Raw genomic sequence first — 54,658 nt, forward strand, 5'->3', positions numbered from 1 at the left:
TAATGGTAGCGGGCGGAGTTTGGCTGGGGGACAAGCCATTTGGTGGGTTCGTGACGCTGACTCTGTAGTTTCCTGCGGGCAGATTGGGAATGCTGTATCTGCCGTTGTTATCCGTGGTAGCAGTGCCGGGAATGTCGTCAGCAGTACCAAATTGACCGTCGGGTCCTGCACCAGTTAAGGAGATAGTACGACCGCTGATTCCGGGTTCTCCTGCGTCTTGGACGCCGTTGCCGTTGGTATCGTTGTAGACTGTATCGCCAATTGTGCCGAGTTGCTGCTGCGTAAAGCCAAAATCAGCCGTGTCTAAATTCTGACCTGCTGCTAGGGTAATGGTAGCGGGCGGAGTTTGGCTGGGGGACAAGCCATCTGGTGGGTTGGTGACGCTGACTCTGTAGCTTCCAGGGGGCAAATTGGGAATGCTGTATCTGCCGTTGTTATCCGTGGTAGCAGTGCGGGTAATGTCGTCAGCTGTGCCAAAGTTGTTGTCTGGTCCTGCACCAGTTAAGGAGATAGTACGACCGCTGATTCCGGGTTCTCCTGCGTCTTGGACGCCGTTGCCGTTGGTATCGTTGTAGACTGTATCGCCAATTGTGCCGAGTTGCTGCTGCGTAAAGCCAAAATCAGCCGTGTCTAAATTTTGACCTGCTGCTAGGGTAATGGTAGCGGGCGGAGTTTGGCTGGGGGACAAGCCGTCTGGTGGGTTCGTGACGCTGACTCTGTAGCTTCCACTGGGCAGATTGGGAATGCTGTATCTGCCGTTGTTATCGGTGGTGGCGGTGCGGGTAATGTCGTCAGCTGTGCCAAATTGACCGTCCGGTCCTGCACCTGTTAAGGTAATGGTACGACCGCTGATTCCGGGTTCTCCTGCATCTTGGACGCCGTTGCCGTTGGTGTCGTTGTAGACTGTATCGCCAATTGTGCCTGTTCCTGTCGGCACACAAATTTGTATCTGAGCAAGACCAATAGTCTCATCCTGCAAAGGATTACCGAATTCTGTTCCTGGCTGGTAGGTAACCTGAATTCGAGTCACTGCACCAGATGGCGTAGCTGTAACGTTACCAAAGCTTTGGTTAGGGAAAGCATTCTCGTTGATGCCTTCTGCAACGTTGCCAGTCACTCTAACATACGTCGGCTGCGTGCCAGGAGCCAGCGTCACGCCAACGGGTGTATTACCATTGGCAGCTGTGACTGTAACTCTATCTTGGTAAATATACGCAATATTATTTATAGTATCGCGTGCCCCAGCTCGGTCAACATCTAACAAGGTGAGGGGGGATGCCAGGGTGACTGGTTGTGAAAAGTTAATGGTGAGTGTCGCACTACTACCGACTGGCGCTGGTCCATCAAAAGGCAAGTTTGGATCTTGACTATCAAGGCCGATATTGAACCTTAGATTTGGTCCAGGAATGCCGCCGTAAACTTCTGAGGAAATGAATGTTTCACTTGAGTCGATAACTTGACCAGGGGCGCTTTCACTAAAGCTGAGGGTAGTGCTAATTCCGTTAATGGTCAGGTTTTGACTTTCAATTCCTGCCCGGTTGTTGGTTGGAGTCCATTGTAGGGTTTGTGCCGTTGTACCAGCTGGACAGCTGCCTGGTGTTGTCTGCGCCAACGCCTTCCCACCCGAAAAATTCCCTACTATTGGAACCTGTGGCAAGGCGAAAAGCACAGTAGCAAGCGTACCCTTGAAAGTAAGAAGACGCACGTTTTTTTTATTAGTTGTATTTAATACATGAGCCACAGCAAATTCCCTATGTCCTGCCGACAGGCTATCTACTTCAAAGACTTGGCGCGAAAGCCAACGGGAAGATGGAGCGATCGCTTTTAGGTGCTGAAATAAAGCTTTCATGAGCTTCTAGACTTTGGACGTGTGGACTGTGAACTACGGAGTTTGAACTTATAGAGTTTTGGACTATCTTCTGCCTCGTTGCCTCTCAATTTGCAAATCATCTTCTTGTTCTTCAATAATCAGGTCAATACCTCTAACATCTCTAAAGATGATTTCGACACGGCGATCGCGCGCGTAATCAACAACATCCGTACCCCCTGGAACCTTCCTCTGGCTTTCGCCAAACGAGCGGATTGTCATCCGCTCTGGTGCGATACCCTTACGCAATAGATAATTTCTCACAGACAATGACCGTCTTCTACCCAATGCTTGGTTGTATGCGTCGCTGGCGCGGGGGTCTGTATGACCTTGTAATTCGATGACGATGTAAGGATATTGCTGCAAGACTTCTGCCACTCTATCAAGAACAGCCGCACTTTCCTGACTAATAAAGGATTTGTCTAGAGCAAAGTGAACGTTGCGCGGTACTCGTAGCCGGATAGGTTCGGGTGGTGCTGGTGGTTCAGGTGGTGCTGGTGGTTCAGGTGGCGCGGGGCGTGAAGTACACTGCGGAGGTAAAATCTGCTGTGGTTTGCCTGCTGGGGCGGAGTTGGGTGAAGTGCCTGTTGTGCCAATAAATGCGCCAACAGCGGGTTCAGAGGTGCCGTATCTGGGGTCGGTGGCGATCGCACTCACGATATCCCCAACTTGTAGATTTTCTACCGTCACGCTAAAATTACCCTTTTCATCCACCTTGGTTGTCGTTAGTGGAGTCGTTAGCGCGCCGTAACCTGGCTGATAAAGTGCCTGTTTTCCTGTTTGATAGTCGCTGAGGCGATAAATAGTAACCTCAGAATTGGGGTCAGCTTTTCCTTGTAATGTCACACTGTTACCAGCAGGAACAAACGTTCTTGTGGCGAATTCTGGAGCGTTAATGGCAGCATTGCCTGTATCCTGACGGCGGTTAGGGGAATTTCGCTTAGGATTGGGACCATCTCCCCGCTGAAAGTCATATACATCCTCCGGATCTCGTTCGGTGTTGAGGTCAATACTCAAGCCCTCGAGTGCAGCAAACCCGTTGTTTTGGATAATATTGCTCTTGGTATTGGGAAAAGCTGACACGACAACCCCAGGTCCCGTTTGATTGTCAATTTGATTACCTAAGACTTGATGGTTACTTCCCATCAGGTAAACTGCTGCTCGGCGCAAACGCCTGCCGTTGTAGGTAATCCGGTTATTTTGGATTCGCACATCTCCTTCTGGTTTAAATAAATACACACCAGCACCATCGTTGGCACAAATCAAGTTGCCTGTAATTTGGGACTTGTTAACGACACCTTCTATACGTAGGGCATCCGGCATTCCAGCAAGCCCATTACCAACAATGATGTTTTCGCTAACTAGCGTATTTTCACCACGTACTGAGGTAATAATAGCGCTCCCTTCGTGGTAATAAATACGGTTACGGCGAATTGTTGCCCCTTGGGAATTAAAAACGTAAATCCCGAAAGCCGATGTGTTATCGGGCAGTCTTTCATCAACCGTTAGCCCCAACCAGTTGTTTTCAATGACAACGTTTTTCGGGGGAACATCCCTGTTATAAAAAGGAAAGTCATCGTTGGGGGGTTGCTGTCTCTTGGTGTTGGGAGGTGGGAAACGGTGGGAAATGACAATATCCCCAGGCGGTGTCGTCAGCGTTACTGGCTTAGGAACGCCATCGTAAATCAGCAGGTTTCCGAGTTGCTGCTTGATCGGGCTAGCATTGAAGCCGTAAAGATTTAAGCCGCGAATGGTCACGCCATCTGCGACGACAGTCAAACCGCGAAAGATTTCTGTGTTTGGTGCAGGGGCGATCGCCACCAGCGGAATGGGAATGGCAATTTCAGCAGTTGCTGAAGTTGAAGCATCGTATCCAGGCTGAGTCGAACCATCTATGACTAATCCTGGAGATGCCAAATCTGGCAGTTGTTTCTGTAACTGGATAGCCGTCGCACCCGCAGGGAGATTAAACTCGATACGACTCCCTCCAGTCGTTGGTTGAACTTGTGCTTTTTCTGCACTGCTAAGTCGCTCAACTGGTAGCGTACCATTGACAACCTCAATTGCTTCGCGCAAAGTCAGTTGCTCATCAGCTTTGACATCACCATCTTGATTGCTGTTTACCACAACTCGGAAGGAGGAAGGGGATGAGGAGCCAGCGCCCTGCGGGGGTTCCCCCCGTTGAGGCGACTGGCGTGGAGATGAGGGGGGTAGTTGTTGTGAAACATTCCCGATTCCCGATTCCCGATTCCCCAATTTTGCTATCTGACTGAATGCAACATCTGAAGGTAGAAGGTAAAAGGTAACAGGAAGTAAATAAAAAATTTTCTCCTTAATTTTTCCTTTGTTCTTCCTTTTGTTAAAAGCACCCTGGAAATTGGGTAGCCAATGAACTTTCATGGACATGACTCACTCCTCTCCACCTCGGAAACCGGGAAAAGCCTGCTGTTTTCTGAGGCTGTTGATTAGCTGTAGGATTCTAGACTTTTGTGATTTGGTTTGCCCAAACGCTAGCGCTTGTGTCTGTTTCAGACTCTCGATGAGTTTGCTTTGAGGTGTCTGTGATTCAGTTACAGATGACGCTTGTGTTTGTTTCAGATGCGCAATGAGTTTGCTTTGGGGTGTTTTTGATTGGGTTCCAGGTTTTGCCTGAGATATTGGTGACACTTCAGACTCTTGCTGCTGTCTGGGTACAGGCTTTTGCAATCCAAAACCGCCCAAAAGCTCATTCAGCTTCAAGCTGATATTGAGGTAAAAACCACCCTCAGAACGGTAGCCAGTAAAATCGCGGTCATCCACACTGCCAAAGCTATAGCCCAAACCAATCCGTAAATCCGGTGTTAAATAATACCCACCTTCTACAGCAACTCCGAATTCATCGTAGTCAGTGCCGCTATTGGAGTTTTGACCAATCCAACGTCCTTCGACGGCTAAGTCAGTGCGATAACCCAGTCTGTAACTTGTCCGCAGTTGCGCTAAGTTGACACTACCGTCGTATCTCTCGCCATCTAAGAAGGTGACTCCATTACGGAGGGCATATTTGCCGTAGAATTCCCATCGCCAGTTAGGAGCGTAAATGGCTTCTGCGGAAAAGACATGACCTGTTGCCGTAGAGCCTGTGAGCTGAGTTTCCGGAATTGAGTCATAATTTTGACGCCATTCGTATTTCAGCAAGGCGTTGAACTTATCATTACTAGGGTCACGGTAAGCTAAACCAACTCTCAGGTTGGCTGTGTCTCCGAGTTCTTGGAATCTGACTCCTGAAACGTTAATACCGGCAGAAGTCGGCAGAAAGACATTTGCTTCACCCGCTTGTTGAAACCTGACTAACGCAGTTAAAGCGGGGGTGAGTTTACCCGCAGCAGCTGCTGAGATGACGAGGTTATTTCCTTCATCTCCGTCTCGATATTCAAATCGGGTGCTTGCTTGGAAATTGGGATTATCGGTGTATTCCAGTCCGAGGCTGTAAACAGAACCAGAAAACAGTCCTAGGGTAGAAGCTGATTGACCAATAGTATAGTATTGCTCGTACTGAGGACCCGCAGCAGTGCCGTTGAAGATATTTTTGAAGATGTATTCGTAACCGACGTTGGCGCGTAAGCCAGGAGCGATCGCCCACCTGTGATTTAGTCCCACAGCGCCTTGACCTTGTAAGCCGTTGTATCCTGATAGCACAGAATAACGACCTGTCAGAGCGGTATCTTCAGAAAACTTATGGTCAACAATCGTATCCAGGGTGGTGATCGAGTTGCCTCGGAGTAAGCTGGTGTCATCGTAAAACTGATGAGCCAATCGTAATGTCACACCTGGAAAGGCTTTCCAGTCCAGCCCTAAAGTCGTGCGGTTGGGATACAGTGGGTCAGAGTCGCCCAAATTGAGTTCATTTAGAGCCTGGAAAGTTAAAGTTTGAGTTAATGGCAGCTTCAGACGGGATACCAACTGATCGGCATCGCCATCAAAGCGATCGCTCACACGGTCCTCACGGGAACGGTTAACATAGCTCAAACTCAAATCAGCAGCGCCCAGCTTTTGTAGAATTCCCGCGCTGAAGGTTCTGAGTTCGTTGTTGACACTTTCACCAGGACGTGCTTGTGGCTGGGGATTGAATAAGTCAAAAAAGTCTACAATTCGACTCGGAGAGGTTCCATAGTTTTCTTCGTAGTCGTAAGCTGCTATCAAGCTTGTGGTGTCAGTTATCTTGGCAAGAGCCGACGCTCCGTAGCGCGTTTGTCCGGCGACAAAACTAAAGGTGGCATTGTTGGCGAAGCCTGGCTCAACTGCGCGGTAGTAGGCTGACGCTTGGAAACCACCAAAGTTACCAACAGCCTCTAGGCGGTAAGCATTACCATTGATTTCCCGACCAGTCACTAGGTCATTGTTAGAACGAGCAAATTCCCCGACAATCCTACCTGTATTGCCGAAAGATAGAAGGAAATCCGCTCCATACAGATGGAAATCTTGAGCGCCTTGGTCTTCGAGTAGGTAACTCGCACCGAGGAACGATTTGGTTTCCAGTGCTTGAGAGAAGTTGTATTGTAATCTTCCAGCATAAAGGCTGGAGTCTTCACCGCCTTCGTTTTGGTAGGTGACAACAACTCGCCTCACCAAAGAGCGATTAAACGGGTCGAGTTCCGTTGCAAAAATAGAACGGCGAAACAGAAGTGTACCGCGATCGTAGTCAATTTCGTAATCAGGACCGCGAAACAGTTGTTTACGCTCAATCACCGTCCCAGGACGATTGATTTCTTCTGCTTCCACATAAACGGTTTCACTCCCTGGAATCAGGAGACGTTTTGATAGGAAATAGTTACCACTGGTACCATTAGGTACAAAAGTATCCCGTTGGAAGCCCTCAATATTGTTGGCATACATCCCAGTGATCTGGAAGTTGCCTAAGTTGTAGTTTGCTTTAAAGCCGTGTAACTGCCGAGAAGTGGCAGTATATAGCTGGGATCCTCTGGCAAATTCTGCTGTGTTGTAATCCCCCCACATGAAGTAGTCTGGTTCTGCCCCCACTATGGAGGGTGTACGCTCAAAGCGAGCGTAAAAACTATCTATAGAGGGAGTGGTAGCAGTAGAAGTGGAACTATCGCCGTAGACGGGATAAGGTTGTTCGCAAAACTGAACACCACCAAACAAGCGGTTTCTACCTTCGCAGTCTTCGTTAATCGGGCGATAGCTATTAAACGCTCCTGTAAATAACCAATCCCCTACTTGACCAGTGGCGAAGACGGAAGCCTTGAAATCAACCGTTGTGCCATCATTTATTTTCTCTGGGTCAAGAAAATCCCGAAAACTCCCCCAATAATCAGTGCCACCTGCACCAATTCGCAAATTCACGACTCCTGTTACCAGTGATGGACGGAGATAAGTCGTAAATTCTACTTGGGTGTAAGCCTCAATTGGGGTCTTTTTGAAGTTGTTGAATACAGAAGTCTCTGTTTGTTGCTCAAATGGTGCATCTCCCAGAATCCCCAGTTGTCTGGGCGCTGGGGATTGTTTTCTAATACTGTCTACCGCTGCGCGAATGCGGACTTGTTGAGGTTTGATGTCTGATTGCAGTGTGGCAGTAAACTCACCACCCCGCGCCATCACCTGAAAACCACCTTGGTCTTTATCTTGGTCTGCTCCAACAAATTTCCCTGCACTCGTGGTCAAAGTTACCATCACATCTTCGCGGATGATTTGACCGTTTTCATCGGTTATTTGCCCAGAAAGCTGAATCGTAGAGCGCCCATCCGCTTGGACGCGCGGGTCGGCTACAGGTGCAATGTCAATTTTGACTTTGTTCTGGGTAATCGGTTGTGAAGGTAATAATGGCGCACTATTCCCCGTTGGAGGGGTTTGTGAAGTGGAGGGAGTCGGGGGAGTCGGGGAAGTAAGGGGAGATGAGGGAGATGAAGGAGATAAGGGAGATGAAGGAGATAAGGGAGATGAGGGAGATGAAGGAGATAAGGGAGATAAGGGAGATGAGGGAGATGGGGAAGCCGGGAAAGCTTCAATTGATTGGGACAAAAAGAATGATGAGGGAGATGAGGAATTGGGGAGTGCAGGAGACAACAAAGTAAATTCCTTCTTGTCCTTCTTGTGCTCTTTGTCCTCCTTGTGCTCCTTGTCCTCTTGTCCCTCTGCTTCCCCTAGTTGGAATGATGTCACTGTCTGCCCTTGATCTTCCGTTGGCGCACTGGCTAAAGCAGCGTTGGAGAACCTTGCCTCTGTGCCAACAAAAGAGGGTAAAGTGACTGCTATCAATGCTGGTAAAATGCCTGCACTCCCCTTAGTGACTAGGGAAAGGTACAAAATTTGGCTGTTGTCGGCACTGCCAATTTTTTTGGTAAATGTTTTTCCTAGCTTTCTTGTTTTCATCGCTTACCCTCTGAAAACGCCGGTGTAACCCCAAAATTCACCCTAACCATACTGCTGGGTGCTAATTTCACCAGGCGTGACTGGCTATTCTTTTCTATGAAGTACAAGTTAGGTGCCAGTGCGTAACCTGGTAAGCTACTCAAGTCCAGCGTTGCTGACCGATAACCAGAGATGACGTTTGGCAAGGAGAACAGACCCTTTGCATCGGTAACGATGCGATTGCCATCATCCATGTAAATAACGGCGTTTGGTATTCCCGGTTCGTTCGGTTGCTGTTCTCCGTCAAAGTTTTTATCGACAAACACCCGACCAATCAAGGTGCCACAATCAGACAAAATACCTGGTCGAATCCGCAACAGATAACTAGCTTGATTACTTGTCAAGTTCCCAGAACTGGCTTGTGCCAAGTTTCTTCCAGTTCCTCGAACCGCATCTGGTGTGACCTCGGCGGCGTAGACAACATTCAAAGTCTGGTTTGGTTGGAGTCCTTCTTGTGAGGTGATTGTCACCGTCCGATTTGAAGCAGTGTTCACCCTCAAAGGCACAGGTCTATCTCCTATAGAACCTTTAAGCGACTTGGAGACAAATCGTAAACCTAGAGGAAGTCTGTCTGTAATCGTCAAATTCGTTGTCGCCGAACGACCTGTATTTCTAATCGCCAGGCGATAAACGACTGTGTCGCCTGGTTCGGCTGCAGCTCTATCACCTGTTTTGATAATCTCCAACGCAGCTTGACCCGCTCTAAAAGTGACGGGATTAGAATTTACTCTTTGTGGGAGATTGTCTGCACCACCATTTGCAGTGTTTGAGATTACCCCTGTTTGAGCAACAGAAGGGATAATTTTATAGGTAAAAGCACCTAAAAAGGTAAAGGCTAAAAAGAGGCTCCTATGCCTCAGCCATGAGAATATAGATGTCATTGAAGGCATCAAGCAACAGCAGAAGTTTGTCTAACGTTTGGGTTTTCAACCAAACACGTTTAGGTTTTTAACCAAACAACATTAGAGTTGTCGCCAAATAAGAATTTGTATTCCAAAGCCCCTGATTTATTGAGGTCTAAAGCGAAGAAAAGGTTCTTAAGCGACAAGTCTGTTATTTTTCCTGTAACTTTCAAATTTCCTTGCTCCCAAAGCATCGTATCAGTAAAAGCCACCAAGGTTATCTGTACTTCCGTACAATTGCTGTTTCTTCACGATTCTTTTCACAAAATCTTTAAATATATATTTTCTGAAAGGAGCATATTTCAAAAAAATGTCAATGATCACCAAACTAACTTTTGCTATCACAGCAATTGCAGTTTTCGTTTTAAAAGATATATACATACCTCGAAATCAGGATTTCATTACAGAATATTGGGGCTTGTTTCAAAACAACACCACAGATGACCCTATGAAATCTGGTTTATGCAGGTATTACAGTGTCACGCCAACAAGTACATCAAAATGACTAAGCAAAACCGCACGTAGATGACTATTTTCTTCCGTATTTGCTCACATTTTGCTGAAAGCAGCTTGTTAATCTCTTGAGAGATTTACGCCTTATCTTTTGCTTTTGTAAGACAAGAGGCTGGCTATTGACCTGCTGTTGATACCATTGCATTTTTTTCATGATTATGCTTTGCAAAATATTGAATTTTTTACTACCAGAGCATAATTATGCAACATTATTGTGCAACATTTCCCTGTGCGAATACACAAGCTTCTGGCTTTATGGGGTTTAGCAGATGAACACTATTGATGATCCCCGTGAGATCTATTCACGCAGATATGATAGAACTATTTGTCCAGGAATTGCGTGAAAAACACGAAAACAACCCGCACAAAGAGTGCTATTTTCTGCTGTCCTAGCCAGATGTCAACAATCTGCCCAAATATATCTTCAAAAAACTAAATCCTAGAAGAATGGGCAACTCAAAGCAGCATGAATTAGGTGACTGGTAAAGCCCAGCATAAACCTAATTCATGCACAAGAGAATCATTAGATTTCTCAGTGAATAAATACGTTTTAGAAGAATAATACAGTAAACGGGAAACGATGCACCAGTTTGTTTAACCGAATCTTCATTTTTAGGCAACACATTAATAATATTATCTAGCGATTGGCTCTGCCACTGCGCTTTGCGCAATCGCCAAGGCGCGGACACTCCCGTCCCATCCCGCAAGGCGCGGCTTTCTCTAAAAGCTTCGCCCGAAGCAATCAAGGATATAAGAATTTATTTTCGGTCTTTTCCGTATCCGGGTCTTTACAGAAAAACATAAAACTTATAAAGAAATCACTTGTTAATCTTTGTTGTTTTCATAGACATTTCTGATTTATATGTCTGTTATCTCGTTGCAATTTGAAGCAGAAACTGGTTACACAGCAACTGGTGCTAAGCTTTGTCCAAGTATCTTGACTTTTTTGTATAAATATGACATCTAATAACGCTTGACACGCAAGAGAAAACATTTTACTTTTTCTGGAATCAAGAGCCACACTTGCTTTAAAAATACAAAATATTATCGTGGCAGATATCACCTTGATAATTCCAGAATAACAGCGCTTCAATTCACATTGCGCTTGTAAAAAAAGCACAATTTTATAGGCTTGTCAATAGCCTAGAATCAATAGCTGTTTGTTCAGAGCGTGTTAACTGTTAAATGTTGACACTTTTAATACGTATCGTCGTATTCTGGTGCTTCAACTCGTCTGACTTCACTACGAGGAGGCAGAAACTCAGCGCGACGTACGGGAGCCAAGGGCGGAGTAGGACCGTTATAGGGATGAATAACTTGTACAGTACGAGTGGGACGGTCTTTTGGTGAAAACAAAGCCAAGACACCAGCGACCACAATGCCACCGCCTATCGTCAGAGTTATGCCTCCCACCGCCCAAACAACGGGAGAAGACCACCAGCGATTTTCAGACTGCTGCTGCAACTGAGCTGCATTTTGGTTCTGCTGCTGATTTAATTGAACTTGGTAGTTGTAAACTTGCTGAAGTTGGGACTGGAGTTGTTGGACTTGAGTTTTGAGATTATTGTTTTCGTTCTTAAGTCCCTCATTTTCCAATCTGAAGCGTTCCATTTGCACGCGCTCTTCAGTATTTGGGCTGACTGGCGCTGGATTAGGATATGGTTGCCCAGGATAAGTCGCAGTTGGCGGCATCACTGCTGGAGGCGCTACCACAGTCGTTGGTAATTGTGAGGTAACTGTATAGTTAGGTTGTAGGGAACTCCCTCCTGCCCCCTTAAGTAACACCAGAGCCGCCAGTCCAGCTACGGCAACTCCACCTATAAATGCCATGCTCTCACTCATCGCCTTTTCCCCTAAAATGCGACGAAACTACAGCTCTTGCTGCCTGACACTCTCTCACACTCATAAAAATCATAAAATTTATGACCTACTTGTTTTCACATAATACCTAAACGTTTAGTGGCGGTATAAGGCAGTTTTTTACCGCTAGATATGTGCTTTATATATTCAAGACGATATTGGTTAAATTGTCTACCAAGTAAGGTAAGAAAACTTCGGTGTTACAGTTTCTTAATCTACCTCCTTTGATGGAGCAAGCTAAGTAATTAGGCTTATATTTAAGTTGTAGTCATGGCTGCTTGAGACTTTGACAAAATTCAACAGATGGGATTTGGTCCGTGTTGGGGTGTGTATGATTGCTAAACGTTTGACAAAAGCACTGCCTACTATAACTGCATCTGCTCTCCAACCTCCTACCTGACGGGCTTGTTCTGGTTGGGAAATACCAAAGCCTACACCAATCGGCTTAACAGTAAGACCACGAATGTGGTTTTTGAAAATCTGGTACTTGCGCTTGTTTGAAAGCGATCGCACTCCCGTGCCCGGCGTAGCAGCGATCGCAAACTGCGAGTCGTCGCTTGCACCATTTCCAGCACCTTCTCCAACGTTGTTAAGGGTTGGAGAAGGTGCTGCTGTTGACTAACCCTACTCCTTATTCCCTACTCGACGAGCTTGTTCTATTTCGGCTTGAATTTTCGCGAGTTCTTCGGGAGTGAGCTCTTCCAAGCGCTTCTGGAAGTAGGCTTGCTCATATTGTTCGCGTTGTTTGTGGTAGGTCATTTTTTTTCCCACTGCACGGAAACCATAGCTTAGCAACCAGCCAATCAACCCAACAAATAATAAAACTTGGCTCCAAGTACCAGCTTCCAAGTTATCTACGCCTACTAGTCGCAGTAAGACATATGCCGAGCCGCCGGCAACAAAAATTCCCAAGCCAATTCCGATAGCGTCAATGCGTCGCATGAGAGTTATGACCTACCAATTTCGTTAGACTTCAATTTGTCGCCGTCTGGGCCGCAAGTTCACAAACGGCGATAGGAGCAACAAACCCGGAAAAAAGAAGAATACCAAAAAGTACATAAAGGCACGTTCCACAGAGCTAGCCACATACCAGCGTAGGTTTAAGTAAAACAGGACGGCGGCTGGTACCACCAGAAGATAAGCTCCAGCCAAACTCAGATACAGTAGCGCTACAACCATAATTTCTTGGTTCTTAAGTAGAAAAGACCTGTTGGTGCTGTTTCCCATCATAGGCTGAATGCCTAGGCTCTTGAAAGCGTTATTGCCCCCATGAAGATTAAATAATAAACATAGAAAAAATTGCTTCACCTGCCTTATATTTTTGGCTGTATTTTCTAAATATGATGCTATAATAAACAACCAGTGCTACAAAACACAAGAAATGAGTGCTTGAGTAAGCATCTGTAAAGGTGCGACAAAAAAAATGTAAGACGCAAGTCAGGCAGGACACTTGGTTAGGGGCATTCCCCGAATTCAGCAAAGTGTCCGTGAAAGCTAAAAGCGCAGTTTCATCTCAAGAATCTCAAATTTTCCAGCAAAAAGTGCAAAATTGGACAAAAAACACATTTAATGCTGGAATAGATGAGGAGGTTATTTGTTACCTCCACAAAACAAGTGACTCCTAAATAAGTTAGGGGGTGTGGCGGAATGGTAGACGCTACGGACTTAGATAACTGAGCCTTGATGGAGAAATCCGCCAAGTGACCGCTCTCAAACTCAGGGAAACCTAAATCTGGTAACAGACATGGCAATCCTGAGCCAAGCCGAAAAAAGAAAGATAGAAGACAGAAGATAAAAGATAGAAAGTTTTATTCTTTCTTGACTCTTCTCAATCTTGACTCTTTTTAAGGAAGGTGCAGAGGCCCGACGGGAGCTACCCTAACGTAAAGTCGAGGGTAAAGGGAGGGTCCAATTCTCAAAGCCTGATTGGGTAAATTAACCTGTAAGGCAGTAGTGAAAGCTGCGGGAGAATGAAAATCCGTTGACCGTAAAAGGTCGTGAGGGTTCAAGTCCCTCCACCCCCACTAAAAAAATTCACGCATTCACGCATTCAGAATTCAAAAGGAATTTAAGAAGAAAATGGTGCTGGTTTCTTAAAGGTTAGGACTGAAGACGCCGTTCGTCGAGCCAAGCTAAGCCAGCACCAGTAGTTTCAGCGAGAATGCTCACCAGACGATACAGACCAGTTGCACTGATCACCACTGCAGTAGGAAAGTGCTGCTGTAAGAGTGCGATCGCAGTGGCTTCAAACACACCCAAGCCACCAGGTGCGCCTGGAACCACTAACCCCAGCAACCACGCGAAACTAAAAGCACCAAGCAATAAAGGAATTTGACTCAAGTTCAAAGGACTCAAGGCAAACAAAGTTAACATAAACCCTGTACTGCGCAGTCCCAAAAAGCCTAATTCTCCTAGTAAAGGTCGCAGAGGATATTGTTCAAGACTTAAGGGAACTGCTTGCGGAGTATCGTTCGTAGACTTTTTTGCCTTTATGCGCCCCAGTAGGCGAGTTGCTCTATTCAAAAACTTGGGATGGAGAACACATAGCACTCCGAGCAAACCCAGTAGTTGTACTATGAGCAGGATGATGGTGGTTTTCTCAGCCATAAATTGGCTGCCGACTAGGACAATAATTAAAGCAGCTGCTGCCATCAGTAGAGGTTCTAGCAATACACTGAGAGTCGCTGCGCCAGTAGAAACATTTGCATTTTTTGCAGCCACAATTCTTCCGTAGTAATGCCAAATATTACCAGGTATATACTTGGCAATATTTGTTTTTAGGTAAACTTGAATAAATTCTGAAGAGTTAACAGGTTGATTTAATTCTTTGAGAACCCAAGTCCATACCCAACCTGCCCAAGTGTGTGCGAGTAAAGTGATACCTGTGGCGATCAAAAGAATTGCCCATCCTACTGCATCAATATGGATGGTAGTCACTTCTTGCCAGTTATCCTTAAGGGCTTTTGCCAAAAAAAACAACGTCCCACCTAAAATTACCCACCGTAAAATTTTCTTCATCTTTTTAGTGATTTCACTTATAAATTTGCTGAATAACTAAATACATCAAATCATAGAGTACATCAGCCTTATACTCCAATATCTTCGGCAAAAATTACTAAGCAAGAGTTCCATTTCTGTATCTGTTTTGACTGAACACCATCATTAAGTATGAACAGTTAAATTTTTGCATCAATTAAAAAGTTATATTTACTAATAAGTTTTTTCTCTATTTTTTAAGTTTTGTAAATATACAAGGTAGTGTATGAGTGTATAATTTGGCATTTATTTTATCTTCTAAAAATTAGCTTAAATAAATATAGTCAAAAGTATTAAAATGGTAAGATTATTATTTTTTAACAAGTTAATTGCGTTAGCATAAATTAATAACTAAATATTCATATACTACTTAAAGCAAGCAGAATCGACTTAAGTAAATTAAAAGTTAATTATAGTAACTTATATCTCTCTAAAGTTAGATAGTAACAGTCAAAAACTGCTAATCAAAATGTGACCTTTGCTAGAGGCATTGTTTGCTCTTGGCTTTGTAGTCTTAGGAATTGTTGGTCAAATATTAGAAAATTCAAGCAAGCAAAAGTATGATGATGCCTTAGCTGGTAAACAGAACCATACAAAGCTGTTAAGCGAGAATTTTGCTTGTTGAAAATATTTTTCTTGTTTGTTGTTGATTAGGAGGAATCGGTGAACAGTTTAACTTCTTTTATAAAAAAACTGCGTCTACGTCAATTTCTGACTGTATTTTTCGCTGGGCTATTGTTGATAGTAAGCACGGCTTGTGGTAATGCAGCTAATACTCAAGGTGCAAATCCAAATAATCCTGCTGTGCAAGCTGGCGGTGCAAATAATCCCTATAAAGGTGGTGGGGACAAGTATACAAACGAGAAGATGTCCAAGTCTGGACTCGACCAAACTAGCTTACTGCTAGATCCACAATTACTAGTAGCCACAGCTGTTAATAAAGAAGGGAAACTTTACCCTGGCGCTGAAACACCAGAAGGCAGAGCATACGTAGAATCAGAATTGCCCATCAAAACTGAGAAAAACATAGAGAAGCCGGAACCGGGTGGTTTAATTCAGCGTGAGGGAGATGTTGGCGAACGAATTCAAGACAGACTTGAAACTGTTGGGAAAGCATTTCAGGATGCTTCAGGGTTTTTGAAAGATAAGGCAGAAGAAGCATCTGCAAGACCAGAATTGCAAAAGAATCCAGCCGTGGGTAAATAGAAACTGTTTTTTGGATTCCGGATTTGAAGTAAATCCAAGACACAAAAATACCAAGTTAGTTCTTGGTTAACGTTTGACTTTGTCATACAAACACAAGGAGTCGCACTGTGAAAAAAGCCATTGCTTTGTTAAAAAACATCCGCCCGCTCAAAGTTTTAACAGCTTTTATGGCAGGAATGATCCTGTTTTTTACACAAGCTTGCAATTCTGTAGCTGCAACAACGCCTAGTCAAACTGCACCTCGTCAAACTATACCTCGTCAAACTATAGGAGAGGAGCAACATGCAGCCCCTAATTCTGAACTGTATGTTCCCAAAGGTGATAACATCCTTTCTCCCAACGAAGGTGGGATGAACAATTTCAGTGATGTAGACCCCAGAAGACAGGGAGCCCAGGTAAAAGCCAAAGCTGAGGCTCTGAAGCAAAATGCTGAACAAAACGTCATTGACGAAACAGCCAACATCGGAGAAACCACCCGCCGCATCCTGGATAAGAAAGGGGACAACGTTGAACAAATAGGCAAGAATCTGCAGCAAAATGCTCAAGAAACAGCAGACAAAGCCAAGAGCAGCGCGACTGATTTTGCACGGGGAACCAGCAAAGGCATTGAAAATATCAAAGACAACACCAGCGATGCTGCTAAGGGCGCGGCAAGAAATGCTCAGGGTGCAGCGGACGATGCAAAGTTCAATGCTCAGCGCACTGCTGATAAGGTTGGTAGTGCCATCAAAGATGGTGTTGATTAGTTAATAATCAATCTACCTTTATGCGCCGCCAGACTAGAAGTCTGGGGCTATACGAACTAAGCCCGCCTACGCGGGCTTTTGAGTTATCGGTTTGTGCTTCCCCGCTTGTACAGCGGGCTTAGGCCTCAATGAGCAACTTGCATTACAAATATTTAAACATGGTGGTTTGTTATTCTGATAGCCATCTGCATAAGTGGTAAACACCAAGCCCTAATCCTGCTGCTGCTGCTACTGGAGCGGCGGCGGCAATAACTACACCTGCTGCCATACCACCTCCAACTACACCACCAATTGCAGCTAATCCAGAGGTGATTCCAGCAGCACTCACACCAGCAACACTTCCAGCTGCTGCAACTGCTCCAACGACTCCCGCAGTGCCAGCAACAGCACCAGCTGTTGTTGCGTTCCTTCCCATTTCACGAGCCATACGTTCATCGTCAGTTAAATATTTATCATCTCTTAATAGTTGATTCATACCCATTGTGGCGGCAACGGCGGGTGCCGCGCCAATTACACCAATACCTGCTAAAGCACCACCACCAACAGCTGCACCTACTGTAGCCAAACCTGACATAATTCCAGCACCGCTGGTAATTGCGACTCCTGCTGGCACTGTAGCAGCACCAACGGCAGCTATTGCCATTGCTGTACCCGTACTTCCTGCTGCACCTCCAGCGTAAGCTTCTGCACGATCAACTTGCTCACTCATGTGGATACCAGTCTTGCACCATCTGGCAAAGTGTTCACAATTATTACCAAACAGGTTGTAAACATTTTCCTTTAATCTGCTTTGAGCGCGTTGAATGACAACCTCTGGTGCATCACACATACCGTACTCCATCACCCTTACGCTTCTTCCTAATACAAAGGAATCCCATGAGGTACTGCTAATAATGCATTTGTACTCTTCTGTCTTTGTGTAATGTATAACTGTACCATCACCACAATCGATACCGTGATGGGTAAAAGCACCGCAGTTAACGTAAATGTGGTCGCCTCTTGTCATAACTGTTTCTCAAATATTCCTTGTCCAAATATCTTCTTTTTCAAAAAGAAATTGGTAAAGAAGCTTTAAAGAATAGTATAAAATTGCTACAAAAAATACATTAACTTTCGGAACTAGTTAAGTATTTTTGCTGGGGGGTAAAGTCAGGAAACCTGTCAGGCAATTGAAAGTAGAGACGTTGCAGTGCAACGTCTCTACAGCTATGAAATTGTCACAACTAACCCTCAACTGAATTGTATTTGGTTAGGGATGGAGTTGTATGTTTTTTGCGCGTACCAATTCTGTAGTGCTAGCCGCTGAATTTCTCGCCAAGGAATATTATGTTTTCGCGCCAGTTCTGCACAGTCTTCGTATTCTGGTTGCACGTTAGCTATCACTTTTTCGTTTCCTGATTCCGTCCAAGCTACCTTGACGCGCACAACACCATATTCAGTTTCTACTTGTTGAATTTCCCGTTGAAGAATAGCGCGTTGCTGAGTTGAACGACGAATTCCCAAAGTGGTGGTTTCACGAAATAAAACTGCTTCACAGTTATGTAGATTTTCTGGATGACAAATGACTGTCAGCAGAATTCCCGGACGGCATTTTTTCATACCTACAGATTGAGTGAACACATCCAAAGCACCAGCGGCAAATAATGCTTCAAACACATAACCTATTGCCTGCGGACTCAAGTCATCAATTTGGGTTTCTAAAACTGAGATAGTTTCCAAAGGGCTAGTATCACTGGCAACGAATGTTGTAGCAGATTTATCTGTAAAACCGACAGTTAATTTATCTGTTAAATTTGTTGCTTCACCTAGCCACAAGCGCAGAATATTGGGAAGTGGTAGATGAATTGAACCGGCACCCAGTCCTACTTGTTTAATGGTCATTGGCAGTGGAGAACCAAAGTCTACAGCAAGGGTTGTGGCGATCGCAGCTCCGGTTGGTGTCACCATTTCGCGTTCAATACCGTTACTATATACTGGACAAGCCCGCATTTCCCATAACTTCAAGACTGCTGGTACTGGTACTGCCATCTGACCGTGCGCCGCCCGCACTGTTCCCCCACCAGTTGGTAACGGTGAGCAGTACAGTAAAGGTAATCCTTTATCATTACTCTCGATACCCAACCAATCTAAACCCAAACAAGTGCCAACAATATCTACAATTGCATCAACAGCACCGACTTCATGAAAATGAACTTTTTCTGGTGCTACACCGTGTACTGCCCCTTCTGCTACTGCTAGTTGCCGAAATACTGCCAAACTCCAAGCTTCTGCTCGTGATGGCAACCCAGCTTTGAGAATCATCTGCTCGATTTCTGGCAAGTGGCGTCCGTGATGGTGACTGTGTTCGTGATCCTCGTGATGATTCACGTTTACTAAGTCCACATAAACTTTAGTAGCCTGTTGACCATTACGATGAACAAGTTCTGCTCTCAATTGATACTCATGCTCAATCCCTAAGGAGTTCAGTTTTTCTGTTAAATATTCTAAGGGAACACCTAGACTAACCACGGCTCCCAGACACATATCACCGGAAATACCTGTCGGACATTGAAGATAAGCAAATTTAGTCATAATTTAGTCAGTAGTTAGTTGTTAGTTGTTAATTGTAGAAACGTGCTGAATGAAAGCGTCTGTACATTCGTTTGTTGTCAAAAAGTACCACTAACCACTAACCTCCTCTCCCACTTTTATGGCAAAAATTTTCCAAGTCCATCCTGATAATCCCCAAGTCCGACGTATAGAGGAAATACAAGCAGCACTGCAACGTGGCGCAGTGATGCTTTACCCTACGGATACAGTTTATGCTATTGGTTGTGATTTAAATGCTAAATCAGCAGTAGAGCGAGTGCGGCAAATTAAACAGTTGGCAAATGATAAACCACTGACATTTTTATGTCCCTCGCTTTCTAATGTAACGACTTATGCTTATGTAAGTGATACAGCTTATCGGATGATGAAAAGCCTCATTCCAGGACCGTATACGTTTTTGCTACCTGCTACCAAGTTGGTGCCACGACTGGTGCAAAATCCCAAGCGGAAAACGACTGGAATTAGAGTACCAAATCATACCGTGTGTAAAGCTTTATTGTCAGCGCTGGCAAATCCGATTATTTCGACTTCGGCACATTTACCACCGGATGATGAAATAGATGATGATTCCAATGGGATACAACCACAACCTTACTTATCGCGAGTAGAGCTATTTGACCGTTTGGACAAATTGGTAGATGTAATTGTGGACACTGGTGAGGAACCGAAGTATGAAGTTTCTACCATTTTGGACTTAACAGGAGAAAGACCAATTATTGTGCGGCAGGGTTTAGGCTGGGAAAAAGCAGCAGCATGGGTATAAATATTAAACTACACACGCTCATCTGTCAATTTCGCAAAAAGAAAGCCACTGGCTCCAGTTTTCAGATTGTCATACCTACTACATTGGCAGGAGGTATGACTTAAATTGCGATAAACCTAGGAGCAGTAAGGATTTGGAGTACTTTTGCGTCATGGCGGATCTCCGTGTGCAAGTTACTTTTTAGTGGCTTGTGAAAAAACCGACACACTGCCAACACTGTAACTTTTTCGGATCTTTTACAGTCATATGTGTGAGCAGTGCTGAGGGCGACTCTTGATGGATGAAAATCATCGAAGAGATTCGCCTACTGGCGTATGCCTTGGCAGTGCTGTCTTGTGCATTGTCGTTACGGTGCAATACCACTTGTAGAAAAGTCATGAAAGCAAACCTCGCCAATCTAGCCACGTCTACACCCTCTTTAAACCGCCACGTTTCGACTGAACAGCCAGTTCAGGTAGATGCTGATGCTCTAGTGCAACTGCTGTGTAAGGAAATGCAACTTCAGGTAAAAACAGCACCTAGGTGCGTGCAAGCTGTAGCAAAGCGCATAGCTAAAGAAGTGGAACGCATCTGCAACAAAAGCTCCCGTATCCAAACCTCAGGAGAAATTAAGTCTTGGCTGGTGACTTTGGCAAGGCATCGTTTACAAAAATGCCTGCGTTACTATCAATTGGGTTCAAAAAAAGGTCGCGTAGAATTACATAGCCAACTGGGCGCAATGGTTTACCGACACATTACGACATCAAAGTCCGAGTTAGGGTTTGAGGCTCGTTACAACCTGATTGAAGATTTTCTACAGGCATTTTATCTGGAAGCTATCAAGGCTTTCCGGCGGGAAAACGAACTACCTGAGGATTACACCCCGCGTACTCAATTGGAACTGGCAGAATACATGGGGTTTACAGAGCAGTATGCTAAGCGCCGCATCAATTTACCTGGCGGTAATAACCAGCAGTTAGTTATATTGCGTGCCCAAGGTTTTGCCCGTCGTTTGCCTCAGGAAACAACTGTAGATATCGAAAGCGCTGTTGAGTCCGCCAAGAGCGAAGAAGCAGAATCTTATCAGCGCAACTCAGCAGTTCAACAGGTTCGCTCTCAAATGGTTGCACAACCTAAATTCGATCCTGCTGAAGAGTCCGAGCGCGATCGCGTCGTTTCAGAACTAGTAAAATATCTAGAAGGTCAAGGTCAATCTGACTGCGTAGACTATCTATCATTAAAACTCCAAGATTTCTCAGCACCAGAAATCGACCAAATTTTGGGTTTAACTAGCCGCCAGCGCGATTATCTGCAACAGCGTTTTAAATATCATGTAGAAAAGTTCGCCAAGCAACACCACTGGCAGTTAGTACATCAATGGTTGGGTGCAGGTTTAGAACATAAGTTGGGTTTATCCTCTCAACAGTGGGAAAAATTTTTGAGCCAACTTTCTGAACAGCAGCAGCAAATCTTGCAACTCAAAACTGCAAAATACAGCGATCAAGCAATAGCCAAAACAATCAAATGCACTCCTAAACAACTCCAAAAGCGCTGGACTCAAATGTTAGAAATGGCATGGGCAATCCGGAACAGTAACACTGAAATTCAGATAGGCTAAAGTCTTGGTAACTTGTATCAATAAAGAAAGCAACGTTGTCTAGTTTCCAGACTTTATCCTGTTTGTTTAAATGTTAAAGATAAATTATTTCTTACTTATTACAACTAAGAAATCTACTTTTCTCCTCCCTAAAAAACTTTTTTCCTTCTCTTCCCTCCGCCTGTGGAGGATAGAGGAGGATGATGGGGGAGACAAACGAGGAATACCAGGGTTGAAGAGTTATCAAATGTTGCAGGAAAAAGTGAATGAATCTTAGGAGCCGCCGAGAAATAACTTACCTGTTTTAAGAAATGTAAGTCTTGATTTACAGGACTTCAGCGATTAAAAAAGGTAAGTTATTTGTGCAGTGTTCCTTAAGCTAGGAACTACACTTAATTAACTTCTACTTTCAAATATGTTGGAAGAGGTGAGCCGCAATACAATTTATAGCGGTTTTCGATTAAATACGATAGATATGTATAGGCAAACGGCTGTTTGCCCCTATAATTTGGTGTATTCGACATAAAGAAAAACCGCAATGCTTTAATACAATTGTATTAAATACGTCTGTACTAGTTAGGGAAACTTTCTACATATCAGCGTCCTAAATCGAAAATTGATGTTAAGTAACCGATCATTTTCCACTGCTTCCGTGGAATCCTAGAATCTAGGGGCTATTGGTACAAGGACTCAATATGACTAGGACTCAAGGCGCAAGGGCAAATAAGTCTGGTGAGATTTTAGAAAATCATGTAGAAACGACATTAAGGGCACATGGTTATTTCCAAGTATGTTCCTATGGCTCTAAGAAACTGCAAAAAGATTTTCTTTTAAATTCTATTCTTTTACCAAAACGCTATGCCAAGCAAGTTTACATAGGAACTGGAATTTATCAAACTGACGTTTATGTAGACTTTTATCTTGTTGGATTACCTGCTATGCCATCTGGCTTAATTATTGAATGTAAATGGCAGGAAAGTAGTGGTTCGGTTGATGAAAAATTTCCTTACCTGAACTTAAACATTCAGCACTCTTACCATGCACCGACTATTGTCGTAATAGGTGGAGAAGGAATGAGGGAAGGAGCAATTGACTGGCTCAAACAAAGAGTCACTGACAATCACAATTTATTAGCAGTTCATACCTTAGACAGATTTATTGCTTGGGCAAATAAACATCTTCAGTAAGATGTGATTAATAACTCGTAAATCATTCCTCGCTTCTTGATATTAGAGTTGATACAACGTGCTGCTTCTATTAAATAGATCTTAAAATTTATCTCTGTGTAAATCTTTCTAATAAATTCACAGTCAGAGTTACATACCATGACTTTGACACCACGGCTTGCTAGTTCTGCACAAGTATCTCTTAAACGTTCTTGGTCTTTTTCATTAAAAGAATAACGACTGTAAGCTGTGAAATAACTCGTGCTACTAATGGGATAGTAAGGAGGGTCGAAGAAGACAAAATCATCGGTGTTTGCATACTTTACCACATCTGCAAAATCGCAAGCTTGAATATCAGCCCATTGCAATGCTTTCGATGCTGCATACAGTAAATCCTCTTGGCAAATCTTAGGATTTTCGTATTTACCCAATGGCACATTGAATTTCCCTTGGGAGTTTACCCGATAAAGTCCATTAAAACAGGTTTTATTAAGATAAATCAGACGAGCAGCTTGTTGTAAATCAGTCCCTTCAGAGTTAGCTCGTACACTGTAGTAATGCTCTTTTTTATTTTGATTGTGTTGACGTTCATGCTCTTTTAGAAGGCTGATTAATTCATCAACTTTATTTCTGACACATAAATAAGTATTAATTAATTCGGCGTTGACATCAGTCAAAATAGCTTTGCTTTGTTGATGATACTGCAAATAGAAAAAAATAGCACCGCCACCTAGAAATGGTTCGTAATAAGATTTGAAATGATTGGGAAAATAGGGAATATATTGCTGTATGGTTCTGCTTTTACCTCCAGCCCATTTTAAAAAGGGACGTGGAAAATTGTGTTTAGAAATTTCACTTAACATTTAACGGAAACTTAACTAATTAATTTTAGCCATATATTATGAGCCAATTATATATTATATTAAATTATCAATTGTTTAATGTATAGATTACAATTTAAAGAAACAAAGCCATCAAAACAAACGTATCGTATATAACAAGGTGGTCTAAATCTAGATGTTTGACGGATTTTGGGAGAACGTTGTTCGCTACTTCCGCTACTTCATTACAACCCTCTTAGGCGTGTTCTTAAATGCTTTTGCGCCCTTGGCACCGCTTTTCAAACGCCCAGTCACCTCAATAGCTGTCTTGGGCTTCTTTGCAGGTGCTCTCGTCTTCATAGGTCTCACCCTGCGTGCAATGCTTGGCTTGAGTACAATTTAGACTATGACTGTAGTGGGAGGTAGACTCCTCTCACAAAGTCGTATTTATGTAGTGTGTAGTAAATCCTCTGTGAGGAGGCAAATTTTTATGGCTACAGATCGCCGCGTTTCCCGCGTTGCTGAATTAATAAAACGGGAAGTTAGCCAACTGTTACTCAATGGCATCAAGGATGACCGTGTGGGGACAGGAATGGTAAGCGTTACTGACGTTGATGTGTCTGGAGATTTGCAACACGCAAAAATCTACGTCAGCATCTATGGCACAGAGGAAGCCAAGGCAGAAACAATGGCTGGTTTAAAGTCGGCGACTCCTTACGTCCGCAGTGAACTCGGTGCACGAGTGCGTCTGCGTCGCACGCCAGAGGTGGTATTTATTGAAGACCGTTCTATAGAACGCGGTAGCAAGGTGCTAACGCTGTTAAATCAACTTGAGCAAAAACGTCAGCCAGAAAATCTGGCAGAAGAAAATGAGGGCAGCTTCAATCAAGATGAAGAATTGTCTGCAAAAGATTAAGTAACGTAAACAACAATTAATTAAGGTACGCCAGCCAAGCATTTTACAGACGCGACCATGTCGCGTCTGTTTAAATATGCCTAATACATGGCTTAGGGATAGGGGAGTTAAAATATACTCTTTGTATTTACTAGTCCTTTGGTGTCTACTTCTGAAGGGCGCTGTAATGACATGGAACACTAAATGCTGTCGGTACTTATGGTTGTTATGCTAGGTTTTTCCTTTTTGAATGAGTGAATTTTGAATTGCTTATGCTGCCCGATATAGATAAACTCTCCCTAGCCGAACAAGTAGCCCAGATGGTCGTTGTTCGTGCCTCTGGTTTTTTATTTGACCACCAAATTCAATATCCTGTTTGGGAACCACCAGCAGCAACACTCCAACATTGGGTGCAAGATTTGGGCGTTGGTGGAGTGATTTTGCTGGGGGCTAGTGCTGGGGAATTAGCTATCAGAACACAACAATTGCAAAATTGGGCAAAAGTTCCTTTACTGATTGCCGCTGATATCGAAGAAGGCGTCGGACAGCGTTTTGGAGGGGCAACTTGGTTTCCGCCACCAATGGCACTGAGTGCTATTTTCCGCAAAGACCAAAAGTTGGCTTTGGATTATGCCCAACAAATGGGAGCGATTACTGCACAAGAAGCCTTAGCGATTGGCATTAACTGGGTACTAGCTCCCGTGGTGGATGTGAACAATAATCCTGATAACCCTGTTATTAATGTTCGCGCTTTTGGCGAAACGCTAGATGAAGTGAGTCAGTTGGCTTGTGCCTTTATTCGTGGTGCAAAAACTCATCCTGTCCTAACAACGGCAAAGCATTTTCCGGGACACGGGGACACAGCGGTTGATTCTCATTTAGATTTGCCTCTAATCCCACACTCTACAGACAGACTGACAGAAGTGGAATTGCCACCTTTTGCTTGTGCGATCGCCTCGGGTGTGGATACAGTCATGACCGCTCACCTACTGATTCCTTCTTGGGATGCAGAACTACCAGCAACTTTGTCACACAAGATCTTAACAGGGCAGTTGCGCCAAAAACTAGGATTTTCAGGCTTGATCACCACAGATGCCTTGGTGATGGGTGCTATTGCCAACCGCTATGGGGCTTCGGTTGCTCCTGTGATGGCAGTGGAAGCGGGTGCGGATATTTTGCTGATGCCTGTTGATCCCCAAGAGGCGATTAACGGTGTATGTACGGCGGTTGAAAGTGGTCGGATTTCGCGATCGCGTATTCGAGAGTCTGTTGAGCGTATTTGGCAAGCAAAAAGCAAATTTCATCAGCCAGTGAGTCCCACAAACTTTATCGAGTCCACAGCACAAAATGACGCTCTCAACACCACTGTTGAGATTTTGCAACATAGTCAAATCATTCATGGCTCTGCGTTATCATTAGATAAACTTATAAAGACAATCAAACTTAATAATAAGTCTGCACTAGCTCTACGCAACCTGATTGTCGTTGATGACTTATTTCTCTGTGATTTTTTGAACAAATTGGCACCAGCAATGACACTACCCGCCCAAATGGGATATGAGACTCAAATCATTGATTGCCATACTCAAGCTATTAGCAACTTAGAGCAAAACCATCCTACTTTGCTACAAATGTTTATCCGAGGGAATCCCTTTCGCTCAAGTGCAGGACTGACTAAAGCAGCAGAAGATTTATTTAAGAAATTATTAACGACCGATGACTTACAAGCCTTTGTATTGTACGGTAGCCCTTATGTTTTGCAGCAGTTTATACCCTTGCTTAAGGCGGATATTCCTGGCATATTTTCCTATGGACAAATGCCAGCAGCACAAGACTGCGCTTTACGTACCTTGTTTGGTATGTAATTCATCGGTTGGGTAAAAACTTCTTGCACATGCAAAACAGTGTCTAAAATGGTGAGTGCCAATCGGAGACTGATACCAAATAAGTCTCTCAACCACATAAGCAAAAATAATCAACTACCACTATTTGTTTGTATGCAATACAATATGAGCAAATGTCAGGATTTGTTGATTTTCTTCATATTTCTTCACATAATTTGAGGATATGTAGCGTCAAAATGAAAATAGTTCCGTATATAAAACTACAAAACTTCGACGACAGTTTCTATTTCTAGCAATGTTCGTTCCTGCTAAATTTTGGGAACACTACTTACGTGTTAAATTGTGAGCAAAAACCATGAGTGTGAATACGGTGCCTTCTATCAGTTACTACTCTCTAGACGTGATACAAGATGAAGCACGGCGGCTAGTGCAAAAGGGGTTGGTGAGCAGACAGCAGCCAATCTATACCTTGTGCCAATATATCCCGGCTAGAGAGTGGGTATGCATTGAATGCGAACTGGAAAAGTGTGATTTCTTGCTGCGCGATCGCATTGCCGATCTGATTGGTCGCGAAGAGTGGGAAAACGACTAATTATTTAATCTGTTGCGTGATTTTCGGTTTTGGAGTGGGAATCTATAGTTGGATGAATGGATTAGACAAGAGATTTAACGCTCAAGCTGCGCTCGCTTTCAAGGATAATCTCTGCTTTTTAAGAGCCTTTCCCAGCCCGAAATCTCAAATATCCCATCTCTAGATCGATACAAAAGTGTTTTGTGGAAACTTTCGTTTGCTACATCCGGTTTGCAGCCATTTGTGCGGTTAATGCTTGGAAGTGTGGTTGCACATTCGATGTAATGACTCTAGGGTTTAAAACAGTCGCTCAAAAATAAGCGAGAAATCTAGGTTTCAATGCTGAAATTCCGGTAGAGTTACTTAAGATAAAGCAGCCGTAAAACCGGAGCGTAAGTTCTTTATCTTGTTTATCCCCTAGATGGTTTAAAACCAAATCAATTAGGGGACACCTTAAAAGTAATTCCCGATGTCACAAAACCAGGGAATAAGGAGATTGCCGTTTATCCCTGAACGTGGTTAGCCACGTTTGAATGATATTTTTAGATTTCTCTAGATTTTATTGAGCGGTGTTAATACCATATTTCGGCGTGTTGATACCGGAGCAGTTCAATATTAGAAACTGCTCCGGTAATTTTGCATCTTTCCCAATGTATCGGTAAGTTACCCTACTTGTTCCAGATACTGGTTGATGTCTTCTATGACGCGGGTTAGTTCAGCTTCTGTCGTTAAGCGAATGGTAGCATCGCGGATGGTCAGCAGGACTTTGGCAGCAAAGGGAGTGGGCCAAATATTGGGATTACAAAAAATTTCTAAAAAGACATCTCCCGTATAACGATATTCCATTGGACGCTGGGGACTCGGTTTACCGCCACCAGAGGTTTTAGCGGCGACAGCTTTGAGGCTTTGCATCAATTCATCGAGTGCTGCTTTGAATTCCCGTGCTGCTTCGGGAGAAAAACTAAAAGAGACAGAACCTTCAACCAGGTTCAATGTCAGATGATTGGGCATGAGGTATTTATCAAAACTTCTAGATAATTCATATTACCGGAAGAGGTGGTCAACCCCTAAGTAAGCCTGCAGCACACGAAAGGCATAAGTCCTGACGGACACACATAGTGGGCGCTTGCGCTTACGGGCAAGGCGCTTTGTATGCCTGGGGTACCCTTTGGGCTTAGGGGGAGTTGAAAATTCAAAATTATAAATTTCAAATAATTTCTCCATTGAGAAATCCGGGGTCTAAAAGTGAGCAAAATATTCCTACTTTTAATGCAAAAGAATATAGTTACATAGGGAAAACTATAGCTAATTCAAAAAGGAATATATTCAATATAAATTAAAAATCTTCTCAATCAACCTCTGTAAAATGTTTATTTAATCAAGAGATAAAATCCTTATTACAAAAGGATGAGAAAGATTTTTGACATCTTATCTATACTTAAAATTATCTAGTTAATATTAAAAATACTTTATGACTCAGGATAACCGCGCCGCAGTGCGAAAGGTTTTAATTATTACCCTACTACTTAACATCTTTGTCATGGTATTAAAAGCTCTAGTAGGCAATGTAACAGGTTCTCTCAGCTTGCTAGCTGATGCTTTACAGAGTGTGGCTGGGTGTTCAGTGGCTGGATTTAGTTTTGGCTTTTCCAGTGGCTTTGTTGGTATTTTGGAGTGGCTGGTCAGTTTTAAAAGAAAATTTACCTTGGCTGGTTGACGAGATGGCGATCGCACCAGAAGTGATTCATGATATTGCCCTTAGTGTTCCTGGTGTCGTCAACTGTCACGATATTGCCTCTCGCGGTGTTCTTGGTCGCCAAGTCTTCATCGAAATGCATTTAATAGTGGATGCACCTGACGTAGAAACGGCACACCGCATCACTGAGGAAGTCGAAAGGCGACTAGAAGAACGCTTCAACCCAGTCAGGATTTTGATTCATGTCGAACCACCTACATACCAATCCAACCAAATTACCTTTTAGCCGTGAGTAGAAGATTGGACAATCTGTAGAGACGCGTTATTTGACGCGTCTCTACAAAGGTTATGTAATTTATAGCCGTTCTCAATTGGGTGCAATACACCAAGAAATAAAAACCACAGATGGACACAGATGAACACAGATAAATTTGTATTTCATTCAAATGAGAAGCGCTATAAAATGTATCACTCCCATTCAATAGTTCCAGGCGGCTTAGAGGTGATATCGAATACTACTCGGTTAACGCCTTTCACCTCATTTACAATCCGATTAGAAATCACTTCTAAGACATCGTAAGGTACACGCGCCCAATCAGCGGTCATACCATCTTCACTGGTCACAATCCGTAAGACGATGGGGTAAGCATAGGTACGTTGGTCACCCATGACACCGACACTGCGAATTGGCAACAACACGGCAAATGCTTGCCAGTAGTCGTGGTATAAACCGCGTTGGTTGATTTCTTGACGCACAATCAAATCGGCATCGCGTAAAATATTTAACCGTTCAGCAGTAATTTCGCCTATAATGCGAATCGCTAAACCTGGTCCAGGGAAAGGATGGCGTTGGACAATTTCTTCTGGCAAGCCAATGGAACGCCCTACTTTGCGAACTTCATCCTTGAAAAGTTTCCGCAACGGTTCCACCAGTTTGAATCGCAGGTCTTTGGGCAATCCACCAACGTTATGATGGCTTTTGATTTTCACTGCTACCCGTTCCCCAGTCTGCGGGTCAACGTTGGTATCAGCGGATTCAATAACGTCTGGATAAAGCGTGCCTTGAGCTAAATAATCAAACGGTCCAAGGCTTTTAGATGTTTCCTCAAAAGCACTGATAAATTCGCGTCCAATTATACGACGCTTTTCTTCCGGGTCAGTGATGCCAGAGAGTGCAGAAATGAACCGTTCCCTAGCGTTGACATACTCTACCGGAATGTGAAACTGTTCTTGGAACAGTTTGAGCAATCGCTCTGGCTCATACTTTCGCATAAAGCCTTGGTCGATAAACACACAAGTCAACTGGTCGCCAATTGCTTTATGCAGCAAGAATGCTAAGGTTGAAGAATCGACTCCTCCAGAAAGCGCCAACAGCACCCGTTTATCGCCGACTCTAGCGCGAATTTCTCGAATTGATTGTTCAACAAAAGCAGCAGTCGTCCAGGTAGGTTCACACTCGCAGATATGGTATACAAAGTTACGGATTAAAGCGAGACCACCAAGAGAATGCACGACTTCTGGATGGAACTGGACACCGTAGAGTTTCTTGTTGTGATCAGCAATAGCTGCACAGGGAGTATTTTCTGTATGTGCGAGCAATTCAAACCCTTCTGGCATCTGAGTGACTGAGTCTCCGTGACTCATCCACATCGTCGTGCCATCTTCAACGTTGGTGAGCAAGTCTGTGGGATCATCTATATATAGTGACGCTTTGCCATACTCACCTCTGTCAGCCTTTGCAACTTCCCCGCCCAGCTGTTGCACCATCAGCTGCATACCGTAACATACACCTAGAATCGGAATTCCCAAATTCCAGATTTCTGGGTCACAGTGGGGAGCGCCACCGTCATAAACTGAATTGGGACCTCCAGAAAAGATAATCCCCTTGGGATTGAGTTGACGTAATTGTTCAGCTGTGGTGCGATAGGAAAGGACTTCAGAATATACCTGAGTTTCACGAATTCGGCGGGCAATCAGTTCTGAATATTGAGAACCGAAATCGAGAATTACAATCATTTGGCGATTGAGCTGCCCCAAATATTCCTCTTTTTGAGGCGCTTGTTCTGTTGGTAGAGTCACCGCAGTATTCATGACAGGGAAGGTGTGAGTGTAATGAAAAATCGTCGCTCAGCAAGTCTGTAACAATACCATTTCTCTGCGCTTTTAAGCTGTGATGGTAATATAAACCCTCACCAAACGCGACCTGAAACGCGTCTGCCTAGCTCATCGTATGTGTAAATGGTATTAAAAAGAAAAACTTACCCTAGATTGGTAACAAATTATAGCTTGATTCTCAGTTCTTAAGATTATTCATATTAAATTAACATAATTTTGCCATTAACGTACAAGCGGTCTTACTTTTTACAATGATTTGGCAGTCGCAAGTAAATAGGACAGAGCCAATGGCAGGTATGTTTTATTGCTCGACTTATATGATTTTTGATACACTGGCATAAGCAAGAATGATATTTTTCACACTCCCACTTCTGATAATAAGACTTGCATATTGTCCCAAGAAAGTCCTTGTTGAATATAACGGGGTGTTTCAGGATTGTAAGGACTTGCTACGCGGTCAATTTTGATAATTTTTGCTTCATCTGGCAGCACAGGCACATCGGGATCAAATGCGGTTGGGCGCGTCAAAGAGCTGGAAAAGCCTTTAAAGATGGCAATTTCGTCTTGCTCACCCGCAATTTCCACACTTACAATCAAAACTTCTTGGGGGCGTTTGGCGGTATATTGTTCCAAACGCTTGTTAATAGAACTGTTCATTGAAAAACTGCTGAGTACTGAATGCCTAGGAGCCAGAGCTGGCTCCTGATTGCTCGTTGCTTTGAACTGTTGTTGCTAATGGCTTTTTGGCTATTGCGGTGTCGCTGAGCGTCCTTGCTTGCCTAGTTTGACGAGGACGAAGTAGGTTAAGTAAAGTACATAAATGATTAAACCAACGATGCCCAGAAAGCCGAGAAATCCGGGTTTGCTGTTGGCGTGGAAATAATCTTTAAAAAGTAACGGTGCCTCGAACCAAACGTGACAATAGGGAGTGGCGATCGCACTTCCGGAAAAAGCACAAACCAAAAAAGGTATAAAGGCAAGTGCGCCCAAAATACAATAGACGCTTGTCGCCCAGCGCCACGAGGTGAAAAGCAACTTTAGAGGTCCACTTGGCTGATACTCAATTTCATCGTTGAGATCTACCCAGAACCACAGCGAAATGGGTATCAGGATACGAGCCATCAGTCCAGAGATAAAACTAACTCCAAACCCTCCTATGGTCAAATAAAGGGTGATTGCCAGCAAACTCGATACTCGCCAGTAAATCATCAGCAACCGTTGTATCGTTTCGGCTTTTTCTACAAATGCCCAAATTAGGAGAATTATGGGAATAATCACCGTAAATAATACTGCTAATCGGTAGTCCATCCAGACAAGGGGACGAAACCAGACTTCATTATTCATATTTTTTTTTGATGATAAATCAAAAACTTTAGTGTAATAGTCAATAGGTGTATGACTATTGCATTGACTTTCAGACTATCTTCTCATCTCCCTATTTCATATGATTCTGGAGAAAGAAACAGTTCTTGATATGAACGCAGGTTCACAAGAAAATCTCACTCGCTACCTGGATTTCCCGTCTTTTACACAGGATGGAAAAGGTTGGAGTGAGATTTTAGACAAAAACGTCGGTAAAGTGCAAGCTACTCAGTAAATACATTTTGGTTGCTTGCAAACCAGCGAGCAATAAAATTGGTCGAGCCAATTTTTAGTCTTCGTAAACCCTGCACTCATCTGCTTCTGGGTTGGCATCACAGTACTGCTCAAGAGAGGTCTTGGGCTTAGATTGCTTTCGGTGGGAGGCTTCGGCTTGCAGTTCTTCTACTGCATCCCAAGCCGCAGCACATTCAGGGGAGTTGCTACCTGAAGTATCACACGCAGCACGAGCTTGTTCAACTTCTTCTTGGATTTTGTCTTGAATGTTGCTCATTTCGCTAGTCTTGTTGTGTTTTCAATACAAGTATAGAAAAAATTCAAAATGACAGTTTTTTGCACCATCATTCCCCATTTTACTGTTGTTTGCTTATAATTAGTTTCACCAGTAGGTGGGGATACACTTCATCACTAATACAGTGAACCGTACCACTAAGACTCTATTTGTGCTGATCTTTTAAGATTTTAGAGAATATAGTGTGGAAGATAAATTATACAATATTTGTAGATGCAAGTAGCAGGAGATGAAAGGCGTATTTTCCTAAGATGGAAAGGTTATTAAGTGGGGGTACAAAGGGATTGCGTCAAGTGGTGTAGGATGCAAATAGGATTCCACAGGATAGAAATTAGAAAACGATTAGCCTAAAAAGAGAAAGAGTGTAAAACTCATGGCAGACCAAATGCAGTGGGCAAACGCCTTGTCAACCCGTCCTTCTTTGGAAGCGGCTGTTGCAGATGTAGTACAACAGGCTGTCTCGTCGTTAACAGCACCTGCTGATTTAGGGCTGGTATTCATTTCGTCTGCCTTTACAAGTGAGTACTCCCGGCTGTTGCCCCTGCTTGCTGAGCGACTTTCAGTGCCTGTGCTAATTGGCTGTAGTGGTGGTGGTGTCATTGGCACAACTGAATGGGGACAAACCCAAGAGTTGGAAGCAGAACCTGCCCTCAGTTTGACTTTGGCGCACCTTCCAGAAGTGAATATTAAAGCTTTTCATGTTGTTCCTGAAGAAATACCCGACTTAGACAGTTCGCCGGATAATTGGATTGATTTGATAGGTGTGCCACCATCGCCAGCGCCTCAGTTCATCTTGCTGTCCGGGGCATTTTCCTCTGGAATTAACGATTTATTACAAGGAATAGATTTTGCTTATCCTGGGTCGGTAACAGTGGGAGGACAGGCAAGCGGCGGCGGAATGGGAGGTCGTATCGCTCTATTTCACAATGACCAAGTGTATAGAGAGGGAACACTTGGCATAGCTTTGAGTGGCAATATTGTCTTGGAAACCATTGTGGCACAAGGATGCCGACCGATTGGGAAGACATACCAAGTGACAAAAGGCGATCGCAACATCATCCTAGAGTTAGATGAGCAAGTACCCCTGGTTGTCTTGCGAGATTTGATTTCTCATCTGGGCGAAGAAGACCGGATACTGGCACAACACTCGCTGTTTGTTGGGTTGGCAATGGATGAATTCAAGCAAGATTTGCTCCAGGGAGACTTTTTAATTCGTAGCATTCTTGGGGTAGACCCTTCAGCTGGGGCAATTGCCATTGCAGATTACGTTCGACCAGGACAGCGTTTGCAATTCCACTTGCGCGATGCTCAAGCTTCTGCTGAAGACTTGGAATTCCTTCTGGAGAGTTATCAAAAACAACAAGCCCCAAAACCGTCTGCTGTCGGTGCGCTCATGTTTTCCTGTGTGGGGCGAGGTGAAGGACTCTACGGAAAACCCAATTTTGATTCTCAGCTCTTTAGGCGTTACCTCAAAAATATCCCCTTAGCAGGTTTCTTTTGTGGCGGTGAAATCGGTCCTGTAGGTGGCACTACTTTGCTACACAATTACACCTCCGTATTTGGAATTTGCCGTGCGGTAGGGAAATGAGGGGGATGAGGCAGCTAAATTTCTCCGTTATCTCCGTTATCTTTCCTAAAGCAACAACGTAGTATTGTTATCGATGAGGGATGGAGTTCCGCTAGGGGCGATCGCGCCATACTTCTCAAAGTAGCGACGCACTTCTGGTGGAAAATGAGGATAATCAAACACAGCATCTCCATCAGCCATATTTGCCCAAAACTCGCGTAAACTCGGAGCCAGTTCATTTGCTTGCGACATTGGCAGGTTTAAGGGAGGTAGAGTGAGCAACTTAACCAGGAAGGGAAAACTGCGATCGCCCATCCACTTCCTTGATGTATGTTGCAAATTGGGAAAATCAGGTACTGATTTGACGCGATAAGATAAAACTTGCAACCATTGCCTTGCGTGATTATCCTGGTGAAACTCCAAAATTCGGTAAGGATGAGGATAACTTACCAAAGAACCTGTTGTTATATCGTATACGCCCTCGCAATACGCAACATCTTGAACGTGCAAGTGTCCCGTGAACACCAACCTAACGCCGTAGCGCTTTAGCACCTGCAATAGTTCTGGTGCATTTTGTAACATATAACGATTTGCCATTGGGTGGCGTGACTGATTGGGCAGGTGTTCCACAACATTGTGATGCACCATGACTAACACCAATTCATCACCAGCCCCTGCCAGAACCTCTTCTAACCAGCGTAGCTGTTGGGTATCCAAACGTCCTATCTGCTGTCCTTGGTCATTAAAAGAGTTAGAATTCAGAGCGATGAGCCTAACACCCGGCAGTAACTGACAAGTATAGTAAAGTTGATCCGTATTGCTGTAGCCGAACTTACGGTAGTAATGAGGAAAATCGCAGACAGCAATTGATTGCTCATTTGCCATCACAACAGGAACATCATGATTACCAGGAACAACATAGGCAGGAAAAGGAAGCTGTGCTAAGCGTTCTTGTAACCAAGTATGGTTATCTGGTTCACCGTGCTGAGTTAAATCTCCTGGCAGCAAAAGAAAATCTATATTAAGTTGTGTTAAATGTTTTAGTACACTTTCAAATGCAGGAATACTGACTTCCACCAAATGAAAACGGCTGGGATGATCCCAGATTGTATGGGGAAGCGCAAGATGCAAGTCGCTGACCACAGCAAAGCGAAAATTTGAAGTCATTGACGTAATAACAATTTTAAAAGCAGGGTGTAAAAAAACTCTTTTTATAAAGAGTATAACCTTGCCTCGTCACACTGCGTAGCAGCGATCCTGCTTAACATTTATACACATAGCACGTAAAGGCACGCTCGCTTTGCTCATACGTCTCAACAATCACGCTCAAACACTCAATTTCCTCTCGTTTTAGATCCCCCAACCCCCTTAAAAAGTGTTTTTGTGGAATGTAAAAATAAATAGGAGGTAATTTGTCTGTCATGGTAATTGGGACATTCTAGTGAAGTGTTGCCTCCACTTTCTGGCTCTGTCTAAGGGGCTACTCAGTAGGACGCTCATCATGTGTCTTTTATTGACAGATGTAAGATTTTGTAATTAGGAGATTTTATTTTGGCAGTTGTCCGAGTCCGTCAACACGTTAACCCACTTTCGCAAAAGTATCAAACACCCCTGAGTCCCATAGAATGGGAAAAAATCTACGCCAAGCCAAACCAACCGCTACACCTAGATATTGGCTGCGCTAGGGGAAGGTTTTTATTGAGTATGGCAAAAACAGAACCTAACTGGAATTTTCTGGGTTTGGAAATTCGCGAACCGTTAGTGATAGAAGCGAACAAGTGGCGCGATGAGTTAGGACTGACAAATCTCCATTATTTGTTTTGCAATGTAAATAACTCGTTGCGATCGCTTTTATCTTCTCTACCCAAAGGAACTTTACAACGCGTCACAATTCAATTTCCTGATCCCTGGTTTAAAAACCGTCACGCGAAACGGCGAATTGTCCAACCAGAATTAGTTGTAGAACTAGCAGAATCTCTCATACCTGGAGGTATTGTATTTTTGCAATCGGATATTGAGTTTGTGGCGGTGGAAATGCGCGATCGCTTTGCTGAACATCCTGGTTTCCAAAGACGTGGTGCAGGAGAATGGTTAGCAGAAAACCCGTTACCAGTGCCTACAGAACGGGAGATAGGGACTATGAACAAGGGTGAACCTGTTTATCGTGCGGTGTTTGAGAAATTATAATTTCTGAAAATTTTATCATTCATAATTCATAATTTTTCTTAGGAAGCGTAACAGCAAATGTCGTACCCACTTCCACTTCACTATGAACTGAAATCTCTCCGTTCAATGTGTCTACACACTTTTTGACAATTGCCAGCCCTAAGCCAGTACCAGGAATTTTACCCACATTTGAAGCACGATGGAAAGGCTGAAACAGTCGCTGTTGGTCTTCTTTAGGAATACCAATTCCCTCGTCTTGTATCTGGAAAACGACTGTTTTTTGCTGCTCAATGAGTTGAAACCGCACTGTACCACCTAATGGTGAGTATTTAATTGCATTGCTGAGCAAATTGTTCAAAATATGACGTAACAAGCTTTCATCCCACAACGTCTCACCCAATTCGCCAACACTAGTAAAAATCAGAGTTAAGCACTTTGACTGCGTACTTAGTTGAGCTTCTTCAACAAGTTGGCGACAAAAGTTTTCTAAATCCAGCGGATGAAATTCACAATAAAGTTTACCGGAATCGGCTCTACCTATAAATGAAACTTCATCCAATAGTTGAGCCATATTTTTAATTGCTGAACGAATAAGCTGGAAATGTGAAACTTTTTTTTCTTTAGGCAATTTGTCGCCACTGTTTTGTAGCAATCCAGCAATCAGTTGGATTGTATTGAGAGGACTACGAATGTCGTGAGATATCATTGAGACAAATTCCGATTTAAACTGGCTGATTTCTTGGACTTTGACCAGTTCAGCTGTTCGTTCTTGAACCCGAATTTCTAACTTTTCATTGACTGCGCGTAATGTTTCTAAAACTTGTTTGCGCTCAATTGCATAGCTTAGGGAGCGAATGAGTAAATCTGAATTCACCTGTCGTTTCACAAGATAATCTTGCGCTCCCCGCCGCACTGCTTCTAAGGCAAGTTCATCATCATTAGTATTAGTAAGTACGACAATTGGCAAGCTTGGCGCTTGACTTATCAAAGGCGCGAGGGACGCTAATCCTTGACTATCTGGTAGCGTCAGATCCAGCAAGATAACATCGTAGATTCCCCTACGTAGTTCTTGGAGGGCTTCCCTCAATCGCTTCACATGAACCAAACTAAATTCATGGGACTTGGCTTGCTTCAGAAACTCTTGTAACAATCTAGCTTCTGCCAGATTGTCCTCAATTAACAGGATTTTTACTGAGTCACTTGCAGCCATAGTCTTGTGTTTCCACCCCCCATTCCTCTATGCATGAAAGTGCTGAGCCTTGAGAAAAGAAGATGAGCCGATGATTTCTCTTCTCCCTCTAGTCTCTTACTTCCCCTACTTCCCCTACTTCCCCTGCTATCATTCCGATGGCAAAGTGGCAGTTTCCAGCCAAAACTCTTCAATTCCTTTGACTATTTTGAATAGCTGGCTAAGGTTACGAGATTTGGTAATGTAGCAATTCACGTGCAAGTCGTAGCTGTGGAAAATGTCATCCTCATTATGTGATGTTGTCAGCACGACTACGGGAATGCGTTTGAGATTGGGATCAGCTTTTATTTCCGCCAGGACTTCTCTACCATCCTTCTTGGGTAAGTTTAAATCCAGCAGGATGAGATCGGGGCGAGGTGCTTCGGCATACTCCCCTTCCTGACGCAAATAAGCCATAGCATCCATGCCATCTCTGACTGTCACGACCTCATGTGGTACTGAGCTATTTTTCAATGCTTCTTGGATAAGACGAATATCGGCTTTATTGTCTTCTACCAAAAAGATTGTTTTGTGCTTTCCGTCCGTTTCTGCGCTCACGATCGCGTCCTCCAACTGGAAACGTAAAGTAGAAAGTTGCGCCCTCACCTACTTGTGACTCTACCCAAATCCGCCCCCGGTGGCACTCCACAATTTTCTTGCAGATTGCCAAACCCATACCTGTACCCGCGTACTCATCCCGCGTGTGCAGGCGCTGAAAGATCACGAAAATGCGATCGCTAAACTGCGGATCAAAGCCAATACCGTTATCTTTTACTGAAAATAGCCACTCATCTTCAGTCCGAATCGCTCCCACATGAATTTCTGGTGGTTTGTCACTGCGGAATTTGATGGCGTTACCAATCAGGTTTTGGAACAACTGCATCAGTTGAGTGCTGTCTGCCATCACAGTTGGTAACTCATCATAGGTAATCACAGCCCCAGTTTCAGAAATGCGTTTGCGTAAATTAGTTAGGGCGCGTTCTAAAGCTGTTTCTACCTCAGTCAGTTGAAATTCAATTGCCTGCATATCCACTTTAGAGTACGCCAGCACGTCGTCAATCAGCGTCTGCATCAAACTGACTCCCTCGACGGCGTAGGTAATAAACTCATTCGCATCTTCGTCAAGTTGGTTTTGATAGCGCATCTCCAACAACTGCACGTAGTTAGCCACTTGATTAAGTGGTTCTTGCAAGTCGTGTGAAGCTACATAAGCAAACTTTTTCAGTTCCGCGTTGGAACGTTCCAAGTCGTGTGCAAGCTGTGCTAATTCATCTGCCTGACGCAGCACAATATTGACAATTGCTTTGCGCAGTTCCAGTGCTGCTTTTACTTCCACTGGTTTCCACGGTAAAGAGGTGAGACGAACTGTTTCTTTCCACAGTTCAAAAGATTTACGCGGACGCAAGCGTAAATTCCCCTCTGACTGACTTAACTCAAACGCCTTGTTGGGATCACCTCCCCAATTGACAGTTTGAATCACCTCTGGGCGAAACCACAAAACATAATTTCGCTTAGAAATGGGAATCGCGAGCATTCCACTGGCGACATTCTTAAACCTTTCAGCATCTGGATATACGCGCGGCAGAGAATCTGTATAGAAGATTTCATCCTTGACGTTATTCTTTAGCCATTGAACTAAAAAAATTAAGTCTTCTTCTTTAGGAGTCTCGCCAATCAAGGTGTAGTTACCACCAAAGCAGACAGCTGCACCTTGAGCGCCAGTTAAATCGAGGAGATTTGGTTGATGTTTAACTAACCCATCAATAAAGTTTTCTTCTTGAGACATATATTCAACCAATGCTGATTGGATATATGTCAATTGCATACGATAGTCGTAATCTTCAGTTTCCTCTCTCGCAGAGATTTCTGAAAATATCACTCGACCCAAAAATTCGCATGCTTTGCGCAATTCGTAGGAAACATACTTCGGTGTTTGATGGTGACAAGCAATGAGTCCCCAAAGTTTTCCTTCTTTAATCAAAGAAATCGTCAAAGAAGCGCCCACGCCCATATTGTGCAAGTACTCTATATGGCAAGGAAACACACTTCTAAGAATCGAGTTGGTCAAATCAACCGGACGTTGACTTTCCGGATGATTATTTGGAATAATTTCCACAGGACTCGCATGAGTATCCGGTATTAATCTAATCCAATTGGAAATAAATAATTTTCTTGCTGGTTTGGGTATATCCGACTCTGGGTAGTGCAGACCCAAGTAAGGTTCTTGACTTTCTAGTTTTTCTTCAGCAATCACTGAGCCATGCCCATCGTCATCAAACTTATAGAGCATCACCCTGTCAAATCCTGTCACTTTCCTCACTTCTTGAACAATGATTTGACAATAATCCCGGAGATTTGCGGTTGCTTCTACTTGATTGATGGAAGCTCTAGCGAGATGATAAAAACTTAAAAATGGGATATTTTCCTGAGAAACTGCAGGTTCTAATTCCAGAATCAAAAATCCTTCTGAATTGCGGTGGAAAACTCCATCACAAACTACGTAATCATCCCCTTTTTTTCTCACCCAAAGTTTAGTTGGATTGATAAAATCGAGATTTTCCTCTAGTAGTCCTGCTTTGATTCTCTCTATTTGAAAAGAGTCAAGCAAATCTTCTAGTTTTTTTTCCAACAGATTTTGGGGAGATATGCCGAAAACAGAAGATACGTTGCTGGTAACTTGTAATATCGTTAATTCAGGTTCTTTCAGAACCAAAAGTACCCCATGAGGCTGAATTTGACTATGAATATGAATTTGTGGTTCTTTCAAGTTAGTCAAATTTATGCCTTGCAATTGTAAATCGCTCACCATTACAGTTCTCCTGCTTTTCCAGGATGATTCAAAATTAAGTATTAATATGGTGTAACACCTTATCTAGGGTTACACTCTCAGTTAATGCAGTTTCTTAACACTTTACAAATTTACTTAATAGATAGTCAGAGATAGTCACAATAACGCTAAATCGAGGCTTTCCTGCTTTAATTTTCTGATTTTGTGAACTTTTTATCGGTTTCCCATAATTTGCTTGCATTCTACAGTAGTGTAACAGCCAACAAACCGGAATTTGTAATAATAAATGTTAAAAATACGTAATTATCTACATTTTATATATGTAGCTCTGTTAAGTGGGAGATAAGTTAACAATACCTTCGCTAAAAATGAATAGCGCTTTTGTAGTAGAGTTGTTGCTACCACAAGGACAAGGGAAACTATTTTAGCCCATGTCTGTTGATTCTAAGACTATTACAATGCCTGCAACCCCATATTAGCGCTACCTTGGCGCGTCAACACCAACCGAATTGCCTGTACCATACTGGCAATGACAGGGTTACAAAAAATCTGCGTAAAATCGGGCATCAGAGCCTTGCATCTCAACATTGTGCATCAAGCGAGAGAATTTCATGAATCGACATATTACCAAAGCCATACAGCCACTGGTGAATAAACTATCGCGACGTCACGCACTCTTTTGGCTTGGGGGTAGCGGGATGACCACTGCTTTTGTAGTTGGCTCAGACAATGAGGTTATTGCAAAACAAAACAAAGGGCTGGAATATGTTAATCCACCAGGGTTATATAACGGAGCTCCACTTGGCTTCAGCCAAATAGTCGTAGCACCACCAAAATCAAGAACAGTTTATATTTCCGGTCAAAATGGTGTCGATGATAACGGCAACCTTGTCTCCGATGACTTTGCTGCTCAGTTGAAGCAGTCTTTTGTAAATCTCCGCATTGCCTTAGATTCAGTCGGCGCACGTCCAGAGCATGTGGCAAAGGTTACCGAACTTATAGTCAATCAAACTGAAGAACAAATACCGCTGTTGATATCTGAACTCAAGGCGCTGTTCGGGGAGAAGCTACCAGCAAATACCCTCATTCCCGTTCCCAGGCTTGCATTAAACGGTTTTTTGTTTGAAATTGATGCATTTGTTGAGATTCCACTGAGTTAACTTTTCCGGCTTGGCGCTTCCACGCTTTGAAGCATACTGTTGGTCATTCAGGGGTGTGTCACCAAAATTTAAGGGTGGAAGCCCCTGCTTTCTAGGCATGGGGTTTGCACTCAACTAGACAACCCTGATTTTAGAGTCAAAATCCTAAATCCAAGAATTGAACCACATCCGCATTGGTCTATATTCAAAAGGTGAAAGGGGTAAACCTAAATAAATAGGCATCCAAAAAACAAAAGCTATCACAATCATAAAGGTAATGGTCACACCAAGGGCGCGCAGACCAATTCGATAACTGCGTAAACACTGATCCACAAGCCAAGCGATCGCTAAAAAGGCAAACACCACAGCCGTCATGTAGTGGTAGATAAAAACGCAACGGTTGACTTTCACCCAAGGTAGTAAATTAGCCGCATAATTTATCACCAAATACAAGGCAATCCAAGTATCAACACAAAGCATCGTAGGAAGAAAAAAGCGCCTTTGCCTCACCCAAGGAATGACGAATCGCCACACCAGCATTCCTGTTAAAAATAAAAGCGCCGCAACGCCAAACCACCACAAAAAGGGATTGCCCATTGCATGGACATCATAAATGATTTTCCCGGTACCGGAAGGCAAAGGAGGTCCCATCACAGGTAGCGCTTCATGAGTACTTTGCGCTGTTTGATAAAAATACGCCATTGGTCGAGTCATCAAGGGCCATTTATACCAAGCAGCACAGTAAGGATGCACTTTGGGACTATTGCCACCAAGACGTTCATGAAACAGCAAAATTTGCCTGTGTACTTCTATAAATCCATACCTTGTATCTAATAGTAGGTGTGGAATCCAAATCAAACTGTAAACTATTGAAGGGATAATACCTAAATAAATAATAATATGAATAATATTAAGTTGAGTTAACTTTTGCAATGGCGTTAGATTGGCTTGCCCGTTACTCGTAGTACTGAAGCCTACCTTATAAGGAAAAATTTTATATATTCTCTTCCCAGACAATCCAGAGGTAAACAGAGTTAAGGAAGATAAGGAAAAACTTTTTTTCCTGCCTTTTTTTCCATCACTAGTAAAGGAACGATGAGAAAGGAATTGCTGTTGGAGTTGAGGTTGAGTTTCTTCACCAATAAAGCGAAAAGACTGTAACCAACGAATTCCCCAAGCTAATATCCAGATCAGATAAACACCTAGCAGAAACCATAAACCATTCCACTTAGTAGCGGCTGAGGCACCAAAAGCTATCCCAGAAAGTATTAACCATAAGTTACGTTGTTGTCTTTGTTTTGCTAATGCTAATAATAAAAACCACTGTCCTAGTAGCCCAAAAATGATAATATATTGGTTGATCAGGGCATAGCGAGATTCTACGAGAAATATGCCATCACAAGCCGTAAACAAACCAGCAAGCAAAGCAAAACTGCGACGGTAACTTATTTGATAGGCAATGGCGGCGACGATTATAGGGATAAATGAACCAGAAAAGGCATTCATCCAACGGTAACTAATGGGTGACATGACTGAACCTGTAAACCCATTCACCTCATCTTGCCAAAAGGGAATGTGGCTACTTATCCAAATCCCCAGCCCAATCATGTATTTACCTAGTGGTGGATGACCATCAAAAAATGGTGTATGGGTGAGATAGTTATTACCAAATTTAGCGTAGTAAACTTCATCAAAGACAAAGGTATTAAATCGCCCTAGTCCCCAAAATCGCAAGGCGAGTGATAGTAACAACACACCCGCCATGCCAATCCGAAACCATTTTTTATTCATTGGTCACTAGTCACTAGTCAATAGTCGATAGTCCTCTTACAAACGTGTTCCAATATTTGGAACCACAGATGCACACAGATTAACACAGATAAATCATCTGTGTGCATCTGTGTGCATCTGTGGTTTTATCTTGATCACATTGACTTTTACAAGAGATACCATGCACTAGGTAAACACAAAGCCTTTAGGCAGGGGTGTTGACCTGTGATTAACTTAAGATGTGCTGTTCGACTTTTGCCACTTCCAGCATAGTCTTTAAAACAGAATCCGGATTCAAACTGATAGAATCAATTCCCTGTTCAACTAAGAACTGGGCAAATTCTGGGTAATCGCTGGGTGCTTGCCCACAAATACCGATTTTACGATTGTACTTTTTCGCGGCATCTATTGCTAACTTCACCATCCGCTTGACACCTTCACTGCGTTCATCAAACAACCGCGCCACCAACGCCGAATCCCGATCTATACCAAGTGTCAGCTGAGTGAGGTCATTGGAACCAATCGAGAACCCGTCAAAAACTTGGGCGAACTCCTCAGCCATGATGACATTGTTGGGTAACTCGCACATTACATAAACCTGGAAGTCATTCACAGCCTGCTTTAAGCCATTTTTTGCCATTTCTGCCAACACCAGACGCCCCTCATCAGGAGTGCGACAGAAGGGAATCATGGCGATGACATTTGTCAATCCCATTTCGTCTCTGACTCTCTTAAGGGCTTTGCACTCTAAAGCAAAAGCTGCTTTGTAACCTTCATCGTAGTAACGCGCCGCCCCTCGCCAGCCTAGCATTGGATTTTCTTCTTCGGGTTCAAACTGTCTGCCACCCAACAAGTTAGCGTACTCATTACTCTTGAAATCGGACATCCGGACGATAACTGGTTTGGGATAAAACGCAGCAGCAATTCTACCAATGCCTTGAGCTAATTTATCAACAAAATATTGGGGTTTGTCGTCGTAAAGTGCGGTAATTTGATCAATTTTAGCTTTAACAAATTCATTGTCTAGCTGGTCATAGTGAATCAACGCCATTGGATGGACTTGGATGTGGTTGGCGATGATAAATTCTGTCCGGGCTAAACCTACGCCATCATTGGGAATAGCAGACAAACTCAGTGCTTCTTGGGGATTGCCCACATTCATTAAGATTTGGGTACGAGTGCGGGGTAAATTTTCTAGCGGAACTTCTTTAACTTCAAAAGGCAGTAACCCGGCGTAAACCCGTCCTTCTTCACCTTCAGCGCAAGAAACAGTTATTTCTTGACCATTTTTGAAAACTTCTGTAGCATTTCCGCATCCAACAATTGCAGGTACACCCAATTCTCGCGCAATAATTGCCGCATGACAGGTGCGTCCACCTTGGTTGGTGATCACCGCGCTTGCTCTTTTCATGATCGGTTCCCAGTCGGGGTCGGTTCTATCTGTAACCAAGACTTCCCCTGCTTGGAACTGATCAATTTTATGGACATCTATAATAAGGTGCGCTTTACCTTGGCTAATGGCTTCCCCAATAGCACGTCCCGTAACTAGAGGTTGGGGAGATGAGGAGGATAAGGAAGATGAGGAAGGTTTTGCTCGTTCATCTGCTTTATCTCCCTCATCTCTCCTTATAAGCCGATAAGTCCGCAACACATTCTCTGTTTTTTGAGACTGCACTGTTTCTGGGCGTGCTTGCACGACAAACAATTCATTTGTAATCCCGTCTTTCGCCCATTCGATGTCCATTGGGGTGTAGGTGCCGTGGACTTGGGAATAATGGTCTTCAATCAAACACGCCCAACGGGCTAGTTGCAAAATCTCGTCATCACTCAGGGCGAATTTGCCTCTTTCACTTTCAGGAACTATTACGTTTTTCGTGAATTTGGAGCCGTCGTCATAGACCATTTTCAATTCTTTGCTACCCAATCTTTTATCAATGATTGGGCGGAAACCTGCTTGTAAAGTTGGTTTAAAAACGTAGTATTCGTCTGGGTTGACGGACCCCTGGACAACGTTTTCTCCTAAACCGTATGCTGCTGAGATCAGTGCAGCATCCTTGAAGCCTGTTTCTGTTTCAATGGAGAACATGACTCCAGAGGTTGCTAAGTCGGAGCGCACCATTTTTTGCACGCCAACAGCGAGGGCAATGCTAAAGTGGTCAAATCCCTTAGTGTGGCGGTAGGAAATAGCACGGTCTGTAAATAGGGAAGCAAAGCATTTATGACAGGCGGCTAAAACACTTTCTATACCAGTAACGTTGAGGTAAGTTTCTTGCTGTCCGGCAAAGCTGGCATCAGGGAGGTCTTCAGCGGTAGCACTGGAGCGCACTGCTACGTCGGTATCTGAATTGTATCGCTCACATAAAGATTGGTATGCTTGAACAATTGCCTCTCTTAATTCTTTGGGAAATGGTGTGTGCATCAGGAGCGATCGCGCCTTTTTCCCTCGTTCTCGTAAATTTTTGACATCTTCTACATCTAAGTCAGAAAACAGATCGCGCAGCTTTTGTTCTAAGAGAGCAGATTGAATGAAATAACGATAAGCATAAGCCGTGGTAGCAAATCCAATCGGAACATTAATCCCTTTGGGCACGAGTTGTTGAATCATCTCGCCTAAAGATGCATTCTTGCCACCAACTAAGGGTATGTCGGTAATGCCAACCTCATTAAACCAAAGGATAAGCGATCGCTCTTTGGAGGATGATTGTGATAAAGTATTTGTTGCTACCGTAACCATCTGTATTTGCCTCCCTATTTGATGCCCTGGTTGTACCAATATTGCTTGCCCTATGTAAGGTATATCACATCCAATCGAAAACGTTTTTATAGTATCTTTAGGTTTTGGATAATAAATTTTAGGTTTTGGGCTGACAAATCATCCAAAATTTGGATTCACTAGTTGTGATAGTCTGTTTCCCACTCCAAAATGTGCGAAAACATAGACTTGGCTTGGTCAAATCCACGCTTGCAATTGGTATACACCTACTTGTTTTCATTCACCAGCATCATAGAGATGACACTGTGGATGACTACAACAGGATAATGCATCTATAACTACTATTTGGGATTCAACTATTCCGGAATTTTGTGTGTTATTGCTGGAGCAATATCTATATCGCTTTAGCCTTTACAACACGGTGCCTGTTATGTTTAAACGGGTTATGGAAAAAGCTATTTAGGTGCTTGTTGCTTTTCAAGGAAAAGTAACAAGTCCCTTGTCTCATAACATTCACAAGACTATCTCCTCAATTTCTCTAAAATAATGGCGGGTAGGTCGTCAAGATCTGTTATGGAAAGCAAAGCCATGTCCAGAAAAGTGGTAACTACAATGACTCAGGAACATATAGATCTTAGATGTCTCAAAGGCCGTAGTGCATTTTTTATCATCCACGGAATCGGCGAGCAAAATCCTTTTGAAACTGTGGATTATTCTGCCCAAAACTTTATTAAATATTTTGAAGAGCAGAATTTACCAGTGCTAGCAGAACACTTAGTTGCTAAGCGAAGACGAGCAAATGGCTATATTTGGACAGAGAGTTTTGTTCGCTTCACCTCAAAAGACCCTGAACAAGACTGGTTAATTGATATTCATGAATATTACTGGGCAAATCAGACATCACACCAAATCGGTATGTCGGAGATTTTGCAGTGGACAGAGCAGACGCTCACTGGCACAATCAATTTTTATAACACGGAGGAAAATAAACCTTTATTAAATGAAATTTTGGAAAATCAGGATGTCAACAACGTCTTTAAGTTTCGCCTACGTTGGCTGACAATATTTCTGCGTCTCTTCCATATTATCTACCCGGTGTTGCGGCTCTTACTTTGGCTCATTCTATTTTTATTAAGTCCATTTCTCAGTGGTCGTTTTCTGCAATCAGCTTGGACACTCAGTAAAACACTAGTGACTCCGCCATTGGTTAATTTAATTGGTGATGTGGCTGTATACAATACAACCGATGTAAAATCTCCTTACGAAAGGGTTAGAGAGCAGATACTTACAGAATCATTAACATTATTGAAAGCAATTGTTAGGGATAAAGAAGCCAATTACGACCAAGTCATCATGGCTGGGCATTCTCTCGGCAGCTGTATTGCTTACGACACCCTAAATCTTCTGTGTATTGAGGCAAGTCTCTCTAAAAACAAGGGTCAAAATTTGTTCTTAGATAAGATTAAGGGGCTAGTTACCTTTGGTTCACCACTAGATAAAATTGCCTTTTTCTGTAAAGAAAAAGCACAGAAGCAACAGTACATTCGGTCCTCAATTTTAGAACACCTGAATTCCTTCCGTGTAAAACCGCAAGTTGCTCGCCAAAATCTATACTTCACTAAATGTCCCGTGGATTGCAAGCTCGATCATGTTCAGTGGGTCAATTACTATCATTTGCAAGACCCGATTAGCGGTCACTTAGATTACTACGAAAACGTAGATAATGTTCTTATGAAATACGATACGCGTTGGGGAATTGAAGGGCATATGGGATACTGGACAGATCCAAATTTTTATGAAGATATTGCCAAGCGGTTCCTGTATGCTGCAAGTAAGCATGGTGTCAATCAAGAGTTGGGGCAACATATTGAATTGCAGCAAGGGTTAAAACAGTGAACAGTGAACAGTGAACAGTGAACAGTGAACAGGCGTATGGTGGGGGATGCGCTCACCGCCACCAACGCCTTCGGTGCTCTTGCTGGGGGACTTAAACCCAGGAAGCGATGAAACTGATAACTGATAACTGATAACTGATAACTGTTAATTGACGCTTGATATGCACTTTCTCTATGAGTTTTCCAACCTCCAATACTCTATGTAAGCCATGTTTCAGCGTTGCTCTCCTCGGTTCGCGATCGCCTGTCACTATACATCTGGAGACAGGCTTTGTGTGAAGATAGAACCGAGGAGACTCGCTCGATTGGTAAACTACCCATTGGCACTAGACTTGTGTTATTACCAGCAAGCCATTTAGGAGGGAGCAGTCATGGGCAAGTACGACAAGATTTTTAGCTCAGGTAAGACATCAAAAGAATCACTGAGTCCACACGAAGCAGTAGCGGCGATCGCAGTTGTCACCGCTGGTGCTGATTCTTCATTAGAAGAAGTGGATGCAGAATTTTTAGCCGATACCCTCTGGGGACTTGAGGTTTTTGAAGAATACTCAGATGACGAGTTGTTAGAAACACTTGATAAAGTCATAGCCATTGCAGAGGAAGATGGACTTGGAGCGCTATATAACGCAGCAAACAATGCCTTGACAGAAGACTTATTGCTGGATGCTTATGCTGCGGGGGTGAGTGTACTTGTAGACGAAGATGAAGTGCGTATACCCAAAGGCAAAACGGCTTTGCTCAAAAAGCTTCAGGAAGCTTTGAGAATTGATGATGAAGAAGCTAAAGAAATTGTAGACGAGGTGATCGCCGCCTTTGAAGAGGTAGAAGATGAATTCACAGAAGACGAGGATGAGACACTACTTCAGGAAGGCTCAAGGGTAAATGTATATGAGTCACCCTCGGGTAATTTTACAGTTCTCATTCCTGTGGACGTTCAGCAAGGTGGTAGGGTTCAAACTCAAGAAGGGTTAGTCAACTTTTCTGATGACTATGGCACTTTGTTGAGAATCGATTATTCCCCTATCTCCTCTCAACAAGCAGAGGAAATAGATTCTGTGGGACAGGAAGAATATCTGCGTTCACTTCTCCTTAACAAGTATGTGCCTCAAACAATTGTTGCTAATTTGCCAGATGCTCAGATAAAACATACCGAATATCTGGAAGAGGCATTGGAGGGGGCTTACTTTGTGTTAGTTGATATGCCCGAAGGTTCAAAAATTTCCAAAACAGGAAATAACGGTACTGCTACTAAATTGAATGCGTATCGAGGGCTTCTGTCATTTATCTATGGCGACTTTTTGTATGTCGTCAGCCACCAGCGCAGCTTTTTTGATGGAGAAAAACCAGGTTCTATTGAAGAAGAAGCCGAGGGAATCAAGGATCATTTGCTAAATTTCGTTGATACCATTGACTTTACTTAGAGTTAACTCACTTTTATCAGTTTTCACAACAGGGGTAGAGGCGTGGTGGTTTATTATAAAACACTGCGCTGATTCTACCCCTGTTGTTTATTCAACCAAGCAATTAAATCTTCTAATTGAGTAAGCGATAGTTGGCGACTGCTATAACTCAGGTTCAACTGTACCAGAAATCATTTTTGTCCGTGCTGGATCAAGTTGCAAAGTAGCTAGCAGCCGCAAACATTCTGACTTGACTCTAGGGCGTTCTTCTGGGCCTATGTTTATTTTATAAAGGGGGCTTTTTTTGATGGTCACATAGCTGTTAAGTATTTTCCACTTGGCGATAATGTATAATTTTGATGATTTTACCAGGTGGCACTCATGACCGATAACTCTAACCGTATCCAAATAACCAGGCGGCAGGCGGTGAATACGCTGCTATTTACAACCGGGCTGTTAGCTTGAACGGAAGCGACGAAAGTGCTAGGGCAGGAGGCTGACACTAGGAGTAGTGATATTTTGCCCAAATCCAAGGCTTGCGTGCTGACACCTCAAGATGTCGAAGGGCCATACTACTTTGACCCCAAACTGCTCCGCACCGATATTACCGAAGGGAAGGAGGGCGTGCCGCTCAAACTAAAGAACAAAGTAAAAATCAGACTTTTGTTGAATTATATGTGCCAGTCGCCCCCAACGGTCGCCAAGTGCTTTCTGCACCGTCTGTACTTCTGTACCTACAGGGGCAATGCTTTTAAGGGTAGGTATTTAGGTTTCCGAGAAATAATTGAGAACCAACTGTCGAACGTATTTTAGGCATGAGCGCACTGGCAACAATATTTTTTTATGATAAAAAATTCACCAAGTCAATAGAAGTAGAGTGTGATATTTGAAAATTTGATAAAGTTTAATTGAAACCGATACATACGTAGTAAATAATGTTATCTTTTTTATTGTTCTGATGTTACAGGGTGTTAAAATATAGCAAAAAATAATACAAAGTTGAGAACTCTTTTCTTTCAACAAAAGCGACTTTTAGGAATACTTAAAAGTTTTTACAACAATACAAACAAGTTTCATACGAGTGAGTACTAGTATATTTAAGTACTAGACAAAGTTTTTGAGGACAAAAAATAAACAGCTTAAGATTCTCAGGGGAGACTCACAATATCCCCGTCCTTAGCTACCTAAAGTTGGTGGGCGTCATTGGTATCGAGTCGCTCATGCTCGTTTCGTAAAAATGCCTTTGGTAATCCTATAACCAATAAGGGGCAAAAGGCTCCTTAACAGAAATATTTCAACACAGAAATTAAGGTCAAGCTTTTAGTCTTTTGACCTTAATTAAGTCCTGAAAAGCAGTTTGGATTGGTTTTAAACAATCCACTGTGAAAGTGCTGTGTCTAAAGGAATTTGACTAGACTCCGCTTAAGTACTTGCAGTTGAAAACTTTGTTTGCCTTGAAATAATGAAATTTTCAAGGAGTTTAATAACAAATTAGTGAGTTGTATTCAAGAGGAGAATTTATGTTTTCTGGTTTGTCTCGCCGTCAACTTTTAAAGCTAATCAGCCTCATGATTGGTGGAACTGCAGTTGTAGGAAGTGCTCCATTCGTTGGGAATTTCTTTGCTACTAAAGCCCAAGCTCAAGAGACACCTGAGCAAGTATATAAAGGTAGGAAATATAGGATAGTGACCCTTCCAATACCTCGGACGGCTACAACTGATTCTACATTTGATACGTCTGAGCAGCTATTTCTTGATGAGTACAAAATTAATATTGCCCGAAATAAGAATACACAGAAATATCTGACACCTCTTTTATTTGGTCAGTTTAACTCGCCCCATGAAATAGCGAGAAGGTTAATAGACCAGGGAATAAAGTTTCCTATTGGTGAGGTAAAGCTAGATCCTAATGTTGATTGAAAATTCTTGGCGTAAGCATTTAAGGAATTGAAGAAACTCGTAGCCCAAAAAATTGAGGTGGAAGATGAAGAATATTAGAAAAAATTTCAGGTATCTAAGTAGCACTGAAAAACAAAACTACATTTCGGCAGTCAAAGCAGTCAAAGCTAGTATGAGTCGTACTACTAACCGTAGTATCTACGATGAGTATGTGCTTTGGCATGCTTTAGCAACGGCACACGAGGACCCAAGCGATCCCAGGCATTTCCGTAATGCTGCTCACGTGGGTCCGGCGTTTCTTCCTTGGCATCGCTATTATCTTTACAGATTTGAACGGCAATTACAAAAAAGGGTGCCAGGTGTCACAATTCCTTACTGGGACTGGACGCAAGATGCTGACGACCCTTTCAATTCACCGATATGGGATGATGACTTTATGGGAGGTAATGGTGACCCTCAAGATAATAACTTAGTTAAGACTGGTCCATTTGCAACCGATCAATGGATAACCGTTAATATGGATGGCAATCCTAAGGGAGGCTTACAACGCGAGTTTGGTAAATTCAGTAAAAGACTACCAACTCGAACAAATGTGCAGACTGCGATTGAGGAAACTCCTTACGATCAAGAACCATGGAACATAGATAGCAGTCCCAGCCATCGCAATCGGCTTGAAGGCTTCCTCCCTCCGGGGGGATCAATTAATCCAGACGGATCACCTATTATTACTCCAGACGGAACATTTGTTTTCGAATTACACAACCAAGTTCATTCATGGATCGGGGGCGATATGTCAAATGTGGTTATTTCACCAAACGATCCAGTTTTCTTTCTGCATCATTGCAACGTAGATCGGCTCTGGGCAATATGGCAAGAAAAGAACCCAAGCCAAGGATATCTACCCACTGGCTCAGGACCAGAGGGACACAATCTCTACGACCTAATGTACCCTTGGGATGGGAAAACTACCAAGCTAAAGGCTAGACCCGCAGATGTTCTAGATTATAGAAACCTCGGCTATACCTATGCTTAGCTAAATATAAAGCGGTCATGGTCAATCACGTCAAAATTGCTCCACCCATTAACCGCTCATACCGATATTTCAACTCTTCTTTCATCAAATACCAACGCTCTATACTGGGATCTATCTCTATCACCTTCTCAGCTGCCTGTCGCGCCAAAATTAACACTTCCTCATCTTCCACTAAACTCGCCAAAGTAAAATCCGGCACACCTGATTGACGAGTTCCCAAAACTTGCCCAGGACCGCGAAAACGCATATCCATTTCCGAGATGAAAAAGCCGTCCTGAGACTGTTCCAAAACCTTGAGCCTTTGCTGAGCATCAGGGCTTCTGGAACTACTCATCAACAAACAGTAGGACTGAGCCGCACCCCGACCAACACGCCCCCGAAGTTGGTGCAACTGAGATAAGCCAAATCGTTCAGCATTTTCAATGAGCATTACTGTTGCATTCGGTACATCTACACCAACCTCAACAACAGTGGTAGAAACCAAAATTTGAGTTTTGTTATCCCGGAAATTGCTAATTGCTTCGTCCTTCTCGGCTGAACTCATGCGACCGTGAAGTAGTCCCACCTGAAACTCTGGAAAGATGCTTTCCTGTAACTTTTTATGCTCTTCTACTGCCGATCGCACATCCAGTTTTTCTGATTCTTCTACCAACGGCAAAACGACATAAGCTTGCCGTCCTTGGGCAATTTCCCGGCGGATCAGGTCGTAAGCATGAGTGCGTTGCTGACTGATGAGCGCGTTTGTCTGAATCTTTTGCCGTCCTGGTGGTAACTCATCTATTTGACTGACATCCAAATCCCCGTGTATTGTCAGCGCTAAAGTTCGGGGAATGGGAGTCGCTGTCATAGTCAATACATGGGGTTGATCGCCTTTTTGCTGCAAACGCGCCCGTTGTTCTACCCCAAAGCGGTGCTGCTCATCAATTACGACCAAACCCAATCGCATAAAGTTTACGGGGTCTTGAATTAAGGCATGAGTCCCTACCAACAGTGGCAATTCACCCGTCTCTAACTGAGCATGAATTTGTCGTCTTTTTGCCGTTTTTGTGGAACCAGTCAGTAATTCCACGGGTAAATGCAGGAGGTTAAACCAGCTCACTAACTTGCGATAATGCTGTTCTGCCAAGACTTCTGTAGGAGCCATTAGTGCTGCTTGATACCCAGACTGAAGAGCAGCAAGAATAGCAATCACGGCAACAACAGTTTTACCAGAACCGACATCACCTTGCACAAGACGGTTCATCGGTACAGATTTTTGCAAGTCGTTGAGAATTTCGTTAAGGACTCTAGCTTGAGCGTTTGTGAGTTGAAACGGCAGTATCTCGTAGAATTTTTTTACTAGCTCACCTTTTGGGGCAAGAATGGCACTGGTTTGATTTTGCCGCGCATAATGCTGACGTTGGAGTAATCCAAGTTGCAAGTAGAAAAATTCATCGAAGACAAGGCGGCGACGGGCAGCTTGCAGGCGATCGCTATCTGAGGGGAAGTGAATATTATTAATTGCTTCCTTCAATTCCATCAAGTTATACTTATCCCGCAAACCACTCGGTAATGGGTCTTTGAGATGCACAGTAGAAGGCAAAGCAGCAATTACCGCCTGTCGCACCAGATCCGCGCCCACTCCCTCTGTCAGGGCATAAATAGGCACCACTCTACCGATAGTCAACGACTCAAGTGTATCTCCTGGATGTGCCAAAACTTCTACTTCTGGGTCTTCCAACGTCAAGCCGTATTTACTTTCTTTCACCAATCCGCACGCCGCCACAATACTACCTTCTGGATAGCGACGCTTTAAACTTTCCTGCCAACCACGACTGCTAAAGCGCGTACCAGCGAAAAAACGGCTGATTTTGATCTGACCCGTTTTATCACGTAGCACCACTTCTAAAATCGTTAATTTCTTATTTTTGGGACTAGTAAAGCAGTTACAGCGCTTCACTGTTGCCACTATCGTCACCGTCTCCCCTGCCACCAACTCCTGAATATTTACTTGACGCGCATAGTCAATATGGTCACGGGGATAGTAGAAAAGTAAGTCACGCACGCTGTATAAACCAAGACGTGCTAAATTTGCAGCTTTTCTAACGCCTATTTCTGGTAAATCACTCAGCTTTTGGTCTAGGTTAGGCGCAAGTCTGCGGCTCACCTCAGCGACAATTGGAGATTTTGGAAGTGAGAATGAGTAGGAAGATTTTGCTCCCTTATCTCCCTCATCTCCCTCTGCTTCCCCTTCAGTCGCTTGCTGTAGTTGGTACAGATACCTACGACTCTCTGCTACTAAGTGTTGTCTATCTTCCACTGTCAGATTTGGATAATTAGCAAATTCAGCCGCTAGTTCTTGCCACCGGCGACGTTCAATGCTGGGCAACCCTGTGGGGAATTTGCCAAAAGTCAGGGTAAGAAACTCACTGAAGCGGTATTGTTTACCCAGCAAATCAGTAAAGCCTTGTTCTGCTTCTATTGCCAAGGCTTTCTGCAATCGTATCCAATCTGGTGTGTCAGTAGTCATTAGTCATTAGTCATTAGTCATTAGTCATTAGTCATTAGTCATTAGTCATTAGTCATTAGTCATTAGTCATTAGTCATTAGTCATTAGTCA

The 54,658-nt window shown here is 43.4% G+C and carries 45 protein-coding genes and 1 pseudogene (1 of these 46 only partly in view); 21 read left to right on the forward strand and 25 right to left on the reverse strand.

Features of this window, described 5'->3' with window-relative positions:
* The 6 genes from AACT52_RS06665 to AACT52_RS41235 form a co-directional block, all read right to left on the reverse strand.
* On the reverse strand, positions 1-1,849 hold the 5' portion of the coding sequence (locus tag AACT52_RS06665) for an SdrD B-like domain-containing protein (RefSeq protein ID WP_073629858.1). It extends 857 nt beyond the left edge of the window; 1,849 of the gene's 2,706 nt are visible here — the first part of the coding sequence; its start codon is at positions 1,847-1,849; its stop codon lies beyond the left edge, outside the window.
* A 63-nt stretch (positions 1,850-1,912) separates the two neighbouring features.
* Positions 1,913-4,273 carry an OmpA family protein gene (locus AACT52_RS06670; RefSeq protein WP_073629860.1) on the reverse strand — a complete coding sequence of 787 codons (2,361 nt, stop codon included), beginning with the start codon at positions 4,271-4,273 and terminating at the stop codon, positions 1,913-1,915.
* A 3-nt stretch (positions 4,274-4,276) separates the two neighbouring features.
* Entirely contained in the window at positions 4,277-8,233 is a 3,957-nt protein-coding gene (locus tag AACT52_RS06675) for a hypothetical protein (RefSeq protein ID WP_233153865.1), read from the reverse strand.
* Positions 8,230-9,153, reverse strand: a complete 924-nt coding sequence (locus tag AACT52_RS06680; RefSeq protein ID WP_073629949.1) for a DUF11 domain-containing protein — start codon at positions 9,151-9,153, stop codon at positions 8,230-8,232. The genes AACT52_RS06675 and AACT52_RS06680 overlap by 4 nt, the downstream gene beginning before the upstream one ends.
* 1,731 nt (positions 9,154-10,884) lie before the next feature.
* Positions 10,885-11,529: a heterocyst differentiation related protein gene (locus AACT52_RS06685; protein WP_073629864.1), complete on the reverse strand. Its 645-nt coding sequence runs from the start codon at positions 11,527-11,529 to the stop codon at positions 10,885-10,887.
* Between the two features lie 255 nt (positions 11,530-11,784).
* Complete coding sequence (locus tag AACT52_RS41235) at positions 11,785-12,060, reverse strand: tryptophan synthase subunit alpha (protein WP_073629866.1); 276 nt, start codon at positions 12,058-12,060, stop codon at positions 11,785-11,787.
* Between AACT52_RS41235 and AACT52_RS06695 the strand changes: the two genes are divergently transcribed.
* Complete coding sequence (locus AACT52_RS06695; RefSeq protein ID WP_233153866.1) at positions 12,020-12,169, forward strand: hypothetical protein; 150 nt, start codon at positions 12,020-12,022, stop codon at positions 12,167-12,169. The two genes, AACT52_RS41235 and AACT52_RS06695, sit on opposite strands and share 41 nt — an antisense overlap.
* Before the next feature lie 2 nt (positions 12,170-12,171).
* Here the strand turns inward: AACT52_RS06695 and AACT52_RS06700 are convergent, their stop codons facing one another.
* The 3 genes from AACT52_RS06700 to AACT52_RS06710 form a co-directional block, all read right to left on the reverse strand.
* On the reverse strand, positions 12,172-12,489 hold the full coding sequence (locus AACT52_RS06700; protein ID WP_073629868.1) for a DUF3007 family protein: 318 nt from the start codon (positions 12,487-12,489) through the stop codon (positions 12,172-12,174).
* A 24-nt stretch (positions 12,490-12,513) separates the two neighbouring features.
* Positions 12,514-12,726 (reverse strand): NAD(P)H-quinone oxidoreductase subunit L, encoded by a 213-nt coding sequence (gene ndhL, locus AACT52_RS06705; RefSeq protein WP_073629951.1) that lies wholly within the window; start codon positions 12,724-12,726, stop codon positions 12,514-12,516.
* Positions 12,727-13,647: 921 nt separating this feature from the next.
* Positions 13,648-14,565: a lysylphosphatidylglycerol synthase domain-containing protein gene (locus AACT52_RS06710; RefSeq protein ID WP_073629870.1), complete on the reverse strand. Its 918-nt coding sequence runs from the start codon at positions 14,563-14,565 to the stop codon at positions 13,648-13,650.
* 496 nt (positions 14,566-15,061) lie between these two features.
* Here AACT52_RS06710 and AACT52_RS06715 point away from each other — a divergent pair, with 496 nt between their 5' ends.
* The 3 genes from AACT52_RS06715 (at position 15,062) to AACT52_RS06725 (ending at position 16,535) form a co-directional block, all read left to right on the forward strand.
* Entirely contained in the window at positions 15,062-15,208 is a 147-nt protein-coding gene (locus tag AACT52_RS06715) for a hypothetical protein (RefSeq protein WP_158054574.1), read from the forward strand.
* Between the two features lie 38 nt (positions 15,209-15,246).
* Positions 15,247-15,789, forward strand: a complete 543-nt coding sequence (locus AACT52_RS06720) for a DUF6658 family protein (RefSeq protein ID WP_073629872.1) — start codon at positions 15,247-15,249, stop codon at positions 15,787-15,789.
* A 107-nt stretch (positions 15,790-15,896) separates the two neighbouring features.
* Positions 15,897-16,535: a hypothetical protein gene (locus AACT52_RS06725; RefSeq protein WP_073629874.1), complete on the forward strand. Its 639-nt coding sequence runs from the start codon at positions 15,897-15,899 to the stop codon at positions 16,533-16,535.
* Positions 16,536-16,704: 169 nt separating this feature from the next.
* On the opposite strand, the gene AACT52_RS06730 is transcribed toward AACT52_RS06725, so the two are convergent.
* Both AACT52_RS06730 and larC read right to left on the reverse strand, forming a co-directional pair.
* The gene (locus AACT52_RS06730) at positions 16,705-17,541 is read right to left on the reverse strand and encodes a lecithin retinol acyltransferase family protein (RefSeq protein WP_073629876.1); all 837 of its coding nucleotides are present in this window, start codon (positions 17,539-17,541) and stop codon (positions 16,705-16,707) included.
* A gap of 224 nt (positions 17,542-17,765) precedes the next feature.
* A complete protein-coding gene (gene larC, locus AACT52_RS06735) occupies positions 17,766-19,106 on the reverse strand; it encodes a nickel pincer cofactor biosynthesis protein LarC (RefSeq protein ID WP_073629878.1) in 1,341 nt (446 codons plus the stop codon).
* Positions 19,107-19,224: 118 nt separating this feature from the next.
* Here larC and AACT52_RS06740 point away from each other — a divergent pair, with 118 nt between their 5' ends.
* On the forward strand, positions 19,225-19,887 hold the full coding sequence (locus tag AACT52_RS06740; RefSeq protein ID WP_073629880.1) for an L-threonylcarbamoyladenylate synthase: 663 nt from the start codon (positions 19,225-19,227) through the stop codon (positions 19,885-19,887).
* Positions 19,888-20,067: 180 nt separating this feature from the next.
* On the opposite strand, the gene AACT52_RS06745 is transcribed toward AACT52_RS06740, so the two are convergent.
* Complete coding sequence (locus tag AACT52_RS06745; protein ID WP_143172746.1) at positions 20,068-20,265, reverse strand: hypothetical protein; 198 nt, start codon at positions 20,263-20,265, stop codon at positions 20,068-20,070.
* Between AACT52_RS06745 and AACT52_RS06750 the strand changes: the two genes are divergently transcribed.
* Together AACT52_RS06750 and AACT52_RS06755 are read left to right on the forward strand one after the other, a co-directional pair.
* A complete protein-coding gene (locus AACT52_RS06750; protein ID WP_073629953.1) occupies positions 20,264-21,484 on the forward strand; it encodes a HetZ-related protein in 1,221 nt (406 codons plus the stop codon). The two genes, AACT52_RS06745 and AACT52_RS06750, sit on opposite strands and share 2 nt — an antisense overlap.
* 674 nt (positions 21,485-22,158) lie before the next feature.
* Positions 22,159-22,650 (forward strand): PD-(D/E)XK nuclease superfamily protein, encoded by a 492-nt coding sequence (locus tag AACT52_RS06755; RefSeq protein ID WP_073629882.1) that lies wholly within the window; start codon positions 22,159-22,161, stop codon positions 22,648-22,650.
* On the opposite strand, the gene AACT52_RS06760 is transcribed toward AACT52_RS06755, so the two are convergent.
* Complete coding sequence (locus tag AACT52_RS06760; RefSeq protein ID WP_073629884.1) at positions 22,644-23,492, reverse strand: DNA adenine methylase; 849 nt, start codon at positions 23,490-23,492, stop codon at positions 22,644-22,646. The two genes, AACT52_RS06755 and AACT52_RS06760, sit on opposite strands and share 7 nt — an antisense overlap.
* Before the next feature lie 154 nt (positions 23,493-23,646).
* Between AACT52_RS06760 and AACT52_RS06765 the strand changes: the two genes are divergently transcribed.
* The 4 genes from AACT52_RS06765 (at position 23,647) to AACT52_RS06780 (ending at position 26,781) form a co-directional block, all read left to right on the forward strand.
* A complete protein-coding gene (locus AACT52_RS06765) occupies positions 23,647-23,853 on the forward strand; it encodes a DUF751 family protein (protein ID WP_073629886.1) in 207 nt (68 codons plus the stop codon).
* Between the two features lie 87 nt (positions 23,854-23,940).
* Entirely contained in the window at positions 23,941-24,366 is a 426-nt protein-coding gene (rbfA, locus tag AACT52_RS06770) for a 30S ribosome-binding factor RbfA (protein WP_073629888.1), read from the forward strand.
* Between the two features lie 251 nt (positions 24,367-24,617).
* Entirely contained in the window at positions 24,618-26,210 is a 1,593-nt protein-coding gene (locus AACT52_RS06775) for a glycoside hydrolase family 3 protein (RefSeq protein WP_073629890.1), read from the forward strand.
* Positions 26,211-26,544: 334 nt separating this feature from the next.
* A complete protein-coding gene (locus tag AACT52_RS06780) occupies positions 26,545-26,781 on the forward strand; it encodes a DUF4327 family protein (protein ID WP_017319217.1) in 237 nt (78 codons plus the stop codon).
* Between the two features lie 642 nt (positions 26,782-27,423).
* Here the strand turns inward: AACT52_RS06780 and AACT52_RS06785 are convergent.
* Positions 27,424-27,771 carry a hypothetical protein gene (locus AACT52_RS06785; protein WP_073629892.1) on the reverse strand — a complete coding sequence of 116 codons (348 nt, stop codon included), beginning with the start codon at positions 27,769-27,771 and terminating at the stop codon, positions 27,424-27,426.
* Positions 27,772-28,264: 493 nt separating this feature from the next.
* On the opposite strand from AACT52_RS06785, the pseudogene AACT52_RS06790 reads away from it, so the two are divergent.
* A pseudogene (locus tag AACT52_RS06790) lies at positions 28,265-28,742 on the forward strand (cation diffusion facilitator family transporter); the annotation flags it as partial.
* A gap of 182 nt (positions 28,743-28,924) precedes the next feature.
* On the opposite strand, the gene guaA reads toward AACT52_RS06790, so the two are convergent.
* The 3 genes from guaA to AACT52_RS06805 all read right to left on the reverse strand — a co-directional run bounded on the left by guaA (position 28,925) and on the right by AACT52_RS06805 (position 31,915).
* Positions 28,925-30,547, reverse strand: a complete 1,623-nt coding sequence (gene guaA, locus AACT52_RS06795) for a glutamine-hydrolyzing GMP synthase (RefSeq protein WP_073629894.1) — start codon at positions 30,545-30,547, stop codon at positions 28,925-28,927.
* 381 nt (positions 30,548-30,928) lie between these two features.
* The gene (locus AACT52_RS06800) at positions 30,929-31,228 is read right to left on the reverse strand and encodes a DUF7734 family protein (protein ID WP_073629896.1); all 300 of its coding nucleotides are present in this window, start codon (positions 31,226-31,228) and stop codon (positions 30,929-30,931) included.
* A 90-nt stretch (positions 31,229-31,318) separates the two neighbouring features.
* Positions 31,319-31,915: a DUF3177 family protein gene (locus AACT52_RS06805; protein ID WP_073629898.1), complete on the reverse strand. Its 597-nt coding sequence runs from the start codon at positions 31,913-31,915 to the stop codon at positions 31,319-31,321.
* A gap of 130 nt (positions 31,916-32,045) precedes the next feature.
* Between AACT52_RS06805 and AACT52_RS06810 the strand changes: the two genes are divergently transcribed.
* Positions 32,046-32,168: a hypothetical protein gene (locus tag AACT52_RS06810; RefSeq protein WP_272937080.1), complete on the forward strand. Its 123-nt coding sequence runs from the start codon at positions 32,046-32,048 to the stop codon at positions 32,166-32,168.
* Between the two features lie 54 nt (positions 32,169-32,222).
* Here AACT52_RS06810 and AACT52_RS06815 read toward each other — a convergent pair whose 3' ends face one another.
* Positions 32,223-32,444, reverse strand: a complete 222-nt coding sequence (locus AACT52_RS06815; protein ID WP_073629900.1) for a Calvin cycle protein CP12 — start codon at positions 32,442-32,444, stop codon at positions 32,223-32,225.
* A 391-nt stretch (positions 32,445-32,835) separates the two neighbouring features.
* Here AACT52_RS06815 and AACT52_RS06820 point away from each other — a divergent pair, with 391 nt between their 5' ends.
* Entirely contained in the window at positions 32,836-34,050 is a 1,215-nt protein-coding gene (locus AACT52_RS06820) for an FIST signal transduction protein (protein ID WP_073629902.1), read from the forward strand.
* A 45-nt stretch (positions 34,051-34,095) separates the two neighbouring features.
* Here AACT52_RS06820 and AACT52_RS06825 read toward each other — a convergent pair whose 3' ends face one another.
* On the reverse strand, positions 34,096-35,196 hold the full coding sequence (locus tag AACT52_RS06825) for a metallophosphoesterase family protein (RefSeq protein WP_073629904.1): 1,101 nt from the start codon (positions 35,194-35,196) through the stop codon (positions 34,096-34,098).
* A 384-nt stretch (positions 35,197-35,580) separates the two neighbouring features.
* On the opposite strand from AACT52_RS06825, the gene trmB reads away from it, so the two are divergent.
* Positions 35,581-36,216 carry a tRNA (guanosine(46)-N7)-methyltransferase TrmB gene (trmB, locus tag AACT52_RS06830; protein WP_073629906.1) on the forward strand — a complete coding sequence of 212 codons (636 nt, stop codon included), beginning with the start codon at positions 35,581-35,583 and terminating at the stop codon, positions 36,214-36,216.
* 19 nt (positions 36,217-36,235) lie between these two features.
* On the opposite strand, the gene AACT52_RS06835 is transcribed toward trmB, so the two are convergent.
* The 3 genes from AACT52_RS06835 to AACT52_RS06845 all read right to left on the reverse strand — a co-directional run bounded on the left by AACT52_RS06835 (position 36,236) and on the right by AACT52_RS06845 (position 40,232).
* Entirely contained in the window at positions 36,236-37,405 is a 1,170-nt protein-coding gene (locus AACT52_RS06835; RefSeq protein WP_073629908.1) for a hybrid sensor histidine kinase/response regulator, read from the reverse strand.
* Positions 37,406-37,534: 129 nt separating this feature from the next.
* On the reverse strand, positions 37,535-37,981 hold the full coding sequence (locus AACT52_RS06840) for a response regulator (RefSeq protein ID WP_073629909.1): 447 nt from the start codon (positions 37,979-37,981) through the stop codon (positions 37,535-37,537).
* Positions 37,926-40,232 carry a sensor histidine kinase gene (locus AACT52_RS06845; protein ID WP_073629911.1) on the reverse strand — a complete coding sequence of 769 codons (2,307 nt, stop codon included), beginning with the start codon at positions 40,230-40,232 and terminating at the stop codon, positions 37,926-37,928. Before AACT52_RS06845 ends, AACT52_RS06840 begins: the two co-directional genes overlap by 56 nt.
* Positions 40,233-40,822: 590 nt before the next feature.
* Between AACT52_RS06845 and AACT52_RS06850 the strand changes: the two genes are divergently transcribed.
* Positions 40,823-41,371 carry a RidA family protein gene (locus AACT52_RS06850; protein WP_083630202.1) on the forward strand — a complete coding sequence of 183 codons (549 nt, stop codon included), beginning with the start codon at positions 40,823-40,825 and terminating at the stop codon, positions 41,369-41,371.
* Positions 41,372-41,515: 144 nt separating this feature from the next.
* Here the strand turns inward: AACT52_RS06850 and AACT52_RS06855 are convergent, their stop codons facing one another.
* Positions 41,516-43,141, reverse strand: coding sequence for a dolichyl-phosphate-mannose--protein mannosyltransferase (locus AACT52_RS06855; protein ID WP_073629913.1), 1,626 nt, complete (start codon positions 43,139-43,141; stop codon positions 41,516-41,518).
* A gap of 208 nt (positions 43,142-43,349) precedes the next feature.
* Positions 43,350-45,854, reverse strand: a complete 2,505-nt coding sequence (gene ppsA / locus AACT52_RS06860) for a phosphoenolpyruvate synthase (RefSeq protein WP_073629915.1) — start codon at positions 45,852-45,854, stop codon at positions 43,350-43,352.
* A 591-nt stretch (positions 45,855-46,445) separates the two neighbouring features.
* On the opposite strand from ppsA, the gene AACT52_RS06865 reads away from it, so the two are divergent.
* From AACT52_RS06865 to AACT52_RS06885, 5 genes are all read left to right on the forward strand, one after another.
* Positions 46,446-47,729, forward strand: a complete 1,284-nt coding sequence (locus AACT52_RS06865) for a hypothetical protein (protein WP_073629917.1) — start codon at positions 46,446-46,448, stop codon at positions 47,727-47,729.
* 208 nt (positions 47,730-47,937) lie between these two features.
* Positions 47,938-48,087 carry a hypothetical protein gene (locus tag AACT52_RS06870; RefSeq protein ID WP_158054576.1) on the forward strand — a complete coding sequence of 50 codons (150 nt, stop codon included), beginning with the start codon at positions 47,938-47,940 and terminating at the stop codon, positions 48,085-48,087.
* A 12-nt stretch (positions 48,088-48,099) separates the two neighbouring features.
* On the forward strand, positions 48,100-49,149 hold the full coding sequence (locus AACT52_RS06875; RefSeq protein WP_073629919.1) for a hypothetical protein: 1,050 nt from the start codon (positions 48,100-48,102) through the stop codon (positions 49,147-49,149).
* Positions 49,150-50,648: 1,499 nt separating this feature from the next.
* Complete coding sequence (locus AACT52_RS06880) at positions 50,649-51,047, forward strand: hypothetical protein (protein WP_073629922.1); 399 nt, start codon at positions 50,649-50,651, stop codon at positions 51,045-51,047.
* 64 nt (positions 51,048-51,111) lie between these two features.
* Positions 51,112-52,059 carry a tyrosinase family protein gene (locus tag AACT52_RS06885; RefSeq protein WP_073629924.1) on the forward strand — a complete coding sequence of 316 codons (948 nt, stop codon included), beginning with the start codon at positions 51,112-51,114 and terminating at the stop codon, positions 52,057-52,059.
* 25 nt (positions 52,060-52,084) lie between these two features.
* On the opposite strand, the gene recG is transcribed toward AACT52_RS06885, so the two are convergent.
* Positions 52,085-54,568 carry an ATP-dependent DNA helicase RecG gene (gene recG / locus AACT52_RS06890; protein ID WP_073629926.1) on the reverse strand — a complete coding sequence of 828 codons (2,484 nt, stop codon included), beginning with the start codon at positions 54,566-54,568 and terminating at the stop codon, positions 52,085-52,087.
* Between the last annotated feature and the right edge of the window lie 90 nt (positions 54,569-54,658).

Origin of the sequence: Scytonema sp. HK-05, assembly GCF_963872035.1 — a bacterium.
Taxonomy (GTDB): Bacteria; Cyanobacteriota; Cyanobacteriia; order Cyanobacteriales; family Nostocaceae; genus Kalymmatonema.

Excerpts from the sequence above, each read along its gene's own strand:
- AACT52_RS06670 (WP_073629860.1), bottom strand. The coding sequence starts at position 4,273 with ATGTCCATGAAAGTTCATTGGCTACCCAATTTCCAGGGTGCTTTTAAC.
- AACT52_RS06675 (WP_233153865.1), bottom strand. The coding sequence starts at position 8,233 with ATGAAAACAAGAAAGCTAGGAAAAACATTTACCAAAAAAATTGGCAGT.
- AACT52_RS06680 (WP_073629949.1), bottom strand. The coding sequence starts at position 9,153 with ATGACATCTATATTCTCATGGCTGAGGCATAGGAGCCTCTTTTTAGCC.
- AACT52_RS06685 (WP_073629864.1), bottom strand. The coding sequence starts at position 11,529 with ATGAGTGAGAGCATGGCATTTATAGGTGGAGTTGCCGTAGCTGGACTG.
- AACT52_RS06700 (WP_073629868.1), bottom strand. The coding sequence starts at position 12,489 with ATGCGACGCATTGACGCTATCGGAATTGGCTTGGGAATTTTTGTTGCC.
- ndhL (WP_073629951.1), bottom strand. The coding sequence starts at position 12,726 with ATGGTTGTAGCGCTACTGTATCTGAGTTTGGCTGGAGCTTATCTTCTG.
- AACT52_RS06710 (WP_073629870.1), bottom strand. The coding sequence starts at position 14,565 with ATGAAGAAAATTTTACGGTGGGTAATTTTAGGTGGGACGTTGTTTTTT.
- AACT52_RS06730 (WP_073629876.1), bottom strand. The coding sequence starts at position 17,541 with ATGACAAGAGGCGACCACATTTACGTTAACTGCGGTGCTTTTACCCAT.
- larC (WP_073629878.1), bottom strand. The coding sequence starts at position 19,106 with ATGACTAAATTTGCTTATCTTCAATGTCCGACAGGTATTTCCGGTGAT.
- AACT52_RS06740 (WP_073629880.1), top strand. The coding sequence starts at position 19,225 with ATGGCAAAAATTTTCCAAGTCCATCCTGATAATCCCCAAGTCCGACGT.
- AACT52_RS06750 (WP_073629953.1), top strand. The coding sequence starts at position 20,264 with ATGAAAGCAAACCTCGCCAATCTAGCCACGTCTACACCCTCTTTAAAC.
- AACT52_RS06745 (WP_143172746.1), bottom strand. The coding sequence starts at position 20,265 with ATGACTTTTCTACAAGTGGTATTGCACCGTAACGACAATGCACAAGAC.
- AACT52_RS06755 (WP_073629882.1), top strand. The coding sequence starts at position 22,159 with ATGACTAGGACTCAAGGCGCAAGGGCAAATAAGTCTGGTGAGATTTTA.
- AACT52_RS06760 (WP_073629884.1), bottom strand. The coding sequence starts at position 23,492 with ATGTTAAGTGAAATTTCTAAACACAATTTTCCACGTCCCTTTTTAAAA.
- AACT52_RS06765 (WP_073629886.1), top strand. The coding sequence starts at position 23,647 with ATGTTTGACGGATTTTGGGAGAACGTTGTTCGCTACTTCCGCTACTTC.
- rbfA (WP_073629888.1), top strand. The coding sequence starts at position 23,941 with ATGGCTACAGATCGCCGCGTTTCCCGCGTTGCTGAATTAATAAAACGG.
- AACT52_RS06775 (WP_073629890.1), top strand. The coding sequence starts at position 24,618 with ATGCTGCCCGATATAGATAAACTCTCCCTAGCCGAACAAGTAGCCCAG.
- AACT52_RS06780 (WP_017319217.1), top strand. The coding sequence starts at position 26,545 with ATGAGTGTGAATACGGTGCCTTCTATCAGTTACTACTCTCTAGACGTG.
- AACT52_RS06785 (WP_073629892.1), bottom strand. The coding sequence starts at position 27,771 with ATGCCCAATCATCTGACATTGAACCTGGTTGAAGGTTCTGTCTCTTTT.
- guaA (WP_073629894.1), bottom strand. The coding sequence starts at position 30,547 with ATGAATACTGCGGTGACTCTACCAACAGAACAAGCGCCTCAAAAAGAG.
- AACT52_RS06800 (WP_073629896.1), bottom strand. The coding sequence starts at position 31,228 with ATGAACAGTTCTATTAACAAGCGTTTGGAACAATATACCGCCAAACGC.
- AACT52_RS06805 (WP_073629898.1), bottom strand. The coding sequence starts at position 31,915 with ATGAATAATGAAGTCTGGTTTCGTCCCCTTGTCTGGATGGACTACCGA.
- AACT52_RS06810 (WP_272937080.1), top strand. The coding sequence starts at position 32,046 with ATGAACGCAGGTTCACAAGAAAATCTCACTCGCTACCTGGATTTCCCG.
- AACT52_RS06815 (WP_073629900.1), bottom strand. The coding sequence starts at position 32,444 with ATGAGCAACATTCAAGACAAAATCCAAGAAGAAGTTGAACAAGCTCGT.
- AACT52_RS06820 (WP_073629902.1), top strand. The coding sequence starts at position 32,836 with ATGGCAGACCAAATGCAGTGGGCAAACGCCTTGTCAACCCGTCCTTCT.
- AACT52_RS06825 (WP_073629904.1), bottom strand. The coding sequence starts at position 35,196 with ATGACTTCAAATTTTCGCTTTGCTGTGGTCAGCGACTTGCATCTTGCG.
- AACT52_RS06835 (WP_073629908.1), bottom strand. The coding sequence starts at position 37,405 with ATGGCTGCAAGTGACTCAGTAAAAATCCTGTTAATTGAGGACAATCTG.
- AACT52_RS06845 (WP_073629911.1), bottom strand. The coding sequence starts at position 40,232 with ATGGTGAGCGATTTACAATTGCAAGGCATAAATTTGACTAACTTGAAA.
- AACT52_RS06850 (WP_083630202.1), top strand. The coding sequence starts at position 40,823 with ATGAATCGACATATTACCAAAGCCATACAGCCACTGGTGAATAAACTA.
- AACT52_RS06855 (WP_073629913.1), bottom strand. The coding sequence starts at position 43,141 with ATGAATAAAAAATGGTTTCGGATTGGCATGGCGGGTGTGTTGTTACTA.
- ppsA (WP_073629915.1), bottom strand. The coding sequence starts at position 45,854 with ATGGTTACGGTAGCAACAAATACTTTATCACAATCATCCTCCAAAGAG.
- AACT52_RS06865 (WP_073629917.1), top strand. The coding sequence starts at position 46,446 with ATGACTCAGGAACATATAGATCTTAGATGTCTCAAAGGCCGTAGTGCA.
- AACT52_RS06870 (WP_158054576.1), top strand. The coding sequence starts at position 47,938 with ATGTTTCAGCGTTGCTCTCCTCGGTTCGCGATCGCCTGTCACTATACA.
- AACT52_RS06875 (WP_073629919.1), top strand. The coding sequence starts at position 48,100 with ATGGGCAAGTACGACAAGATTTTTAGCTCAGGTAAGACATCAAAAGAA.
- AACT52_RS06880 (WP_073629922.1), top strand. The coding sequence starts at position 50,649 with ATGTTTTCTGGTTTGTCTCGCCGTCAACTTTTAAAGCTAATCAGCCTC.
- AACT52_RS06885 (WP_073629924.1), top strand. The coding sequence starts at position 51,112 with ATGAAGAATATTAGAAAAAATTTCAGGTATCTAAGTAGCACTGAAAAA.
- recG (WP_073629926.1), bottom strand. The coding sequence starts at position 54,568 with ATGACTACTGACACACCAGATTGGATACGATTGCAGAAAGCCTTGGCA.